Genomic DNA, 55,053 nt, shown 5'->3' on the forward strand with positions numbered 1-55,053 from the left:
GCGGCACCGGCGGCGCGGGCCGCTCCGGCGGTTCGGGCCGCGGTGGCGCGCCCGCCCGCGGGCGCCGCGCCGCGTAGCCCGTCGTCATTCCATCCCGTCCGGCGTGTGAGGACGAAGCGGCAACCGGGTTCGCCCGGAGCAACCGCTTCCGGCCTCCCACGCCGGACGGGCTTGTTTCCACCCTCAGGTCGTGCAGTCCAGCACCGTCCGGCACAGCGCGCACCGCGCCCGCACCCGGCCGCGGACCGGCACCCTGTTGCGCTGATGGCAGGTCGGGCACGGGAACGAGACGCGCAGCCCGTCGTCCCCGGCCTCGAACGCGTACGGTGCCTCCGGCCCCGCAGCCGGCGCCGCACCCGGGTGGTCCTGGGCGTAGCGCCGGTCCTTCGCGTACCGGCGCCGGCCCGCCCAGCCCGCGGCCGTCAGCGGCGGCTGCGCGCTCTCGCGCAGCGCCTGAGCCTTCCCCTTCGTGTACGCGGTGTACGCCTGCGGGCTGGTGAACCACGGCGAGGGATCCTCGTCGAAGGCGATCGCCCGCTTGGCCAGCACGTACCCGAACTCCTCCGGGGTGAGATAGCCGAGCTTCTGGCTGGACGTGGCGTCCTGACGGAACGCGTCCAGCAGCAGCCAGCCCGCCCCCAGATAGGCCGCCGCGGTGTCGGTGAGGATCTCGTTGGCACGGGTCCCGGGGAACTCCAGGCCGAGCCGGTGCAGCAGCACATGCGTGACCTCGTGCGACAACGCGGCCCCGATGTCCCTGCGATGGGTCCGGAAACGGTCGTTCAGCTCGATGAAGTACTCAGGGCCCGCCGCGAGTTCGACGCTTCCCGCATGCTCCATCGAGCGGAACGCCACGATCATGCGGGCGTCCGGCAGCCGCAGATGGCGCACCATCGCCCGCGCCACCCGCTGGGCGCCGAGATGGAGGTCGTCCGCGTCGGCGAACGCGGCGTCGACGGGGGCGAGGCTGGGGGCGAAGCGGTGGACGCCGTCGTACGACAGCCGCCGGTAGAGGGCGGTGATCGCCGACCGGACCGTGGCCAGATGCGGGAAGCCGTGCGTCACCGGGCTGGTGTGGGGGCTGTCCGACACGTCCCCACCCCCACGTCGCGGCGCTCGACTCCTCACCACTGTAGACCGCGAGGGCCGTTGCCCGTCAGGCGTCCGCGTCCGCCGGACCGCCCGCCCGCACGGGCACGCCCGGCCCCAGCTCCGCGAACGGCGCCCCCGCGCCCTCCACCTCCAGCACCCACACCTCGTTCACGCCGTCCCGCAGCACCGGGCCCGGCACGTACAGCGTCCCCTGCGGGCCCGCCGACCAGTAGCGCCCGAGGCAGAACCCGTTCACCCACACGAAGCCCCGCGTCCAGCCCGGCAGTTCGAGCCCGGCGTGCCCGGTCCCGGACACGTCCGCGACCTCGAACGTGCCCCGGTACAGGCCACTGGGACCCGACCCGTCGACCGGCGCGAACGGCACGCCGGCCACCGCCGCGGGCTCGTCGAACGCGTCGAGCCGCAGCGCCCGTGCCCGTACGCCGTGCAGGAACTGGCGCTCGTGCAGGACGCCCCCCGTGATCCCCTTCGGTTCGCCCAGCCGCGGACCGTAGTTGACCCGGCCCAGCGACTCCACCCACAGCTCCACCTCGGCCGGCCCGGCCACCGGCTCCGGCAGGTATGCGTCCCCCTCGCTCAGCACCCCGCGGCGCACCCCGTCGACGTACACCGTCGCCCGGTCCCGCAGGCCCGCGACACCCAGCGTGTACGGGCCGCGCGGACCCGGCACCGCGACCCGGTAGCGCACCAGGCCGCGGTCCACCCCCAGCTCCTCGAACGTGGGCGGCACACCGGACTCCGCCGCCTCCTCGTCACCGAGCGCCTCCATGACGGCCGGCAGCGGCGCCCACTCGGTCAGCTCGGCCCGCACCGGGGCCAGCCCGACGGGCTCCGGCGGGAGCGCGGGCAGCGGCCCGTCCGCGTACGGCGCGAGGACCTCCCGGAACAGGCGGAACTTCTCCGTCGGCCGCCCGTACTCGTCGACCGGCGCGTCGTAGTCGTACGACGTCACCGTCGGCAGCAGCTCCTCGTCCTGCAACGGCCCGGAACGGTTGGCGCCCGCCCAGCCGGCGAAGTTCGTCCCTCCGTGCGCCATGTAGACGTTCACCGACGCCCCGCACTCCAGGATCTCCCGCAACGCGCCGGCGGCCTGCGCCGGATCCCGCACGACCGGAGCCGCGCCCCAGTGCTCGAACCAGCCGCACCAGAACTCCATGCACATCAGCGGCCCACCGGCCTGGTGCCGGCGCAGCACCCGGAACGCCTCGCGCGCCCCCGAACCGAAGTTCGCCGTGGCGAGCAGACCGGGGACCGAACCACCGGTGAGCATGTGGTCCTCAGGCCCGTCGGAGGTGAACAGCGGAACGCTCACCCCGCACGCACCGAGCATCGCCGCGACCCGGCGCAGATGGACCGCGTCGGTGCCGTAACTGCCGTACTCGTTCTCCGCCTGCACCATGATCACCGGACCGCCGCGGTCGATCTGCCGCTCCGCCACCTGCGGCAGCAGCTCGGTGAACCACCGCTCCACCGCGGCCAGATACCCGGCGTCCCGGGTCCGCACCCGCCGGCCGAACCGGCCGGTCACCCACGCGGGGAGCCCGCCGTTCTCCCACTCCGCGCAGATGTACGGTCCCGGCCGGACGATCGCCCACAGGCCGGCCCGGTGCGCCGCGTCCAGGAAACGGCCGAGCGCCCCCACGTCACGGAACTCGCCCGGCCGCGGCTCGTGCAGGTTCCAGGGCACGTACGTCTCGACGCAGTTCAGGCCCATCGCCCGCAGCATCGACAGCCGGTGCTCCCACTGCGCCTCGTGCACCCGGAAGTAGTGCAGGGCCCCCGACAGCAGCCGTACGGGCTTTCCGTCGATCCGGAAGTGGTCGTCCCCCACGGTGAAGTCAGCCATCGTGCTCGTTCTCTCCTGTGCGCGCGGTCCCGTGAACGCCGCGCCGGCACACGGCCCGGTATGCGGAACGCGGTACGTGTGACGGAGCGGGCGGCACCCGGGAGCAATGTCACGGACCAGCGTCGCCCCCTGGCGTGCGGCCGGTCCATGGACAAAGATCACTGCTGTTTGGACGCAGCCGCACGACTGCTGGTGCGCAGCACACGACGTCGCACGTCAGCCGGGAGCGGCCGGGGGAGCGGAGGGGGAGCGAGGGCCGATGTACCACACCTGGATGCGTTTCTTCACCCCGAGCCCGCTCCACCACCGCCTCGGCCTGGTCTGCCTGGGGGTCGGTCTGCAGCACGGCACGCTGCCGGCCGTCGGGCCCCGCACCCTGGACCACCACGTGGCGGTCGTCATCCACACGGGCAGCGGATGGTTCGCCGGACCGGATGGGCGCCGGCTGCCCGTCACCGCGCCCAGCCTGATCTGGCTGACCCCCGGCACCCCCCACCACTACGGCGCGGATCCGGTCACCGGCTGGGACGAGAGCTTCGTCGACTTCACGGGGCCCGCCACGACCACCTACACCGAACTCGGCTGCATCGAACCGGAACGCCCCCTCGTCCCGCTCGCCGACACCGCGGCGCCCCGGGCCGCGATCGGCCGGATGGTCCGGGCGGCCCGGCGCGGCAACCCGCTGCTGGAGGTGGAGACGGGGGCGGCCGTCCACGAACTCCTCGTCGCGCTGCGCCGCGCACGCGCCGACATCGGCCCCGACGGCGACCCGGTGCTGCAGGCCCTGGCCCGCGACGCCTTCCAGCCGCTCTCCGTCGCCGAGCACGCCGCCCGGCACGGCATGACACCCGCCGAACTGCGCACGGCGGTGCGACGGGGGGCCGGGTGCAGCCCGAAGGACTACCTCCTCGGCATCCGGCTCGGCCACGCCAAGGAACTCCTGGCCACCAGCGACCTGCCCGTCGCCGCCGTCGCCCGGCGCGTGGGGTACGACGATCCGGCGTACTTCTCCCGGCTGTTCGCCCGCCGCGTCGGCATGGCCCCGGTCCGCTTCCGCGCCCAGCAGGGCCGCAGCGTGCCGGGCGGCTGGAGCGACCGGGTCCCGGATCCGGAACACCCACCGACGATCATCCCCTAAGGGCTGTCCCGCAATTCCTGGCGGGCGCGCGACGCCAGCTACGGCACCTCGCCGCGTTGTCGAAACGCCCGAATACATCCAGTATGCGGCCGCCTCTCCGCCTTGCGATGCACCGCATCTGACGCCGCGCGCTGATCCACCAGGAACTGCGGGACAGCCCTTAGCGGGGCACCTCTAAGCTCACTGACCATGACCACGAGCGACATCGACGATTCCGTAGGCGCCGAACTGAACCGGCTGCGCGAGAGCATCGACAACATCGACGCGGCTGTTGTCCACATGCTCGCCGAGCGTTTCAAGTGCACCCAGCAGGTGGGCCACCTCAAGGCCGCCCACCAGCTCCCCCCGGCCGACCCGGCCCGCGAGTCCCGCCAGATCGCCCGGCTGCGCCAGCTGGCGGAGAGCGCGCACCTGGATCCGGCGTTCGCCGAGAAGCTGCTGAACTTCATCGTGGCCGAGGTCATCCGTCACCACGAGCGGATCGCGGAGGAGTCGGCGAACGGGTCGGGCGGCGCGGGGGCCTAGGGCGTGTTTCGAGAGTCCCGCCTGCTCGGCGACGCCTGGCACGCACACTCGCCGCGTTGTCGGGATCGCCCCGATACAACCAGTATCGGGGCGACCCTCCGCCTTGCGATCGCACGCACCAGGCGCCGCCGAGCCGCCCTCCGGGCGGACGGCGCTACTTTCGAAACACGCCCTAGCGCCTTCGGCCGGCGCGACGGCCGGTGTCAGCGGCTCCTCGGGCGGCGACCGGGGCGGGGCCGATGTGCCCGACGAGGAGTATCTCGTCCACGGCGACGAGCAGCACCCCTGCACCCTCCGGACCGGGTATCTGAGCGACATGCTCGAGATCAGCCATACGCCCGGGGCGGGAGACGTCTGTCTCCTCGACCCGCACGTGGTCACACCGTCCGGGGAGTGGGAGGCCTGGTATCTCGCGCGCTGGCTGCCCGGAGCCGTCCGGTACCGGTCCTTCTGGGATCTCATGAACGACGAGTACCGGAGCTTTCGCGGCGACCGCGCGTGAGCGCCCCTCAGGGCGAGATCTCCTCCAGCGGGCGGTTCGCCGTCTCCTCCGCCAGCGTTCCCGCCACCACCGCGCCCCCCAGGGCCACCGCTCCCAGCATCACGAACACCGTGGCGACGCTGTCACCGGCGGCGTAGACCGCGCCCACCAGGATCGGGCCGAGGATCACGCCCAGTCGGTTGACCGCGCCGCCGACGCTGCAGCCCAGGGCGCGCATCCGGGTCGGGTACAGCTCGGGCGCATACAGGTACAGGCAGATGTTGGAGCCGAAGAAGCCGACCGCCGCGAGAGACGTCCAGATCAGCACCTGTACGGGGGTGCCCGCACCCAGCGCCGCCAGGGTGAGCAGCAGTGCGGCCGAGGCGCCGAGACAGATCGCGAAGATCCGGCGGCGGCCCAGGACGTCCACCGTGAGGGCGACGATCAGGCAGCCCAGCAGACCGGCGACCGAGGTCACCGTGGAGTACAGCAGGGCGTCGGACAGGGTGAGGTCGTACGCGTCCTTGTAGATGCTGGGCAGCCAGGACGTCACGCCGTAGTTGACGAAGTAGCCGGTGAACCAGATCGCGCCGACCACCAGCGTGCGGCGCCGGTAGCGGCCGGTGAACAGGCCGCGCACGCCGGTCGCGGCGCGTTCCGCCGGGGTGGCTGCCGCTGCCGGGGCCGCTGCCGGGGCCGGGGCGGAGGCGGCAGGGGCCGGCGGGGGAAGTGGTGCGCCCGTCGCCGCCGACACCTTGGCCTCGATCCGGGCCATGACGGCCTCGGCCTCGGCCGGCCTGCCCCGCTCCGCGAGCCAGCGCGGCGACTCCGGGACCTTGCGCTGGACGAGGAAGGCCAGCAGGCCGGGCACGGCGGCGACCGCGAACATCACGCGCCAGCCCGCCGCCGGGACCACCCAGGCCGCGACCAGGGCGCCGATGGTGAGGCCGGCCGGGAAGACGAGCTCGTACAGCAGGACGAAGCGACCCCGCTTGAAGCTCCGGGTGATCTCGCTGATGAAGGCCGCCGCGACCGGCACCTCGCCCCCGATCGCGAGTCCCTGGACGAAGCGCAGGGCCAGGAACGGGGTGAGCGAGGTGCACGCGGTCAGCGCCAGGCTCGCGAGGCCGGACACCGCCACGCAGTACGCGATCACCTTCACCCGGCCGTAGCGGTCGGCCAGCCGGCCCGACAGCAGGGCGCCGACGAGCATGCCGGCCGAGCCGACCGTGAGAACCGCCGTGGCGTCGCCCGTGGACAGCTGCCACTCGTCGCGGAGCTCGGGCAGTGCGTAGGCGATCAGCAGTTGGTCGAAGGCCTCGAAGAAGGTGACGACTCCCACGATCAGGCGGACGGTGACGTGCCAGCGGGAGAGCGGCAGGCGTTCGAAGCGGGCGGCGATGGTGGAGCGGGTGGTGCCGGCCGGCGACGAGCCGGGGACGGCGTCCTTCGAGGTGTCGGTGCTCATCCAGGGTTCCTCCTGCTCCGCATGGGGCCGGAGCGGTTGGGGAGCCAGGTGTACGAGTGGGCAGAGGAGGGTGAGCCGGCCGAGCGCGGGGGTGGACGACGGCCGAGTCGGTCGAGCGTACGGGGGACGGCGGCCGTGCGGCGCCCATGAGCGGGTGACATCACCCACTGCCTCTGGGAAGTTTCGTAAGTGCCTAGCTTCTAAGTGCTTAAGTTTTACCGGCACGGGGGCGGTGGCCGTCAAGACCCCGGAGGCAAAAGGAGTTTTTGCCCGGGGGGCTTGCGGACAATTACTTAAGCGCTTAGATTTTTAGCCCTGAGGTAACCGAACCGATCGCAGGAGGCCAACTGATGCTTGCCGACGAGGTGTTGGTCGCGGGGCAGTGGCGACAGGGCCGTGGCGCCCTCATCGAAACGGTCGACCCGGCCACCGGCCAGGTCATCGCCACCCTCCACGCCGCATCCCTCGACGACGTCGAGGAGGCCGCCACCGCAGCCGCCCGCGCCGCCCACGACCCCGCCTGGCGCGAGCTCCCCGCCCACCTCCGTGCCCGGCTGCTCCACCGCATCGCCGACCTCGTCGAGCAGAGCGCCGAGCGGCTCTCCGCCCTGCAGACCGCCGACACCGGCAAGTGCCGCACCGAGACCCGCGCCCTCGTCCACAGCGCCGCCGGCACCTTCCGCTACACCGCCGCCGCGGTGGAGACCGCCGAGGACGCGCTCACCCCCGCCCGCGGCCCGTACGTCACGATGAGCGTCCACGAACCGATCGGCGTCGTCGGCGCGATCACCCCCTGGAACTCGCCGATCGCCAGCGACGCCCAGAAAATCGCCCCGGCCCTCGCCGCGGGCAACGCCGTCCTCCTCAAGCCCGCCGAGTGGACCCCCCTCGTCGCCCTCGCCCTGGGCCGGCTCGTCCACCAGGCACTCACCGAGGCCGCCCTCCCCGCCGCCCTGCTCTCCGTCCTGCCCGGCCGCGGCAGCGTCATCGGCGACGCCATCGTGCGCCACCGGGCCGTGGAGAAGATCACCTTCACCGGCGGCACCGCCACCGGCCGCACCCTCGCCCACGCCGCCGCCGACAAGCTGATCCCCGTCTCCCTCGAACTCGGCGGCAAGTCCCCGACGATCGTGCTGGAGGACGCCGACCTGGAGCAGGCGCTCGCCGGCGTCATGTACGGCGTCTTCTCCTCCAGCGGGCAGAGCTGCATCGCCGGCTCCCGCCTCTTCGTCGCCCGCTCCCGCTACGAGGAGTTCCTCGGCGAACTCGTCGCCCGTACCGCGAAACTCCGCGTCGGACCCGGCACCGACCCCGACACCCAGGTCGCCCCGCTCGTCCACCACCGCCACCGCGACAGCGTCGCCGCCTACGTCGACCTGGCCCGCGAGGAAGGCGCCACCGTCCGGTGCGGGGGAGCGGCCCCCGAGGGCGAGCGCTACCGCGACGGCGCCTACTACCTCCCCACCGTCCTGGACGGCCTGCCCAACACCGCCCGCGTCTGCCAGGAAGAGATCTTCGGCCCGGTCGTCGTCGCCCTGCCCTTCGACGACGAGGACGACCTCGTCGCCCAGGCCAACGACAGCGTGTACGGCCTGGCCTGCGGCATCTGGACCCGCGACCACGCCAGGGCCTGGCGCCTGGCCCGCCGCATCGACGCGGGGACCGTCTGGATCAACACGTACAAGCAGTTCAGCATCTCGACCCCGTTCGGCGGACTGAAGGACAGCGGCCTCGGCACCGAGAAGGGCCGCGACCTCATCCGCGGCTACCAACGGCAGAAGTCCCTCTACTGGGCCACCGACGCCACCCCGCTGCCCTGGGCAGCCCAGTGAAGCCGAGCGAGACGATTCCGGAGCACCCCATGCCGTACGAGCACACCGCACACCCCCCGCTGGAACCCGTCGCCCGGCTGCGCGCCCTGCGCTCCGTCGAACTCCGCACCCCCGCCTTCACCGAGTCCGCCGACTTCTACGCCGAGGTCTGGGGCCTGGAACCCGTCGAACGGGAGAACGACGCCGCCTGGCTGCGCGGCACCGGCGAGGAACACCACGTCCTCCACCTCGCCCGCGGCGAACGCAACGGCCTCGGCCGCATCACCTTCGCCGTCGCCACCCCCGCCGAGATCGACGAGGCCGCCCGCCGGCTCCTCGCCCGCGGCATCGTCCCCGCCGCAGGCCCCGGCCCCCTCGACCAGGTCGGCGGCGGCTACGGACTCCGCTTCACCGACCCCGAGGGCCGGCTGATCGAACTCAGCGCCCAGACCCACGCCGTCACCCCGCGCGGCCGGGACGCCGCCGTCCCCGTCGGCGTCACCCACACCGTCCTCAACACCACGGACATCGACGCCGCCGTCGCCTTCTACACCTCGGTCCTCGGGCTGCGCGTCTCCGACTGGTCCGAGCACCAGATGGCCTTCCTGCGCTGCAACGCCGACCACCACTGCATCGCGTTCAACCAGGCCGAATGGACCTCCCTCAACCACGTCGCCTACGAGATGAGCGACGTCGACCACTTCATGCGCGGCCTCGGCCGCCTCCGCCACCACGGCATCAACCCCCAGTGGGGGCCCGGCCGGCACGGGCCCGGCAACAACACCTTCTCGTACTTCACCGACCCCGCCGGACTCGTCTGCGAATACACCTCCGAGGTCGCCCAGATCGTCGAGGACGCCTGGATCGCCAAGGTCTGGCGCCGCACCCCCGACCTCTCCGACCTGTGGGGCACCGCAGGCCCGCCCTCACCCGGCATCCGCAGCCACATGGCCGGCATCCCCGACCCCGGCCCCCTCGCCACCACACCCTCCGCCGCCACCGAAGAGGTGACCGCATGACCGCCACCCTCACCCACCGGCCGGACGCCTCCGCCCGCCCCGTGCGCCGCATCGGCCTCGTCGGCTGGGGAGCCATCGGCCGTGTCGTCGGCACCGCCCTCGCCGAAGGCCGCGTCCCCGGCGCCGAACTCACCTGCATCATCGACAACCGGCCCCTCGTCGACGCCCCCGCACCCCAGCTCTCCTTCGAGGACGCCCTCGCCGTCTGCGACCTGATCGTCGAAGCAGCGGGCCAGGCAGTCGTACGGGAATGGGCCGAGCGCGTCCTCGACAGCGGTGCCGACCTGCTCATCGCCTCCACCGGCGCCCTCACCGACCCCGCCCTCACCGAGCGGCTCCGCGCCGCCGGACCCGGACGCGTCTACTTCACCGGCGGAGCCGTCGGCGGACTCGACCTCCTGCAGGCTGTCCGCGGACTCGGTCCCCTCACCACGGTCACCCTCACCACCACCAAACTCCCCGCCACCCTCCACCAGCCCTGGATGGACGCGGAGCTGACGGAACGGCTGCGCACCACGGCGGAACCCGTCGAGGTGATGCGCGGCACCGCGATCGACGTCCCGGCGAAATTCCCCAAGTCGACCAACGTCGCCGCCTCCGTCGCCCTCGCCACCGGAGACCCCGCCCTCGTCGAGGTCGTCGTCGTCGCCGACCCGGCCGCCACCCTCACCCGGCACGTCATCGAAGCGGCCGGTCCCCACGGCTCCTACCGGTTCGAGGTCGCCCACCGCCCCGACGAAGCGAACCCCGCCACCAGCCAGGTCGTCCCGCACGCCGTGCTCCGCAGCCTCGGCGCCGTCGTCGGCCGGGCAGGACAGATCCTGTGACCGCCGCCCCAGCCGGGGTGCATACGCGGGAGGCCGGCGACCCGGAAGCCCCGCTGCTGCTCTGCCTCCACGGCATCGGCTCCTCCTCCGCCGCCTTCGCCCCGCAACTCGACGGACTCGCCGACCAGGTGCACGTGGTGGCGTGGGACGCCCCCGGCTACGCGGACTCCGCCGACCCCGCCCGCGCCCCCGGCCTCGACGGCTACGCCGACGCCGCGGCCGCCCTCATCCGCACCCACGGCGGCCCCGCCCACGTCCTGGGCGTCTCCTGGGGCGGCGTCATCGCCCTGCGCCTGGCCACCCGCCACCCCGACCTCGTCGCCTCCCTGATCGTCGCCGACTCCAGCCGCGGCTCCGGCACCCGGCCGGACAAGGCCGAGGCCATGCGCGGCCGTGCACGGCAACTCGCCGACCAGGGGCCGGACGCCTTCGCCGCCGCACGAGGACCACGCCTCGTCTCCGACGCCGCGCCCCCCGCCCTGGTCGAACGCGTCGTCGCCACGATGGCCGCCTCCGTCCGCAGCCCCGGCTACGGCTACGCCGCCGCGTCCATGGCCGAGACCGACCTCACCGACGACCTGCCCGCCATCACCGCACCGGCCCTCGTCCTGTGCGGCGAACAGGACACCGTCACCGGCACCGACGAGTCCCAGGCCATCGCCGGGGCACTCGCCACGTCCGTCTACGTCACCCTCTCCGGCGCCGGACACCTCTCCAACCAGGAACGCCCCGAGGCCTTCAACGCCTGGGTCCGCGCCCACCTCCACGTCGTCGCCCGCGTACCCGCGTAACGACGAGACACCCCACCACCCACCCCCACCACCGAACCAAGGAGCATCTCGTGCCCATCGACAACACCCCGTACGAGACCGACGGCGACCTCGCGAAGTTCACCGACTCCCTCATCGCCACCAAGGACTCCCGCGAACCCGACTGGAACACCCTCTCCTTCCAGGAGAAGGCCGGCGCCCAGTACCGCCGCGCCCAGATCCGCTACGTCGGCTCCGGCGCCACCGGCAACCACGAGAACGACAACCGCATCCTGCCCTCCGGCGGCTTCACCCTCTCCAACATGCTGCTCCCGCCGGGCGCCGAAGGCCCCGAGCACACCCACCACGACGTCGAGGAGGCCTTCTTCGTCCTGGAGGGCCAGGTCAGGGTCGGCATCCACCGAGGCGCCGACGAGGCCGAATACCGCACCCTCGGCTACCGCGACATGATCGTCGTCCCCGCCGGAGTCGCCCGCTCCCTGAAGAACGAGGGCGACACCGACGCCCTGTTCTGCGTCATCATCGGCACCCAGAAGCCGCAGGTCCCCACCTACCCCGAGCACTCCCCGATGCACGGCATCACCCGCGACTGATGGCCGCCGACGACACCCCCCGCACGGTCGTCGTCACCGGCGCCGGCCGCGGCCTGGGACTGGCCGCGGCCCGCCGGATCGGCAACGACGGCCACCGCGTCGTCATCGCCGAACTCGACGCGACCACCGGCCGGCAGGCCGCCGCCGCACTGCGCGCCGAGGGCATCACCGCCGACTACCACCCGCTCGACGTCGCCGACCCGGACTCCGTCGCCACCCTGGCCGCCACCCTCGCCGACGACGGCAGCCGGCTCCACGGACTGGTCAACAACGCCGGACTCGCCAACGCGGTGGGCGGCAGACCGTTCCACGAGATCGACGTCGAGACATGGGACCGCATCATGACGGTCAACGCCCGCGGCCCCTGGCTCGTCGCCCGCGCCCTCCTCCCGCTCATGCGGGCCCACGGCAGCGGACGCATCGTCAACCTCGCCTCGGACGCCGCCCTGTACGGCTCACCGCGGCTCGCCCACTACATCGCCTCCAAGGGCGCCGTCATCTCCCTGACCCGGGCGATGGCACGCGAGACCGGCGACTTCGGCATCACCGTCAACGCCGTCGCCCCCGGCCTCACCGAGGGGGAGTCCGCCGTGGACATCCCCGCCGAACGCCACGAGCTGTACCGCCTCAACCGGGCGATCTCCCGGCCGCAGCGACCGGCGGACCTGGTCGGCCTGATCGCCTTCCTCGTCGGCGACGAGTCCGGCTACATCACAGGCCAGACCTTCGCGGTCAACGGCGGCTTCACGATGCAGTGAGCCGCACCGGACACACACGCCCGCCCCGCGACCGAGGACAGAGCGCTGTGCCGGACCGCCCCGGCCCTCGCCGCCCGCACCCCCGACCCGCAAGGAACCCCATGGACCTCCGCCTGAAAGGCCACCGCATCCTCGTCACCGGCGGCAGCTCCGGCGTCGGCCTCGCCACGGTCCGCATGCTGCTCGCCGAAGGCGCCCGCGTCGCCACCTGCGGCCGCCGCGCCGACGCCCTCACCGAGGCACTCGACGGCCTCGCCGGCCCGGACGCGCTCTACCACGCCCCCTGCGACGTACGCGACGAAGCCGCCGTGCACGCCTTCACCGCACGAGCGGCCGAACACCTCGGCGGCCTCGACGGACTCGTCAACAACGCAGGCGCCTCCCGGATGAAACCCTTCGCCGAGACCACCGCCGACGACTGGCGCGACGAACTCGAACTCAAATTCTTCGGCGTCCTCAACCCCCTCAACGCCGCCCTGCCCCACCTGCGCGCCTCCTCAACCGCCTCCGTCGTCAACATCAACGCCGTCCTCGCCAAACAACCCGAGACCGCGCTGATGACCACCAGCGCCGCCCGCGCCGGCATCCTCAACCTCTCCACCTCCCTGTCCAAGGAACTCGCCCCCGACGGCATCCGCGTCAACTCCGTCTGCCTCGGCCTCGTCGACACCGGACAGTGGGAACGCCGCTACGCCGCCTCCCGCAGCCCCCTCGACTACCCCGCCTGGCAGGCCGCCCTCGCCGCCGACCGAGGCATCGCACTCGGCCGCCTCGGCAACGCCGACGAAGTCGCGTACGCCGTCACCGCACTCCTGTCGCCCAGGGCCTCCTACATCACCGGCACCACCGTCGACGTCTGCGGCGGCGTCAACCGCGCCGTCGCATAGGGCCTGTCCGGCGAATCAGGGCCGGGGTCGACCCCGACCCGCCGGACAGGCCCTACCCCCCCACCCCATCCACCCCAGGAGCACCCGACATGACCCGACCCAATGGCGGCGACCTGCTCGTCGAGACGCTGCGCGCACTCGGCGTCGACACGGTGTTCGGCATCGTCAGCGTGCACAACCTGCCGCTCGTCGAAGCCGTCGACCGCGACCTCCGCTTCGTCCCCGTCCGCCACGAAGCCGCCGCCGTCAACGCCGCCGACGGCTACGCCCGCGCCACCGGCAACCTCGGCTGCGCCCTCACCAGCACCGGTACGGGAGCCGGCAACGCCGCCGGATCGCTCATCGAATCCCTCAGCTCCGGCACCCCCGTCCTCCACATCACCGGACAGATCGACAGCGCCCACCTCGGCTCCGGACGCGGCTTCATCCACGAGACCAAGGACCAGCTCGGCATGCTCCGCGCGGTCTCCACCCACGCCGTCACCGTCACCGACGCCGCAAGCGCCGGCGGCATCCTCCGCGACGCGGCGGCCCGCGCACTCACCGCCCCGCACGGCCCCGTCAGCGTCGAATGGCCCATCGACCTGCAGTTCGCCCCCCAGCGCCTCACCGGCGCCCCCCTCCCCGAGCCGGCCGCCCCCGCCCTGCCCGACCCGGCACTCCTCGACGAAGCGGCCGCCCTGCTCTCCGCCGCCCGCCGCCCCCTCGTCTGGGCCGGAGGCGGTGCCAACACCGCCCGCCCCGAACTAGCGGCCCTCCTCGACGCCCTGAACGCCGGACTCGTCACCTCCAACTCCGGACGCGGCTCCGTCCCCGAGTCCGACGACCGCGTCCTCGGGAACTACGCCACTGCACCCGCGGGCCGCGCCCTGCTCGCCGAAGCCGACGTCCTGCTCTCCATCGGCACCCACTTCCGCTCCAACGAGACCGCCGACTACAGCCTCGAACTCCCGCCCCTCCACATCCAGCTGGACCTCGACCCGGCCGCCCCCGGCCGCGTGTACCCCGCCACCGTCGCCCTCCACGGCGACGCCACCGCCGTACTCGCCGCCCTCCTGGGCCGCGTCACCAGCGGAGCGACGGAGACGAGCTGGCCCGACCGCGTGCGCAAGGCCCGCACCGACGCCCGCAGCGCCCAACGCCACGCCATCGGACCCCAGGCCGCGATCAACGACGCCATCCGTGACGCCTGCCCGCCCGGATCCGTCATCGCCCGCGACGTCACCATCCCCTCGTCCACCTGGGGAAACCGGCTCCTGGAGATCACCGACCCGGCCACCAACGTCTTCCCGCGCGGCGGCGGCATCGGACAGGGCCTCGCCATGGGCATCGGCGCCGCACTCGGACGCCCCGACACCCCCACCGTCGTCATCGCCGGCGACGGCGGCCTCGCCGTCCACCTCGGTGAACTCCTCACCCTCGCCCAGGAGAAGCCCGACCTCACCCTCCTGGTCTTCAACGACGGCGGCTACGGCGTCCTGCGCAACATGCAGGACAACCACTTCCCCCGCCGCTCCGGAGTCGACCTCACCACCCCCGACTTCGCGCTCCTCGCCGCCGCCACCGGCCTCCCGTACGCCCGCATCGCCTCCGAAGCCGACGCCGGACCCGTCATCAAGGAAGCCATCGCCTCCCCGGGCCCCACCCTCGTCGAGATCGACCTCACCGCACTCGGCCCGATGAACACCCCCTTCACCCCGCCCGTCAAGCTCCCCGCCACCGCCACCGATACCTCCGGAGAAGGAGGCAACCCGTCATGACAACCGCCGAGGAACCCCGGCTCGACCTGCTCGTCCACCGCATGACCTGGGAGGCCGACGGCGTCCTGAGCATCGAACTCACCCACCCCGCAGGCGACCCCCTCCCCGCCTGGCGGCCCGGCGCCCACATCGACGTACACACCGGCGGACACATCCGCCAGTACTCCCTGTGCTCCGACCCCGCCGACACCACCCACTGGCGCATCGGCGTCCTGCGCGAACCCGCCTCCCGCGGCGGCTCCGCCCACCTCCACACCCAGCTCCGCCCCGGCCAGACCCTCCACGTCCAGGGACCCCGCAACCACTTCGAGCTCGACACCACGGGCGACACCACCGGCTACCTCTTCATCGCCGGCGGCATCGGCATCACCCCGATCCTCGCCATGGCCCGCGAAGCCGCCCGCACCGGCACCCCCTGGCGCCTCGTCCACGGCGGCCGCACCCGCACCTCCCTGGCCTTCGGCGCCGAACTCACCGCACTCGCGGCCCTCCCCGGCGGATCCGTCGAGTTCGTGCCCCAGGACGAACACGGCCACCTCGACCTCGACACCCTCCTCGGCGACCTGCCGCCGGGCACCCAGGTCTACTGCTGCGGACCCGAACCCCTCCTCGCCGCCGTCGAGGAACGCCACCCCGACGCCCGTACGGAACGCTTCGCCGCACCCGCCGCCGCACCCCGCGACGGCGAGGACAGCACCTTCGACATCGTCTGCTCACGCACGGGACGCACCGTCGAAGTCGGCCCCGACACCTCCGCACTCGACGCCCTGGAGAACGCCGGCATCACCGTCGCCTCCTCCTGCCGCGACGGCATCTGCGGCACCTGCGAGACCAAGGTCCTCGAAGGCACCCCCGACCACCGCGACTTCCTCCTCACCGACACCGAACGCGAAGCCGGCGCCTCGATGATGCTCTGCGTCTCCCGCGCCCGCACCCCCCGCCTCGTACTCGACCTCTGACACGCCCCCGAAGGGAGCCGGCCGACATGACCAGCCCGACCACCCCCCAATACCTCGAACCCCACCAGGCACGCACCGCCGAACCCACCCCGTACGAGAAGAAGCTCGCCGCAGTCATCGAAGAGGTCTTCGGCAGCGGCACCCACGACCTGCCCGGACTCGTCGCCGGACTCAACGCCCGCGACCTCCCCGCCCCCGACGGCAGCCCGTGGACCGAGGAAACCTTCCGCAGCGAGATGCGACGACTGGGAGCGTGAGCCGACCATGACCACCGACACCACCACCCCCGTGCCCCCGGGCACCCCCACCCGCCCCTCCGAAGTCGCCCGCCCCGGCAACCGCACCGCCGACCGGCTCTTCGCCACCGGCATCCGCAACCAGTGGTACGCCGTCTGCCCCTCCGACCACGTTCCCGCCGGAGGCATGAAGCGCCTCACCCTTCTCGGCGAGGAATGGCTCCTCTTCCGCCGCGCCGACGGCACCCTCCACATGCTCGAGGACCGCTGCCCCCACCGCGGCGCCCGCCTCTCCCTCGGCAAACACCTCGGGGACCGCATCGCCTGCTGGTACCACGGGGTCCAGGTCGACGGCACCGGCACCGTCGCCGCCGTACCCGGCCTGCCCGGCTGCAACCTCGAAGGCAGACAACTCGTCGCGGCCCCCCACGTCGTCGAGACCGCCGGCGGCATCCTCGCCTACTTCGGCGACGCCGAACACCCCGAACCGGCCCCGCTCGTGCTCCCCGAGCACCTCACCGACCCGGGCACGTCCGCCTTCCTCTGCTACGCCGAGTGGAACGTCAACTGGCGCTACGCCGTGGAGAACCTGCTCGACCCCATGCACGGCTCGTTCCTCCACCGCGACTCGCACAGCATGGCCGAGGGACAGACCACCGCACGCTTCCGCATCCGCGAGACCGAGCGCGGCTTCTTCTTCGAGAAGACCGACCAGAGCGGCGTCAACTTCGACTGGGTCGAACTCTGCCGCACGGGCGTCGACTGGGTGGACCTCACCATCCCCTACCCCCCGACCGCCGGCCCCGGCGGCCCCTTCGGCATCGTCGGCATGGCCACCCCCATCGACGAGGACCGCTGCGCCGTCTTCTTCTGGCGCTACCGCAAGGTCACGGGCTGGGAGCGCGACACCTGGCGCTTCCTGTACAAGACGCTCCTGGAGGACCGCCACTGGGACGTCCTCGAACAGGACCGCATCATGCTGGAGGACCTGCGCACGGACGCCGACCAGGCGGAGAACCTCTACCAGCACGACCTGGGCGTGGTGCGCGTCCGCCGCATGTACCGCACCGAGGCGGAAGCCCAGGCGGCGAGCTGAACGAGCTCCTCAATCGCCGGACACCGGCACATCGAGCCGGACACCGGCACGATCAAGCCCGTCCGGCGATTGAGGACACGCCCCGCATCGGGGGAACGATGCCCTCGCGGCGCCCCCGCCGCCGAAGGAACGGCGCCCCGGGCCGGGGGAGCGGCGGCCCGCGCCGGGGGAGCGGCCCCGCGCGGCGCGCCCCGGGGCCGGGGAAACGGCATGGCGCACCCCGCCCCTACTCGCCCGACTCCGCCGCCAGCACAGACCGCTCCAGCTTCTCCAGCAACCCCGCCAACTGCACGCACTCCCGCGCCGACAACCCCGCCAGCATCCGCCGCTCGTTTTCCAGGTGCTCGGAGAACAGCGCGTCGATCAACGACAGACCCTCATCCGTCAGCCGCGAGTGCACCACCCGCCGGTCCTGCGGATGCCGCTCCCGCCGGATCAGCCCGTCCTTCTCCAGCCGGTCTATCCGCAGCGTCACCCCCGCCGAACTGATCAGCCCCGAATCGGCCAGCTCACCCGCCGTACGCCTGAACGGCGCCCCCGCCCGCCGCAACGCGGTCAGCACGTCGAACCCGGCCATCGACAGGCCCTTGCGCTCCACCGGCCGCGAGATCGCGGTGCTGTAGCGCAGGAACGCCCGGTGCAGCCGGCCGAACACCTCCAGCGGAGCCGTATCCAGCTCGGGCCGCTCCCGCCGCCAGTCCGCCACGATGGACGCCACCGCGTCCTCCCGCGGGGCGGGCCCGGCCGACTCCCCGGACCCCCCAGAGCCGTTCTTCGCCATCCCGGGCACTCCTCCGTACAGGTACACCGTCATCAAGAATCTTAGCCCTCAAAGGACGACGCGGACCCCCGTCAGCCCAGCGAGAACCCCCCTGCACACCGTCCGCCCCATACGGCAGCATGACCCCCATGTCCGTACTGACGCGCGATGAAGCGCAGGCCCGAGCCCAGTTCCTCGACGTACACCGGTACACGGTCGACCTCGACCTGACCACAGGGGAGGAGACCTTCGACTCCCGAACCGTCATCCGGTTCACCGCCCTCGCCGCCGGTCACACCTTCGTCGAGCTCAAGCCCGCCACCTTGCGCTCCATCAGCCTCGACGGCCACCCCCTCGACCCCGCGGACCTCACCGAGAACCGCTTCCCCCTCACCGCCCTCACCGCCGGCCCCCACGAACTGCGCATCGACGCCGAAATGCGCTACTCCCGCACCGGCGAAGGCATGCACCGCTTCACCGACCCCACCGACAACGAGACATACACCTACACCCAGCTCTTCATGGAAGACGTCCAGCGCGTCTTCGCCGCGTTCGACCAGCCCGACCTCAAATCCGTCTTCGCCCTCACCGTCACCGCCCCCGACGGATGGACCGTCCTCGGCAACGGCATCGCCGAACACACCGGCGACGGCCGATGGACACTCGCCCCCACACCCCCCGTCTCCACCTACCTCGTCGCCGTCGCCGCGGGCCCCTGGCACTCCGTGACCACCGAACACGCCGGACTGCCCTTCGGCATCCACTGCCGCCGCTCGCTGGCCCCCCACCTCGACGCCGACGCCGACGAGATCCTCGGCATCACCCGCGCCTGCTTCGACCGGTTCCACGAGAAGTTCGACGAGCCCTACCCCTTCGACTCCTACGACCAGGCCTTCGTCCCCGAATTCAACGCGGGCGCCATGGAGAACCCCGGCCTCGTCACCTTCCGCGACGAATTCATCTACCGCTCCGCCGTCACCGACACCGAACGCCAGACCCGCGGCATGGTCATCGCCCACGAAATGGCCCACATGTGGTTCGGCGACCTCGTCACCCTCGCCTGGTGGGACGACATCTGGCTCAACGAGTCCTTCGCCGAATACATGGGCTACCAGACCCTCGCCGAAGTCACCCTTCCCCGAGCCCTCAACTCCGTTCAGGCAGGGGAGCCCCCGTTCCCCGACACCTGGGTCGAATTCGGTGTCTCCCGCAAGGGCTGGGGATACGACGCCGACCAGCGTCCCTCCACCCACCCCGTCGCCCCCGACCCCGCCGCCGTCCCCGACACCGCCTCCGCGATGCTCAACTTCGACGGCATCTCCTACGCCAAGGGCGCCTCCGCCCTGCGCCAACTCGTCGCCTGGCTCGGCGAGAAGGACTTCCTGGCCGGCATCAACACCCACTTCGCCCGCCACAAGTTCGCCAACGCCACCCTCGCCGACTTCATCGACAACCTCGCCTCCGCCACCGACCGGGACGTCCACGCCTGGGCCGACCAGTGGCTGCGCACCACCGGAGTCGACACCCTCACCCCCCACGTCACCGAAGCCGACACCACCTGGTCCCTCACCGTCGACCACCACGGCACCCGCCCCCACCACATCACCGTCGGCACGTACGACCACACCATCGACACCCAGGCCGGGCCCGAACGCCTCGTCCTGCGCGACCGCTTCGACCTCGGCATCCCCCAGGACGACGCCACCCAGGACTCCACCACCCGCCCCGGCCGCCGCCCCGCCCTCGTCGTCCTCAACGACAACGACCTCACCTACGCCAAGGTCCGCCTCGACCCGGACTCCTGGACCACCGTCCTGAACGGCCTCTCCGGCATCCCCGACGCCCTCACCCGCGCCGTCGTCTGGAACGCCGCCCGCGACATGGTCCGCGACGGCGAACTCGCCCCCACCGCCTACCTCGAAGCCGCCCGCGCCCACCTCCCGCACGAAACCGACCTGGCCCTCCTCCAAGGCGTCCTCGCCTTCGCCGACACCCAGATCGCCGCACGCTACGTCACCCCCGAGAACCGCCCCGCCGCCCTCGCCACCCTCACCTCCCTCACCCGCGACCTCATCCGCCGCACCGAGGACGGCACCCACCCCGGCCTCCGCCTCACCGCCGTACGCCACTTCATCGACGCCGCCACCCAGCCCGACACCATCCACGGCTGGCTCACCGACGGCACCGTCCCCGGCGGCCCCGAACTCGACCCCGAACTCCGCTGGCGCATCCTCACCCGCCTCGCCGTCCTCGGCGCCACCGACGAAGCAGCCATCGCCGCCGAACTCGAAGCCGACCCCAGCGCCACCGGCCAGGAAGGCGCCGCCCGCTGCCGCGCCGCCCTGCCCACCCCCGAAGCCAAGGCCGCCGCCTGGCACGCCCTCTTCACCGACGACACCCTCTCCAACTACCTGTTCACCGCCACCGCCCAAGGCTTCTGGCAGCCCGAACAGACCGGCCTCCTCACCCCGTACGTGCCCCGCTACTACCCCGAAGCCACCGCACTCGCCGTCCGCCGCGGCCCGGCCATCGCCGAAGCCGCCGGACGCTACGCCTTCCCCGCCTACGCCGTCGACGCCGACAGCCTCCACCTCGGCGAACAGGCCCTCACCGACCAGGCCCTCATCCCCGCACTCCGCCGCAAACTCGCCGACCAGATCGACGACCTGCGCCGCGCCCTCACCGTCCGTACCGCCCACTGACCCGAAAACCCCGCACACCCCGCACCACCCGTGCCCGGCCCGCCCTCGCCCGAGGACAGGCCGGGCACACCCGCATCCGGCCCCCCGGGGGCCTCCGCACCCATTACCACCCGGCCCCCTCACCCACGCCCCCAAGCGCCCACCCATCCCCCTTTCGAGTTCAGATCAGCACGCTCCCCGGCAACGCCCAAGGAAACCCGGACAAGCTGGCAAGTCCCCCCATGCCCACCCGTGTGCACCGAAGGGCCACCCACCCATGCCCACCCCACCCCTCGCCGGCTCCACCACCGGCCCCACCGCCCTGCGCCCCCTCATCGACACCGTCCTCACCGCACTCCAAGAGGGCGCCCGCCGACGCGACGGCCCCCTCCCCGCAGGCGGACCCGACACCGTCGCCGCCCACATGCGCACCGCCCTCGACCCCGCCATCCCCGAACACGGAACCGGCCCCCACCACGCCCTCGCCACCCTCATCGGCGCCCTCACCGAAGGCGCCGCCGACCCCGCAGACCCCCTCTGCGCGGCCCACCTCCACACCCCGCCCCTCGCCCTCGCCACCGCCGCCGACCTCGCCGCCTCCGCCCTCAACCCCTCCATGGACTCCTGGGACCAAGCCCCCGCCGCCTCCACCCTCGAAGCCGACACCACCCGAGCACTCGCCGCCGAGATCTACCCCCACCACCCGCACCCCGACGCCCTCGTCACCACCGGCGGCACCGAAGCCAACCAACTCGCCCTGCTCCTCGCCCGCGAACGCCACGGCACCGTCCAGACCATCTCCGGCGCCAACGCCCACCACAGCATCGCCCGCGCCGCCTGGCTCCTCGGCCTCCCCGCACCCCTCACCGTCCCCGCCCCCCGCGGCACCATCGACCTCACCGCCCTGAAAGACGCCCTCACCCACCACCAGGGACACGGCCCCGCCCTCGTCACCGCCACCGCAGGCACCACCGACACCGGCCAGATCGACCCCCTCACCGACATCGCCGACCTCTGCGACGCCCACGGCGCCGAACTCCACATCGACGCCGCCTACGGCGGCCCCCTCCTCCTCAGCGCCACCCACCGCCACAAGGTCAACGGCCTCGACCGCGCCCACAGCGTCACCCTCGACCTCCACAAACTCGGCTGGCAACCCGCCTCAGCCGGCATCCTCGCCGTCCCCGACCACCACCACCTCGACGCACTCCACCACCAAGCCCCCTACCTCAACGCCGACGACGACACCCACGCCGGACTCCCCGACCTCCTCGGCCGCTCCCTGCGCACCACCCGCCGCCCCGACGCCCTCAAGATCGCCGTCACCCTCCAGGCACTCGGCCGCACCGGACTCGCCGACCTCATCGACCGCACCTGCACCGCCGCCCACCACCTCGCCGACCTCATCACCAAAACCCCCACCCTCGACCTCTACGACCGCCCCACCATCACCACCGTCCTCTTCCGCCCCACCGACGCCGACGACCACACCGTCGCCACCATCCGCCGCACCCTCCTCACCCGAGGCCACGCCGTACTCGGCCGCACCCGCACCCAAGGCCGCCTCTGGCTCAAAGCCACCCTCCTCAACCCCTACGCCACCGCCGACGACCTGCAAAGACTCCTCGACCTCGTGACACGCCTCGCCGCCGAACCGGCCGGACCCGACGACCGCACCCCACACACCCATCGCACCGAACTCACCACATCCACAGAAGGCAGCACGCACCGATGACAGCCCGGACCGACCGGCCCACCCCCGAGACCGATCAGCCCCACGACCTCATCGGCATCGGAATCGGCCCCTTCAACCTCTCCCTCGCCGCCCTCGCCCACGGCATCCCCCAACCCCTCACCACAGCCTTCTACGAACAACGCCCCACCTTCCACTGGCACCCCGGCCTCCTCATCGAAGGCTCCAGCCTCCAAGTCCCCTTCCTCGCCGACCTCGTCACCCTCGCCGACCCCACCAGCCCCTGGACCCTCCTCAACTACCTACGCACCCGCGACCGGCTCTTCCCCTTCTACTTCGCCGAGCGCTTCCACATCCAACGCGCCGAATACGACGCCTACTGCCGCTGGGTCAGCCAACAACTCCCCGCACTCCACTTCGGCCACCAAGTCGACACCCTCCGCTGGAACCCCGAACGCGCCCTGTTCGAAGTCGACTACACCCAACTCGGACCCGACGGCGAAGCCGAAGCCCTCGGCCGCGCCCACACCCGCCACATCGCCCTCGGCATCGGCACCGAACCCCACATCCCCGAATCCCTCAAACCCCTCACCGACGCCCGGACCGTCCCCGTCATCCACTCCGCCGACTACCTCCACCACCGACGGCAACTTCTCGACGCCGACCACATCACCGTCATCGGCTCAGGACAATCCGGCGCCGAAATCTTCCTCGACCTCCTCCGCTCCCGCCCGGCCGGCCACGAAAAACTTCACTGGCTCGCCCGCACCCCCGCCTTCGCCCCCATGGAGTACTCCAAACTCGGCCTCGAACACTTCACCCCCGACTACACCCGCTACTTCCACGCACTCCCCGAACCCGTACGCGACCAACTCGTCCCCCACCAATGGCAACTCCACAAAGGCATCGACCACGACACCATCACCGCCATCCACGACGAGCTCTACCGCCGCACCCTCCACGGCGGCTGGCCCGACGCGACCCTCACCCCCGGCGTCACCGTCCGCACCGCCGGCCGCGTCGCCACCAGCCGCATCGAACTCCACCTCGAACACACCCAGCAGAAGACCCGCACCCGCCTCACCACCGACGCGGTCGTCCTCGCCACCGGCTACCGCGAGCGCCCCCTCGACCACATCCTCGGCAACCTCGCCGCCCACGTCCGCCGCGACGCCGCAGGACGCCCCCGCATCGACGCCCACTACCGCCTCGACCTCGACCCCGCCATCACCGGCAACGTCTACGTACAGAACGCCGAACGCCACACCCACGGAGTCGGCGCCCCCGACCTCGGCCTCGCCGCCTGGCGCAGCGCCACCATCCTCAACCACCTCACCGGCACCACCCCCTACCCCCTCCCACAACGCACCGCCTTCACCACCTTCGGCCTCACCCCCCACAACACCCTCCCCACCCAGAAACCCCTCCTCGTCCCCCTCGTCCAAGGCAACTGACACAACCAACCCCCCCCACACACACAAAGCGGCCGCCCACCTCCCACCAAGGGAAGCAAGCGGCCGCCTCACCCACCCGGCCGACACCGGAAGAAGCACTAGAACACCGGCGAACCATCCCGCGTCAGACGCCAGTCCACCGAAGCGAACGCCGCACCATCCACGACCCCCTTCGCCCGCACCCACGCGATAATCGTGTTCCGGATCTCCTCCGAATTCGCCCACAACTGCTTCGCACCCGGCACATGCGGGAAATTGCCCCCACCGCTGGCCCGGTAGTTGTTCACCGCCAGGACGAACTCCGCCGTCGGATCGATCGGCTTGCCCTCGAACGACAGATTCACGATCCGCGAACCACTCGGCTTCGCGATGTCGATGTCATACGTCAGACCCGAGACCGCGTCATAGTTGTAGTCCGGTGTGTTGTCCGCGTTCGTCAGCTTCGACGTGTCCACCGGAGCGCCCGCCGCCGTCTGCACGTAATACCGCGCCGAGAACTCCAGATAGTCCTTCAGCTGCGCACCCGTCAGCAGCCGCGCCTCCAGCGTGTTCTCGAACGGATACAGCCCCGCCGCATCCTTGATCGTCACATTCCCCGCGGGAATCTGCGCCGTCCGCGAGAAACACGACGCCTGCGACAGCACCGGCAACGACGCATACGCGCCACCGGCCAGCGCCGCCTTCACCGTCTCCGCCTGGACGACATTGATCAAATCGATGATCGGCTCGTCCTTCCACGCCGCCTCGGCCGTCGTCATCGCCGCCGTCGACGTACCGATCACCTGGTTGACGTAGGCCACCACCTTCTTGTGCTCGTCCACCAGCAACCTTGTGACCTTCGGGTCCTCCGCCACCGTATTCGAGTTCAACACCTGGGCGCCGGCCTTCTCGACCACCCAGCGCCCCTTCTCCCACACCAGGTCGAAGTCGAACAACGTCAGCCGCTGCCCCCACTTCAACGGCTCCGACAGCACGACCTTCTTACCGGTCTGCTTGTTCTCCACGAAGTACTCGGGAATCTCCGAGTGCGCATGCCCCACCAGAATCGCGTCGATCCCCGCAACCTGCTCCGCCACCAGACCCGCCGCATTCTCCACATACGGAATCTGATCACCGTACGACGACGTCCCACTGGACCCCGAGTGCGCCGACACGATCACCACATCCGCACCCATCGAACGAAGCCGCGGCACATACTTCGCCGCCTGCTCCTCAAGACCCGGGAACACCATCTTCCCGCTCACGTTCGCCTTGTCCCAGATCGCGATCCCCGGATTCGTCAGCCCCAGAATCGCGACCTTCACATCCCGGCCGTGCGGCGTACGCAACTTCTTGATCACGTATGGGGCGAACGCCGGCCGCAACGTCTTCGCATCCAGCGCGTTCGCACCCAGCAGCGGGAAATCACACTGCTCCTCGAACTTCCGCAGCACGGGAATGCCGTAGTTGAACTCGTGATTGCCGAGCGCCGCCGCGTCATAACCGATCGCGTTCATCGCCTGCGCCATCGGGTGCACCGGGCCGTGCTTCGCGGTGATCGGATCGATCTTCGCGTAGTAGTACGACAACTGCGTCCCCTGGATCGTGTCACCCGCATCGATCATCAGGGTGTTGTGACGGCCCTTCTCCCGGCGCACCTGCTCCACCAGCGTCGAGATCTTCGCCAGACCCACATCGTTGTGCGCCTTGTCGTCGAACTCCTTGTCCGTGAAGTAGTCCCAGTTGAAGACATTCCCGTGCAGGTCCGTCGTCCCCATCACGGTGAACGAGTACCGCTTCGGCGGACGCCCGTGCCCCCGGCCATGCGCCTCGGCCGACGCCGCGGCACCACCCGCGATCGCCACACCGGCCCCGGCCGCGGCCGATGTGCCCAGGAACGTCCTTCGGTTCAGCGGCATCTCGTCTCCCACATCTCAGTTCTCTCCGTGCACAGTTCTGTCCGCACACCACGCGCGTAGACCCCCCGCACGCTCGGACAACGCGCGTAGATAATCACCCACACCCGGCCCCCGGCAACACCCCCGGCACGTTTCCATTCGATGACCACCCGCCGCCGCACCGGTTGCCACAGCGAACCCGGACCCCACCCCACCCGCCCCCGAGACCCGTGAACCCACCACCGAATGCTCATCCGAGCACCCCGACGCACAATTCAACACTTGTCAAAAACCCTTCACCCAAAGGCCGTTGCTCAGTCATGCACAGCCAATTAACTACCCGTAGGTAAGGTCTAGGCTCGAACCATGCGCCGAGCCAAAATCGTTTGCACACTAGGACCCGCCACCGACACATACGACCAGATCAAAGCCCTGGTCGACGCGGGAATGGACATCGCCCGCCTCAACCTCAGCCACGGCAGCTACGCCGAACACGAAACCCGCTACCACCACGTACGCAAGGCATCCGACGAAGCCGGACGCAGCGTCGGCATCCTCGCCGACCTTCAAGGCCCGAAGATCCGCCTCGGACGCTTCCGCGAAGGTCCCGTACTCCTTGAACGCGGCGACGACTTCACCATCACCGTCGAACCCACGGAAGGCGACCGCCACACCTGCGGCACCACCTACACCGGCCTCCACACCGATGTCACCGCCGGCGAACGCATCCTCGTCGACGACGGCCGCGTCACCCTCGAAGTCACCGAAGTCGACGGCCCCCGCGTCCACACCACCGTCATCGAAGGCGGCATGGTCTCCGACCACAAGGGACTCAACCTCCCCGGCGTCGCCGTCTCCGTCCCCGCCCTCTCCGAAAAGGACATCGAAGACCTCCGCTGGGCCCTGCGCACCGGCGCCGACGTCATCGCCCTCTCCTTCGTCCGCAGCGGACGCGACATCGAGGACGTCCACCGCATCATGGACGAAGAAGGCCGACGCCTCCCCGTCATCGCGAAGGTCGAGAAGCCCCAGGCCGTCGACAACATCGACGACATCGTCGCCGCCTTCGACGGCATCATGGTCGCCCGCGGCGACCTCGGCGTCGAAATGCCCCTGGAACAGGTCCCGATCGTCCAGAAGCGCGCCATCAAACTCGCCAAGCGCAACGCCAAACCGGTCATCGTCGCCACCCAGATGCTCGACTCGATGATCGACAACTCCCGCCCCACCCGCGCCGAGGCCTCCGACGTCGCCAACGCCGTCATCGACGGCACGGACGCCGTGATGCTCTCCGGCGAGACCAGCGTCGGCAAGTACCCCATCGAAACGGTCCGCACGATGTCCCGCATCGTCGAAGCCGCCGAGGAGGACATCCTCGCCAAGGGCCTCCCACCGCTGACCGACCGCAACAAGCCCCGCACCCAGGGCGGCGCGGTCGCCCGCGCGGCAGCGGAGATGGGCGACTTCCTCGGCGCGAAGTTCCTGGTCGCCTTCACCCAGAGCGGCGACACGGTCAAGCGCCTCTCCCGCTACCGCTCACCCATCCCGCTCCTGGCCTTCACCCCGGACCCGGCCACCCGCTCCCAGCTCAACCTCACCTGGGGCGTGGAGACATTCCTGGGCCCGCACGTGGACTCGACGGACGCGATGGTGGCGCAGGTCGACGAGGAGCTGCTGAAGATCGGCCGCTGCCAGAAGGGCGACGTCGTGGTCATCACCGCAGGCTCCCCGCCCGGTGTCGCGGGCTCGACGAACCTGGTGCGCGTGCACCACATCGGCGAGGACGACAGTCCGAAGTAGGGCTGCTCTCAGTATTTCGGCCCGACGTGTGCGTCCATGAGCGCTACGGACGCCCGTCGGGCGACGGAGATGTTGTACTCCTTGCCCGCGCGAGTGCAGTGCGTCCACTCGATGCCGAGCTTGTCGAGGGTGTCGGTGTAGAGCCGCCGGATATCATCCGAAACGTTGGTGAACCAGTACCGCGGATACTCGTATCGCTTCTTTACGCCGCCGACTGTCCTGGTGGTCCAGTTCATGTTCCGGCATCCGTCGGAGTGGATGAGGCCCCGGATGAAGTCCCAGGGGTGGGCGTCGACGATGTCCTGTTGCCAGGGTTCGAGGGCGATGAGGCGGTCGTGCTTCCTGCCGGGGCCGTGCTGGGGGAAAAGGCACGTCCAGTGCTTTGTGAAGGACTTGACCTCGACGCAGCCGTTTCTATGGCGTCGGCCCGTGCGTGGCGTGGGCATTACTTGGAGGATCGCCCATTCGGCTTCATCGACCAGGCCTGGGTGCACCTCGCCGCAGAAGATCGACAGGTGATGTTGTTTCTGTTTGGAGATGATGTGGCCGTCGCCCAGGTAGAGCCCTAGCAGGTAGGCGTAGGCGCTGCGATCGAAGTCACGGCCGGTGCAGATCGGGCAGTCAGTCGGCTGTACGTACTGAATTCCACGCCGCTTGCGGTCCTCGTGCAGCCACCACCCGATTGTTCCGCGGGGCACATTGAGGAGCTCTGCTACTGCTCGATTTGTGCTCCCGCCCCTCAGGAGGGCAAGTGCTTCGTCACGTATCGACGGATTGTGCTGTCCCATGTGCTGGAGTCTTGTGCGACTCTCGCTGGCGCGTGCTCATGATGGGCGTGTGTTCATCAGCAAGGGTGAAGATCGTCAAAATGTACATCACCCTTGGAATCGAAGGAGAAGTGCCCCGAGTCGGATTCGAACCGACGCTGTATGGGTTTTGAATCCATGGCCTCTACCGCTGGGCTACCGGGGCCCCTTCGAAACGAAGGATGTGCGAGACCCTCCGTGCCTCAAACATACCGTAACTAGGTAGGCTCTTGGGAGCAGCACCCCTGTCTTGACCAAGGAGCCCCGTGACCACCCCCGAGTCGCCCCAGCCCGTCGCCGACGACGACAAGTCGCACGTCCCGCCGCTGACGACCCGTGTCGTCATCGCCGAGGACGAGGCGCTCATCCGCCTCGACCTCAAAGAGATGCTCGAAGAAGAGGGGTACTCGGTCGTCGGTGAGGCCGGGAACGGGCAGGAGGCCGTCGAGCTGGCGCGGGAGCACAAGCCGGACCTGGTGATCCTCGATGTGAAGATGCCGATTCTCGACGGGATCTCCGCCGCCGAGAAGATCGCCGAGGAGTCCATCGCGCCCGTCCTGATGCTCACGGCGTTCTCGCAGCGCGACCTCGTGGAGCGGGCCCGGGACGCCGGGGCGATGGCGTACCTCGTGAAGCCGTTCAGCAAGAGCGACGTGGTGCCGGCCATCGAGATGGCGGTGTCGCGGTTCGCGGAGCTGAAGGCGCTGGAGAGCGAGGTCGCGGACCTGTCGCAGCGGCTGGAGACGCGCAAGCTGGTGGACCGGGCGAAGAGCATTCTGCAGACGGACTACGGCCTGTCCGAGCCGGCGGCGTTCCGGTGGATCCAGAAGACGTCGATGGACCGGAGGCTGTCGATGCAGCAGCTGGCGGAGGCGCTGATCGAGGACGCCGAGGAGAAGAAGCGGGCGGCCGAGTAGCCGCACCCGCACCCGTACGCGTACACGAAGAAGGCCCGTGCCCCGGACGTCCGGGGCACGGGCCTTCTTCGTACGGGATCAGTCTTCGCCGAGGTACGCCTTGCGGACGGACTCGTCGTGGAGGAGGTCCGCTCCGGTGCCGGAGAGGACGATCTTTCCGATCTCCATGACGTGGCCCTGGTCCGCGAGGGAGAGGGCGGCCTGGGCGTTCTGCTCGACGAGCAGGATCGTGGTGCCCGAGGCCTTGAGTTCGACGATGGTCTCCATGATCTTCTGCATCATGATCGGGGAGAGGCCCATGGAGGGCTCGTCGAGCATGAGCAGCTTGGGCTGGGACATGAGGGCGCGTCCCATGGCGAGCATCTGCTGTTCGCCGCCCGAGAGGGTTCCGGCGGCCTGCTTGCGGCGTTCCCCGAGGATGGGGAAGAGGTCGTAGGCGCGTTGGATGTCCTTCTCGATGCCTGCTTTGTCGTTGCGGAGGTAGGCGCCGAGGAGGAGGTTCTCGGTGATCGTCAGCCGGGGGAAGATGTGGCGGCCCTCGGGGGAGTGGGCGAGGCCGAGGGCGACGATCTTGTGTGCGGGGATGTTGGCGAGTGGTTTGCCCTCGAAGAGGATGCGTCCGCCGATGGGCTTGAGCAGTCCGGAGAGGGTGCGCAGGGTGGTGGTTTTGCCGGCGCCGTTGGTGCCGATGAGGGTGACCACCTGGCCGGCGTCGACGGTGAAGGAGATGCCCTTGACGGCTTCGATCTTGCCGTAGGCGACGCGGAGGTCCTCGACCTCGAGCAGTGCGGTCATCGGGTGTCCTCCTCCTCGGTGGTGGTGTTCTTGGTGCCGGTGCCGGTGCCGGTGCCGGTGTCGGTGCCGGTGCCGGCCACTGCTTCCGCCGCTTCGACTTCGGCGACTTCTTCGGCGCCGGGGGCGCCTTCGAAGGGGGTGCCGAGGTAGGCGGCGATGACGCGTTCGTCGCTCTGGACGACGGAGGGGGTGCCTTCGACGAGTTTTTCGCCTTGGACGAGGCAGGCGACGCGGTCGCAGAGGTTGAAGATGAAGCGCATGTCGTGCTCGATGACGAGGACGGCGATGCCTTGGTCCCGGATGGCGAAGATGAGCTCTTCGGTGACGCGGGTTTCCTGGGGGTTCATGCCGGCGGTGGGCTCGTCCAGGAGGAGGAGGCCGGGGTCGCTGGCGAGTGCGCGGGCGATTTCGAGCTTGCGCTGGTCTCCGTAGGGGAGGTTGCGCGCGAGGTGGTCGGCCTTGTCCTGGAGGCCGATGAACTCCAGGAGTTCCATGGCGCGTTCGTGGCTGGCCTTCTCGGCTTTGGTGAAGCCGGGGAGGCGCAGGAGTGCGGACCAGAGCCCTTCCTTGGTCCTGGTGTGGCGTCCGACGAGGACGTTCTCCAGGACGGTCATGTTGGCGAAGAGCCTGATGTTCTGGAAGGTGCGGGCGATGCCTGCCTTGGTGACGAGGTGGGGCTTGGGGGGCAGGACGGTGCCTTTGTAGCTGACCTTGCCCTCGGTGGGGACGTAGAGGCCGGTGAGGCAGTTGAAGAAGGTGGTTTTTCCGGCGCCGTTGGGGCCGATGAGTCCGACGATTTCGCCCGCGTTGACGGTGAGGTCGACGTTGCGGACGGCGGTGAGGCCGCCGAAGCGCATGGTGACGCCGTTGGCGTCGAGGACGGTGGTCGCGGTCTTCGTGGTGGTGGTCATGGTGGTCACGCCCCCGCCTTGGTGATGCCGGCGTCGGCTTCTTCGGACTGCCGTGGTTCGGGTACGAGGACGGGTTCGTCGTTCTCGTGGAATTCGAGTTGTTTCCGGCGGTCGGCGACCAGGCCTTCGGGGCGGAAGCGCATCAGGAGGATGAGTGCGACTCCGAAGAGGAAGAGCTGGTAGTCCTGCATGAACTGCAGTTTGGCCGGGATGAGGTAGAGCAGTGCGGCGCCGACGAAGGGTCCGCTGAGGGTTCCCATGCCGCCGAGGATGACGGCGGCGAGGAGGAAGGCGGAGTTCGGGGGTACGGAGCCGGCGAACTGGTACTGCTCGGGTGTCACGGTGTAGTTGACGTGTGACTGGACGGTGCCGGCGAGTCCGGCGAGGGTGGCGCCGAGGGCGAAGGCGAGCAGTTTGAGCCGGAAGGCGTTGATGCCCATGGCGGTGGCTGCGGTTTCGTCTTCGCGGATGGCGACCCAGGCGCGGCCGATGCGGGAGTCTCCGGAGCGGCGGAAGACGAGGACGACGACGGCGGTGACGACGAGCATCAGCAGGTAGTAGTTGGCGGGCCTGCTGAGGGTGAAGGGGCCGACGTCGTGGCTGAGGCCGAAGTCGAATCCGAAGAGGTTGAGGTCGGGGATGCTGGGGATGCCCTGGGAGCCGTTGGTGAGGTCGGGTCCGCTGTTGCCGTTGAGGTTGTTGACGGTGACGCGGAAGATCTCTCCGAAGCCGAGGGTCACGATGGCGAGGTAGTCGCCGCGCAGCCGCAGGGTCGGGGCGCCGATGAGGACGCCGAAGATCAGTGAGACGACGGCTCCGGTGAGGACGGCGGCCCAGAAGGGGAACTGGATGCCGATGGCGGAGAGGGGTGCGCCGGAGACGAGGGCGGCGGTGTAGGCGCCGACTCCGAGGAAGGCGACGTAGCCGAGGTCGAGGAGGCCGGCGAGGCCGACGACGACGTTGAGGCCGAGTGCGACGGTGGCGAAGATGAGGATGTTCGCGCCGATGAGGGCGTATTCCGCGGTGTCCTGGGTGAAGGGGAAGCAGAAGGCTGCGGCCAGGGCTGCGGTGAGTGTGACGTTGCGGTGCTTCGTGGTCAGCGCGGTGATGCGGGCGATGAGTCCGGCCCGGGTGAGTGCGGTGAAGGCGAAGCCTGCGGTGATGAGGAAGCCGATGAACTGTTCGGATTCCTCGGTGGGGATGTCGACGCAGAAGGTGAAGATGTAGAGCGCGACGCCGAAGGCGCCGGCGATCACGAGGATCTCGGCCCAGGCCGGGAGGGCTTTGGCGCGGCCGACGGAGGGTGCGGCGAGGCTGTTGCGGAAGCGCTGCCAGGCGTTCGCGGGGGGTCCGTCGGCGGGGAGCGGTTCGTCGCTGGGGAGTGCGAGGGCGGCGAGGACGGCGATGAGTGCGCCGATGCCGCTGACCCAGGCTCCGGGTTCGAGGTTGACCGCGCCGCCGAGTTCGTAGGTGATGGCGCCGATGGTGTAGCCGGTGACGCCGAGGGTGCCGAGGGCGAGGAGGCGGACGGGGCTGTTGGTGCCGCCGGGGGTGAGCCAGCGGAGTCCGCGGATGCCGTATCCGGTGAGGGTGAAGAGGAGGGTGAGGATCGCGCCGGTGAGGGTGAGGATCTGGAGGCCGCCGGGGTAGCCGGTGACGGTGAGGTCGCCGGGGAATTCGGAGGTCCAGGTCCAGGGGAGGAAGGTGCCGGCGAGTGCGATGGCCGCGCCCGCGGCGGTGGCGATGCGGGCGATCGGTGCGGGCAGCGGGATGAGTGCTTTCTGGGTGGTCATCCGTATCACGCCCGATCCGCGACGCGTTCGCCGAGCAGGCCCTGGGGCCGGAGCAGCAGGACGACGATGAGGAGGACGAAGGCCCATACGTCCTTCCAGGCGCCGCCGCCGAAGAGGTCCATGCCGGGGACGTCGCTCATGTAGCCGGTGGCGAGGGATTCGGCGACGCCGAGTACGACTCCGCCGAGCATGGCGCCGTAGATGTTGCCGATGCCGCCGAGTACGGCGGCGGTGAAGGCTTTGAGGCCCATGATGAAGCCCATTTTGAAGCCGATCTGGCCGTTCTTGAGCCCGTAGGCGACGGCGGCGACGGCTGCGAACGCGGCACCGATGGCGAAGGCCATGACGATGATGCGGTCGGTGTTGATGCCCATGAGCTTGGCGGTGTCGGGGTCCTGCGAGGTGGCCTGCATGCCGCGGCCGGAGCGGGTCTTGGAGACGAAGAGCCCGAGGGCGATCATGCAGACGGGTGCGGCGATGAGGACGAAGAGGTCACCGCGCTGGATGTGGGTGCCGAAGACGTCGAAGGCTTCGCCCTTGAACTGGGGGAAGGGGCGGTCCTTCGTGGCGTTGGGGTACCACTTCCAGATGGCTTGCTGGAGTGCGAGGGAGAGCCCGATCGCGGTGATCAGCGGGGCGAGCCGGGGTGCGGTGCGCAGGGGCCGGTAGGCGAAGCGTTCGGCTGCGACGCTGATGGCGACGGAGCATATGACGCCGCCGATGATCATGAGGGGGACGATTGCGAGGAGGTTGGAGCCGGCCGGCATCCAGAGGTACACGGTGAGAGCTCCGAAGCCTCCGATCATGAAGATCTCGCCGTGGGCGAAGTTGATGAGCTGGATGATTCCGTAGACCATCGTGTATCCGATCGCGATGAGTCCGTACATCGCGCCGAGGATGAGTCCATTGGCCAGCTGTTGCGGCAGTTCGTGCACCGCAGGGCCTCCGTGGAGTGGTTCGGATATGGCACCGCGCGGGAGTGCTCGTAGCGCTCCCGCGCGGTCTGGTGTCAGTCAGTGGATGACCGGGAGCGTGTTACGGCTTGTAGGCCTCGCTGAGCTTGGAGACCCACTTGCCGCCGTCGACCTGGTAGGCGGTCATCATGGTGTTGGTGGTGTCGCCGTACTCGTCGAAGGCGACGGGGCCGGTGACGCCCTGGAAGCTGACCTTGCCGACGGCGTCGAGGACCTTGGCGCGGGCGTCGTCGGGGAGCTTGCCGTCGTTGGCGGCGACGACGGCCTTGACGGCCTCGATGATCGCCCAGGTGGCGTCGTAGGTGCCGCCGCCGTAGGCCTCGTAGGCGTCCTTGTATCCGGCGGTCTTGTAGTTCGCGATGAAGGTCTTGGCGGAGTCGAGTTCCTCGACGGGCTTGCCGACGGAGGTGGCGATGTCGCCCTGGGCCTTCTTGTTGAGCTTGATGAAGTCGGCGCTGTACATGCCGTCGCCGCCCATGAGGGGGATCTGGACGCTGTCCTTGAGCTGCTGGCTCAGGGGGGCGCCGGCGGGGTACTCACCGCCGTAGTAGACGGCCTTGGCGCCGGACTTCTTGACCTTGGTGACGACGGCGTTGAAGTCGCGGTCGTCGGGGTTCACGTGGTCGGAGCCGGCGATCTTGCCGCCGAGGCCGGTGAAGGTCGCCTTGAAGGAGGCGGCGAGACCGGCGCCGTAGGGCTTCTGGTCGTCGATGAGGTAGACCTGCTTGATCTTCGCGTTGTTGTACAGGTACTTCGCGGCGAAGGCGCCCTGGATCTGGTCCGTGGTGGCGGTGCGGAAGTAGGTCTTGAAGGGGCGCTTCTTGTCGCCGGTCTTCCAGTTGTCGCCCTGGGTGAGCTCGGTGCCCGTGTTGGCGGGGGAGATCTGGGTGAGGCCGGCGTCGTTGAGCGGCTTCTGCATCGACTGGGAGACGCCGGAGTTCAGCGGTCCGACGACGCCGAGGACCTTTTTGTTGTCGATGAACTTGGTGGCGTTCTGCTGGCCGACGGAGGGCTGGGCCTGGTCGTCGAGGGGCTGGACCTCGAAGGTGATGCCCGGGACCGTCTTGTCCTTGTTCGCCGTTTTGGCGGCGAGGTCGGCGGAGTTCTTGATGCCGAGGCCGAGGGCGGAGAGGTCGCCGGTCAGCGGGGCGTCGACGCCGATGACGACGGTCTGGGTGTCGCCGCCGCTGCTGCCCTTCTTGTCGTCGTCGCGCGACCCGCAGGCGGTGAGCGTCAGTGCTCCTGTGGTGAGCACTGTGGTGAGGATGAGCAAAGAACGGTGTCGCACGAAAAGTCCTTTCCCTGGCGCGGCCTCCTCTGCTTGAGGTGCCGTGTCGTTCGCCGGGCCGTACTGGTTGGTACAGGGCCGTGCTGCAGACGCGCCCGGCGGCGCGGTGACTGGCGGTGACTCTAAGGGCAGGGGTGGGGGTGGGGGATGGGGGTGGAGCAGGATGTGACTGTCTTGTTATGCCCTTGAGCAAGGCTTGAGGTGGCTGTGTGGATATGTACGGCTATTTGCTGGACGGTGAAGTGACCACATGCTGAGAACGCGCAGCTCTGTCAAGGGGCTTGAGCGGATCTTGGTGCTGTCGCGCGGCGGGGGTGCGGTGAGGCGCTGGAGGCGCGCCTGAGGGCCCGGTGCCTGCGGGGCCGGATGTCTGGGCTGCGTCGGGCGGGTGCGCGTTGCGGTTTTGTTTACGCAGTGTTACGGCCGGGGCGGTGCGGTCGACGCGGTGTGGCGGTGGGCAGGCCGGGCGTGGCTGATGAGTGGGCCATGGAAGGCGCGGGGTGGTCAAGGGTGTTGCCCGCCGGTGTTGTGCAAGTTCTGTGTGTGCGGGGGTGGTTGCGTCCGGGTATGGCACTGCCCGGCCGGGTTCGGGGTCCGGCCGGGCAGGGGTGGGGCGGGGTGGCGGGCGGTCAGGAGGCGTCGCTTGTGGGGAGGTCGCGCAGGAGGCAGGTGAGGCGGGCGGTGCAGACCCGCTTGTCCTGTTCGTCGGTGATGACGATCTCGTACGTGGTGGTGGTGCGCCCGCGGTGTACGGGGGTGGCGACGCCGGTGACGAGGCCGCTTCGTACCCCTCGGTGATGGGTGCAGTTCAGGTCGACGCCGACGGCGATCTTGGTGGCGCCGCCGTGGAGCATGGCGCCGACGGAGCCGAGGGTCTCGGCGAGGACGGCGGAGGCGCCGCCGTGCAGGAGTCCGTAGGGCTGGGTGTTGCCTTCGACGGGCATGGTGGCGACGACGCGGTCGGCGGAGGCCTCGGTGATCGTGACGCCCATGCGTTCGCCGAGGTGGCCTGCGGAGAAGAGGGAGGGCAGGTCGACGCCGAGGGTGGCGTACTCGTCGATGATCTCCTGGGGGAACGTGGGTGCGGTGTGCTCGCCCATGGGTCCGGCTCCGATCGTCTGCGGTGGTTCGCTGGTGTGTGCACGTTCTTGTGTGCACTGTTCTTATCAGACGCCTGAGCGGGCGCTTAGGGCTGCCCGCCCGGGGCGTCAGCGCATGTTCTCGAAGCGGATGACGACGGACTTGCTGGCGGGGGTGTTGCTGGTGTCGGCGGTGGAGTCCAGGGGGACCAGCACGTTGGTCTCCGGGTAGTACGCGGCGGCGCAGCCCCGGGCGGTGGGGTAGTGGACGACGCGGAAGCCGGGGGCGCGTCGTTCGGTTCCGTCCTTCCATTCGCTGACGAGGTCGGTGTAGGCGCCGTCGGCGAGGCCGAGGGCGGTGGCGTCGTCGGGGTTGACGAGGACGACGCGGCGGCCGCCCTTGATGCCGCGGTAGCGGTCGTCGAGGCCGTAGATGGTGGTGTTGTACTGGTCGTGGGAGCGCAGGGTCTGCAACAGGAGGCGGCCTTCGGGGAGTTCGGGGAACTCGACGGGGGCGGCGGTGAAGTTGGCCTTGCCGGTGGCGGTGGGGAAGCGGCGGGAGTCGCGGGGGGCGTGCGGGAGGGTGAATCCGTCCGGGTGGGCGATGCGCTGGTTGAAGTTCTCGAAGCCGGGGACGACGCGGGAGATGCGGTCGCGGATCGTCGCGTAGTCCTTCTCGAACTCCTCCCAGGGGGTGGCGGAGGCGGGGCCGAGCACGGCGCGGGCGAGGCGGGCGACGATGGCGGGTTCGGAGAGCAGGTGGGGGCTTGCGGGGGTGAGGTTGCCGCGGGAGGCGTGCACCGTGCTCATGGAGTCCTCGACGGTGACGAACTGCTTGCCGCCGGCCTGGATGTCCTTGTCCGTGCGGCCGAGGGTGGGCAGGATCAGGGCCCGGGCGCCGGTGACGGTGTGGGAGCGGTTGAGCTTGGTCGAGACGTGGACGGTGAGGCGTGCGTTGCGCATCGCGGCCTCGGTGACGTCGGTGTCGGGGGAGGCGGAGACGAAGTTGCCGCCCATGGCGAAGAAGACCTTGGCCTCGCCGTCGCGCAGGGCGCGGATGGAGCGGACCACGTCGTAGCCGTGGTGGCGCGGCGAGGTGATGGAGAATTCCTTGTCGAGGGCGTCGAGGAAGGCGGCCGACGGCCGTTCGAAGATCCCCATGGTGCGGTCGCCCTGGACGTTGGAGTGGCCGCGGACGGGGCAGACTCCGGCACCGGTCCGGCCGATGTTGCCGCGCAGCAGGAGGAAGTTGACGACTTCGCGGATGGTCGGCACGGAGTGCTTGTGCTGGGTGAGGCCCATGGCCCAGCACACGATGGTGCGCTTCGACGCGAGGACCATGGCGAGGGCCTCTTCGATGGCGGTGCGCTCCAGGCCGGTCGCGGCGAGGGTCTGCTCCCAGTCCGCTTCCGCCGCGGCGGCGGCGAACTCCTCGTAGCCGTGGGTGTGCCGGCTCACGAAGGCCTCGTCGACGGCGCCGTCGGTCGCGAGGATCATCTTGTTGAGCAGCCGGAAGAGGGCCTGGTCGCCGCCGATGCGGATCTGGAGGAACAGGTCGCACAGGGCGGTGCCCCTGACCATGCCGTGGGGGGTCTGCGGGTTCTTGAAGCGTTCGAGTCCGGCCTCGGGCAGCGGGTTCACCGAAATGATCTTCGCTCCCGCGGACTTGGCCTTCTCCAGGGCGGAGAGCATCCGGGGGTGGTTCGTCCCGGGGTTCTGTCCGGCGACGATGATCAGGTCGGCGTGGTGGAGGTCCTCCAGGGAGACGGAGCCCTTGCCCACGCCGATGGTCTCGGTGAGCGCGGAGCCCGAGGACTCGTGGCACATGTTGGAGCAGTCGGGGAGGTTGTTGGTGCCGAATTCGCGGGCGAACAGCTGGAGGAGGAACGCGGCCTCGTTGCTGGTGCGCCCCGAGGTGTAGAAGAGGGCTTCGTCGGGTGAGGCGAGGGCGCGGAGCTCCTCGGCGATGACGGCGAAGGCGCGCTCCCAGGTCACGGCCTCGTACCGGTCCGCGCCCTCGGGCAGATACATGGGCTGCGTGAGGCGGCCCTGCTGGCCGAGCCAGTAGCCGCTGCGGGTGGCGAGGTCGGCGAGGGGGTGCGCGGCGAAGAAGTCCGGGGTGACGCGGCGCAGCGTCGCCTCTTCGGCGACGGCCTTGGCGCCGTTCTCGCAGAATTCCGCGGTGTGCCGCTTGTCGCCTTCGGGCCAGGCGCAGCCGGGGCAGTCGAAGCCGTCCTTCTGGTTGACCTTGAGGAGCGTTTGGGCGGTGCGGCGGACGCCCATCTGCTGCTGGGCGATGCGCAGGCTGTGGACGACGGCGGGGAGCCCGGCGGCGGAGTGCGGGGCCGGTCCGACCTGGGGTGCGTCCTGGACCGGGTCTCCTGCGGGCGGCTTGGTGGCCATCGTGCTCCCCTTCGGGCTGCCGCGGACCTTGCGCGGTCCGCTGTGCGTGTTTCCTTCTCCTCGATCCTGGCACGCGGCGGGGGCGGGGCGCCCGCCGTGCGGTGCCCGGGTGGCGGCGGGCGGCGGCCGGTCCGGATTGTCAGTGGTACGTGGCAGGATCGGGGTGTGGCTGAGACGGCATCGAAGAAGACGGCAGACAACCGACCGCGCCTGCTCCTGATGGACGGGCACTCCCTGGCGTACCGGGCGTTCTTTGCGCTGCCTGCGGAGAATTTCACGACGGGGGCGGGACAGCCGACGAACGCGGTGTACGGCTTCGCGTCGATGCTCGCGAACACGCTGCGTGACGAGGCGCCGACGCATTTCGCGGTGGCGTTCGACGTGTCGCGCAAGACGTGGCGTTCGGAGGAGTTCCCGGAGTACAAGGCGAACCGTTCGAAGACGCCGGACGAGTTCAAGGGCCAGGTCGAGCTGATCGGTGAGCTGCTGGACGCGATGCACGCGGACCGTTTCGCGGTCGACGGCTTCGAGGCGGACGACGTCATCGCGACGCTGGCGACGCAGGCCGAGGCTGCCGGGTTCGAGGTGCTGATCGTCACCGGTGACCGGGACTCGTTCCAGCTGATCACGGACCATGTGACGGTGCTGTACCCGACCAAGGGCGTGTCGGAGCTGACGCGGTTCACCCCGGCGAAGGTCGAGGAGAAGTACGGACTCACCCCGCAGCAGTACCCGGACTTCGCGGCGCTGCGCGGTGACCCGTCGGACAACCTTCCGGGCATTCCCGGCGTGGGGGAGAAGACGGCTGCGAAGTGGATCAACCAGTTCGGTTCGTTCGACGAGCTGGTGGCGCGGGCCGACGAGGTCAAGGGCAAGGCGGGGCAGAATTTCCGCGACCACCTGGACGCGGTGCGGATGAACCGGCGGCTGACCGAGATGGTCCGTGACGTGGAGCTGCCGAAGACCCCGTCCGATCTGGAGCGCGCTCCGTACGACCGCACGGCGGTCACCGGGGTGCTCGACGTGCTGGAGATCCGCAATCCGAGCCTGCGCGAGCGGCTGCTCGCGGTGGATCCCGGCAGGTCCGAGGACGAGGCCCCGGCGCCCGCCGCGGGCATCGCGCTGGACGGTTCGGTGCTGGGGGCGGGTGAGCTCGCCCCGTGGCTGGCGGAGCACGGAGCCCAGCCGCTGGGCGTCGCCACGGTCGACACCTGGGCGCTCGGCAGCGGCACGGTCACCGAGATCGCGCTCGCCGCGGCAGGCGGGGCCGCCGCCTGGTTCGACCCGGCACGGATCGACGAGGCCGACGAGCAGGCGTTCGCCGCGTGGATCGCGGACGCGGACCGGCCGAAGGTCATGCACAACGCGAAGAGCGTCATGCGCGTCTTCCCGGAGCACGGGTGGCGGACCGAAGGCGTGTCGATGGACACCGCGCTCGCCGCGTACCTGGTCAAGCCGGGCCGGCGTTCCTTCGCGCTGGACGCCCTGGCCGTGGAGTACCTGGGGCGCGAGCTGGCTCCGGCGGCCTCGTCCGACGGCCAGCTGGCGTTCGGCGCGGACGACCAGGCCGAGGCCGATGCCCTGATGGCGCAGGCGCGTGCGGTCCTCGATCTCGGTGACGCGTTCACGGCGCGGCTGAAGGAGGTCGGCGCCGCCGAGCTGCTGCACGACATGGAGCTGCCGACGTCGATCCTGCTGGCGCGGCTGGAGCGGCACGGAATCGCGGCGGACCGGTCCCATCTGGAGGGCATGGAGCAGCAGTTCGCGGGCGCCGTGCAGCAGGCGGTGAAGGAGGCGCACGCCGCGGTGGGCCGCGAGTTCAACCTCGGTTCGCCCAAGCAGCTCCAGGAGGTCCTCTTCGGGGAGCTGAGCCTGCCGAAGACGAAGAAGACGAAGACGGGTTACACCACGGACGCGGACGCGCTGGCGTGGCTGGCCGCGCAGACCGAGCACGAGCTGCCGGTCATCATGCTGCGCCACCGCGAGCAGGCGAAGCTGCGGGTCACGGTCGAGGGCCTGGTCAAGACGATCGCGGCGGACGGCCGTATCCACACCACGTTCAACCAGACCGTGGCGGCGACCGGCCGGCTGTCCTCCACCGACCCCAATCTGCAGAACATCCCCGTGCGTACGGACGAGGGCCGGGCGATCCGCCGGGGCTTCGTCGTCGGCGAGGGCTTCGAGACGCTGATGACGGCGGACTACAGCCAGATCGAGCTGCGGGTGATGGCCCACCTCTCCGAGGACGCGGGCCTGATCGAGGCGTTCACGTCCGGTGAGGACCTGCACACCACGGTCGCCTCCCAGGTCTTCGGCGTCGAGAAGACGGCGGTCGACCCGGAGATGCGCCGCAACATCAAGGCCATGAGCTACGGGCTGGCGTACGGGCTGTCCGCGTTCGGCCTGTCCCAGCAGCTGAACATCGAGGCCGGCGAGGCCCGTGGCCTGATGGACACCTACTTCGAGCGGTTCGGCGGGGTCCGCGACTATCTGCGCCGCGTGGTGGAGGAGGCCAGGGCCACCGGCTACACGGAGACGATCTTCGGCCGCCGCCGCTACCTGCCGGACCTCAACAGCGACAACCGCCAGCGCCGTGAGACGGCCGAGCGGATGGCGCTCAACGCACCGATCCAGGGCACGGCCGCGGACATCGTCAAGGTCGCCATGCTCCACGTCGACCGGGCGCTGACCGAGGCGAAGCTGTCCTCGCGGATGCTGCTCCAGGTCCACGACGAAATCGTGCTGGAGATCGCCCCGGGCGAGCGGGAGCAGGTGGAGAGGATCCTGCGCCACGAGATGGCGACGGCCGTGCAACTGCGGGCGCCGCTGGACGTGTCGGTCGGGGTGGGCTCGGACTGGGAGTCCGCCGCCCACTGACCCGGGCCCCCGGAGGGGCCGTGTGCTCAGTCGCCGGTCCGGCTCGTGTCCCGGGCCGGACCGGCGACGGGGAGCGCGGGTGTGCCTGCGCCCCGGTTCCGCAGCCGCGTCCACACCCCGTACAGGACGAGTCCGACGGCGAGCCCGGCGCCCGCGCCGAAGCAGGCGGTCGGGATGATGTCGAGCGGTGTGCTGACGTGCCCGAAGTACGCGTACCAGCGCGCGCAGCGGTGCACGATGCCCAGCAGCACGCACAGCCCGATGGACGCGGCGGCCCACCACCGCGCCCGGCGGTCCAGGACCGGTACGGACACCGGCGCCGGCCTCGCCCCCGCCCGGCGCAGCCCCGACACGGTGAACCACACGAGCACCGCCAGCGCCAGCGCCGAACTCCCGTACTGCACCAGTTGGAACACCGGGTGGCCGCCCGCGTTCCGCCCGAGCACCGGCACCATCCGCACACCCCACCGGTCGTGGTGGGTGAAGGCGTCCCAGCCGACATGGGTGGCGGCCCCGATGACGGCCGACACGACGAACCACGCACCGTCCCGCAGCCCCAGCGGTCCGCGTTCCGGCGGGCGCCGGGCGCCGCGGACCCACGTGTGCACGCGCCCCTGCCAGGCCACCGGCAGCAGGGCCACGAGGGGTTCGCGCAGCAGCAGCCACAACGCCACGGTCGCCGCGGTGATCAGGACGTCGACCGTGCACACCCCCCACCACGCGTGGGTGACCCGGCCGAACTCCATGGCGCCCGGGATCGCGGTGTCCGCGTAGTACGTCATGTCGGGGGCGAACGATCCGGCGACGAGAGCCGAGGCGAGGAGCGGTCCGCGCCCTGTCCCGTTGCGGCGGATCCCGGGGAGGACGGCTGCGGCGTGGCTGAGCGTGAACGGCATGGGGGGAAGTATGCGTGAGCGGTCGGCACCCACTTTTCACCGACTGGACAACTTGCGGACCGGAAGGTGAGAAACCGGTAAGAAGCGGCAGGGCCGCTGTGTTCCGCGAGCACAAGTTGCCGTAGGGTCGCCTGAGTCCAGGCGCAGGGGAGCGCGGACAGTTGACGAGGGGGAGGGCCCACACGTTATGGCAGCGCAATTCGGTCGCCGACTGCGCAGGGGGGCGACCACGGCAGCCGTGGCCGCTGCCGCTGTGGCCGCTCTTTCCGCCTCGCAGGGCCCCGGTTCGCCTCTGGTGGCGTCCGACAGCGACCAGCCGGCCGCCGGTCCGGCGGGGTCGACGCCCTCGGGCGACGGCGCCGCGTCCGGCAACTCGCCCTACTTCACCGATCTGCCGCCGCTGAACACGCCCAACAAGCCGGGCTCCTCCGTGAATCTGCCCGTCACCGGCAGTGCGGAATCGGGCATACCGGCGTCGGTCCTCGCGGCGTACAAGAAGGCCCAGCAGACCATCGCGGGCACGGACGCCGCGTGCCGGCTCCCGTGGCAGCTCCTCGCCGCGATCGGCAAGGTCGAGTCGGGCCAGGCCCGCGGCGGCCGCGTCGACGCGCAGGGCACCACCTTCTCCCCGATCCTCGGGCCCGCCCTCAACGGCCAGGGCTTCGCCCTGATCAAGGACACCGACAACGGCGCCTACGACGGTGACGCGACGCACGACCGGGCGGTCGGCCCGATGCAGTTCATCCCGTCCACGTGGGCGACCTGGGGCCAGGACGGCAACGCCGACGGCCGCAAGGACCCCAACAACATCTACGACGCGGCGCTCGCCGCCGGGCGCTACCTCTGCGCCGGCTCGCGTGATCTGGGCCTCGCCGCCGACCTGGACCGGGCGGTCCTGAGCTACAACCACTCGGACGAGTACCTGCGTACCGTCCGCACCTGGTTCGAGTACTACAACCACGGCACCCACGAGGTGCCCGACGGCACCGGTGTCCTGCCGGCCGAGTCCAGCACCGGGACGCGTCCGGACACCGGGTCCGGCACCCACGGCAGCAACCCGTCCTCCTCGCCGTCGCCCTCGCCGTCGCCTTCCGGAACCCCGGCCCCGACCCCGACGCCCAAGCCGCCGTCGAAGCCGACCCCCGGTCCCAGCGATCCGGGCAAGGGCCCGGGCGGCACGACGAAGCCCGCCACCCCGACTCCCGAGCCCACGCCGTCCCCGGTTCTCGCCGCCGTGCGGGACGCGGGCACCGGCGAACTGTCCGCCACCGCGGGCGACGCCTTCGCCGAGCGCGTCAAGGTGCGGGCGCAGAGCAACTTCGGCAAGCCGCTCGCCAAGGTGTCCGTGACCTTCACCGTCACCGGTGACACGGACGCCGCGTTCGACGGCGGGAAGCGCACCGCCACCGTCGTGACCGGCGCCGACGGCACGGTCACCGCACCGGTGCTGAAGGCGGGCGAGAAGACCGGTGCGTTCACCGTGCGCGCGACGGCCACCGGCACCGCGCTGCCCGCCGTCACCTACGCGGCGACCGTCACCGCCCGGCAGGCCGACGCCATCGCACGGACGGGAACCGCGGAGCTGACCGCGGTGGCGGGCCAGACGTTCGCCGACGTCACCGCCGCGGCCACGTACAAGGGCGCGGCCGCCGGCCGGGTCACCGTGACCGCCACCATGATCACCGACGACGAGAAGCCGGCCGAGAACGACAAGGGCCCGTACTTCACGGACGACGCGGGGAACCCGGTCCGCACCCTCGTGCTGATCACGGACGCCGACGGCAAGGTGACCCTCTCGCACATCTACGCCGACGGCGCCGCGGGCACGTACAAGCTGCGCCTGAGCACCGAGGGCGGCGCCACCGTCGTCATCGGGCTCACGGTCGAGGCGCCCGCCGCCTGATCCGCGCACAGCACGTGCAGCAGCCCCTTCGCCGGCACCCGGCCAAGGGGCTGTTCCACGTGTTCTCATCTCGCGTCCCGGTTGCTACGGTGCCCCAGTCCTGACGACCCATCAGTTGTGAGCCCACGGGAGGCCGCATATGCGTGCCCTGGTCGCCGCCGCCATCGGACTGGCCGCCGCCCTCGCCCTCGTCCTCACCATCAGCGCGATCGGCGCTCCCCCGGGCGAGACCTCGCCCAAACCCCTGCTGACCACGGTCCCGGGTCCGAAGAACTAGTGCCGTGACCGGCGCGGCCCGCCGGGAGGGGCACCAGCCGTCCGCACCACGGAATGCAGAGGGAGGACACCCATGCGCCGCCGAGCCAGCCTCGTACTCCTGGCCCTCGCCGTCTTCTTCGCCGCACTGTCACCGTTGGTGCGCTGGTACGCCTTCCCGCGGCTGGCGAAGATCCCGCCGAACCAGTACCAGGAGACCGTGCTGGAGGCGCGGCCGGCGACGCTGCTCGACTACAGCACCCTCAAGGCCGAGAAGGTCGACAGGATCACCATCGTGCAGACCCTCAGGGGCAACGTGGAGGAGTCCGAGAAGATCGAGCGCAGCGCCGGCCGCGACGTCGTCGTGTGGGACGCCCTGTCCTACGTCCAGGGGCCCGACGGCAAGATGGTCTCCAAGATCCCCGAGCGGTACATCTTCGACGCGCACAGCCAGGACCCGGTCCACGCCACCGGCGAAATGGTCGACGGCGATCCGGTGAGCCGCGAAGGCATCGAGTTCAAGTGGCCCTTCCTCACGGAGAAGCGCGACTACGAGTACTTCGACGCCCAGACCCGCACCAGCTCGCCCATCCACTACAAGGGCACGCGCGATTTCCGGGGCATGGACGTCTACTACTTCGAGCAGACCGTCCCCTGGACCAAGGTGCCCATGCCCAAGACGATGCCGATCAAGGGCATCACCGCCGGGCAGATCGCCAGCACGGGCGTGACCCGCTGGTACACCACCAAGCGGATGTTCTGGGTCGACCCCGTCACCGGAGCCCCGGTCAACGGCGAGGAGGTCCACAAGGAGGAGCTGCGGAACGCGAAGGCGATGGGCATGGCCCAGGACACCGTCACCGTGTTCGCCGGGCACGTGAAGATGCGCGAGGACTACATCGTCTCCATCGTCGACCTGGTCAGGTCCCAGCGGGTCCTCGTCCTGCTGCTGACCTCCTACCTGCCCTGGGGCTTCCTCACCCTGGGCGGCGGGCTGCTGGCGCTCTCGCTGTGGCTGGAGGCCCGTTCCCGGCGGCCGGACGAGGCGCAGACCCCCGGGCGGGAGGAGTCGGCCCCCGCCCCTACTCCCGCCTGAGCCGCGCCTTCGTGAACCGGGTCGCCTCCACCGTCGTCGGATCCTCCGGCCACGGATGCCTCGGGTAGCGGCCGCGCAGCTCCGCCCGCACCGCCTTGTAGCCGTCGCTCCAGAACGACGCCAGGTCCGCCGTCACCGCCGCGGGCCGCCCCGCGGGCGAGAGCAGATGCACCAGGACCGGCACACCGGCCACCCGCGGGGTCTCCTGGAGGCCTAACAGCTCCTGGAGCTTCACCGCGAGCACGGGCTGGGGCCCTGCGTACTCCACCCTGATCCGGGAACCGCTCGGCACCTCGATCCGCTCCGGGGCGAGCTCGTCCAGCCTGGCCGCCTCACCGGTCGCCCACGGCAGCAGCCGGCGCAGCGCCTGCCCGGCGTCGATCCCGGCCAGGTCCGTGCGGCGGCGGGCCCGTGACAGCTCGGGCTCCAGCCACTGCTCGGTACGGTCCAGGAGCGCCTCGTCCGAGACGTCCGGCCACGGTTCGCCGAGCTCCCGGTGGAGAAACGCCAGCCGCTCGCGCAGCTGCCCCGTGTCCCGGCTCCAGCGCAGCAGCCCGAGGCCCTCCCGCCGCAGCCCCTCCACCAGGGCCTCGCGGACCAGCGCGGGATCCGCCTTCTTCAGCGGGCGCGCCACCAGCTCGACGGCGCCCAGGCGCTCCACCCGGCGGGCCACCACGTCCCGCCCGTCCCAGCGGACCTCCTCGCCCGCGAACCGCAGATGCCCGGCCGCCACGCGTGCCGTTTCCTCGTCGATCACCGCCGCCAGCCGCACCTGCGCCGACGCGGCGTGCGCGGGACGGTCGGCGACCGCGACGGCCAGCCACGGCGCACTGCGCAGCCGGGAGCCGTCCCGCAGCTCCGCTCCGGTGCCGGACGCCATCAGGAACGTCCCCTCGCCCCGGGCCCGCGCCACCCGCTCGGGAAAGGCCAGGGCCGCGACCAGGCCGACGGCGGCGTCGTCCGGACCGGACCCGCCGGCCCCGGCGCCCTTGAAGGAGGAGGACAGCCGCCGCACCTCCTGGCGCCAGCGGGCCGCGTAGGCGTCCTTGCCCAGGCGTGCGGTACGCAACGCGGCGGCCAGGTCGTCGCCGTACTCCCGGGGCGGCTCCTCGCTGAGCAGCGCCACGACCTCCGCGGCCCGCCGGCCGCCCACCTCGGCCGCCCCGTCCAGCAGCGCCCTCGCCAGGCGGGGGTGCAGCCCGAGCCGGGACATCCGCACCCCGCGGTCGGTCACCCGGCCGTCCGCCTCCACCGCGCCGACCGCCGTCAGCACCTCCCGGGCCGCCGCCATCGCCCCGGCCGGCGGCGGGTCCAGCAGCGCGAGCCCCGCGGCGTCCGGATCGCCCCAGCAGGCCGCCTGGAGGGCGAACGCCGCCAGATCGGCCACCTTGATCTCGGGGGAGGGGAACCGGGACAGGCGCCCGTCCTCCGCCTCCTCCCAGCAGCGGTAGACGGTCCCCGGGGCCTCGCGGCCGGCCCGGCCCGCCCGCTGACGGCCCGCCGCCTGCGAGGCCCGGACCGTCGTCAGCGCGCTCAGGCCCCGCGCATGGTCGGTGCGCGGCTCCCGGGCCAGCCCCGAGTCGACGACGGTCCGCACCCCCGGAACGGTCAGCGAGGACTCCGCCACCGACGTCGCCAGCACCACCCGCCGCCCTCCGGACGAGCCGGCCAGCACCGCGTCCTGCACCGACGCCGGGGCCCGCCCGTGCACCTGGAGCACCTCCGCGGCCACCCCGGACAACTGCCCGGCCACCCTGCTGATCTCGCCGACACCGGGCAGGAAGCACAGCACGTCGCCGTCCCGCTCGGCCAGTGCCCGGCGCACCACGGAGGCGACGTGGGTCAGCAGCGCCGGATCGACCCGCATCCCGTGCGGCGGCCGCACCGGCCGCAGCGGCGGGGCCCACACCACCTCCACTGGGTACGACACACCCTCGGCCTCGATCACCGGAGCGTCGCCGAGCAGCCGTGCCCAGCCCTGCGCGTCGGTGGTCGCCGACGCGGCGACCAGCCGGAGATCGGGGCGGATCGCCTCCCGCACGTCCAGCAGGAACGCGGCCACCGTGTCGGCGTCCAGATGGCGCTCATGACACTCGTCGATGATCACCGCGTCGACGCCCGCGAGCTCCTGGTCACGCTGGAGCCGCTGGAGCAGCACCCCGGTGGTGACGACCTCCACCACGGTGTCCGGCCCCACCAGCCGCTCCCCGCGCACGCTGAACCCGACCCGTTCGCCGGCCCGCTCGCCGAGCAGCCACGCCATGCGGCGGGCCGCGGCCCGGGCGGCGATCCGCCGGGGTTCGGCGACCACGACCCGGCGCACCGGGCCGTCGCCGGTCAGCCCGGCCAGGACCAGGGGGACGAGGGTCGTCTTGCCGGTGCCGGGAGGCGCGCAGAGCACCGCGACGCCGCGGTCGTCGAGCGCCCGCCGCAGCGCGGGCACGGCGGTGCGGACGGGCAGCTGGTCCAGTGCGTCGGTATGGATCACGCCCCCAGTCTCGTACGGCGGGGCCCCGCCGTACGCACCGGCGGGTGTCTCAGTCCCGTACGCAGACGAAGATCGCCGTGCCCGGGATCAGGTTGCCGCGCAGGGGCGACCAGCCGCCCCACTCCTGGTTGTTCCACGCCGGCCACTCCGGCTCGACCAGGTCGGTCAGGCGGAAGCCGCCCGCCACCACGTCCCGCACCCGGTCGCCGAGCGTCCGGTGGTGTTCGACGTACACCGCTTCGCCGCGCTCGTCCTGCTCGACGTAGGGGGTGCGGTCGAAGTACGACGCGGCGACGGACAGGCCCTCGGGCCCCGGTTCGTCGGGAAACGCCCACCGGACCGGATGCGTGACGGAGAAGACCCAGCGGCCGCCGGGCCGCAGCACCCGGTGGACCTCGCGGAACACCTGGACCGGGTCGGCGACGAACGGCACCGCGCCGTAGGCGGAGCAGGCCAGGTCGAAGGAGCCGTCCCGGAACGGCAGCACCCCGGCGTCCGCCTCGACGAGAGGGATGCCCTCGCCGATCCGCAGGGCGTGCTGGAGCTGGCGGTGGGAGAGGTCGAGGGCGACCGGCCGGGCCCCCTGCGCGGCCAGCCAGCGCGAACACTGCGCGGCGCCCGCACCGATCTCCAGGACGTCCAGGCCCTTCAGCGACTCCGCGGGGCCGAGCAGGCCGGCCTCGGCCTCGTCGAGCCCCTCGGGGCCCCAGACGAAACGGTCGTCGCCCAGGAAGCCGCCGTGGTCGTTCTGGTACTCGTCCGCGTTGCGGTCCCACCAGCCGCGGCTGGCCCGGCTGCTCTCGGCCTCACCGGCGCTGCGGCGTGTCGCTTCGGGTTCGCCCGCGTAGATCTCTTGGCTCATCGTGTCCGTCGTTGTAGTTTGCCTTCACCCCGTCGTACGCGGTACGTACCAGGGGGGCCTGTGCGTACGGAACCCGTGTGTCCGGAACATCTGCGGGGCCGATGTGGCCTCGGTGAACCCGAGTTGTGCCGGGTATGGGTCGTTCCGCCCTTGGTGTGCGCCTTCGCGCATTGACCGTGCCCTGCTGCCCCCGTATGCTACAAGTTGCGCTGCGAGCCTGCGCGCCTCAGACCTAGCAGGCCGCGCTCGCATCTGTAGGTATGTCCCTCGGTTCACGAGAGGCGCCTCCCGGCTCACGGGATCGGCGCTTCCCAGGCTGTCCGGCTTCTGCAGAGGCGATACGGGCTCTCGGCGTAGCAGTAACTTCGACTCACTGTCCGTACCGGAGCCCTTTCCCACATGACGAGCAGCACCGAGACCACCGCCACCACTCCGCAGGTTGCGGTCAACGACATCGGCGACGCGGACGCGTTCCTCGCGGCGATCGACGAGACGATCAAGTACTTCAACGACGGCGACATCGTTGACGGTGTCATCGTCAAGGTTGACCGGGACGAGGTTCTCCTCGACATCGGTTACAAGACCGAAGGCGTCATCCCGAGCCGCGAGCTCTCGATCAAGCACGACGTCGACCCGAACGAGGTCGTCAAGGTCGGCGACGAGATCGAGGCCCTGGTTCTCCAGAAGGAGGACAAGGAAGGCCGCCTGATCCTCTCGAAGAAGCGCGCTCAGTACGAGCGTGCCTGGGGCACCATCGAGAAGATCAAGGAAGAAGACGGCATCGTCACCGGTACCGTCATCGAGGTCGTCAAGGGTGGTCTCATCCTCGACATCGGCCTCCGTGGCTTCCTGCCGGCGTCGCTCGTCGAGATGCGCCGCGTCCGCGACCTCCAGCCGTACGTGGGCAAGGAGCTCGAAGCCAAGATCATCGAGCTGGACAAGAACCGCAACAACGTGGTCCTGTCCCGCCGTGCCTGGCTCGAGCAGACCCAGTCCGAGGTCCGCCAGACGTTCCTCACGACCCTCCAGAAGGGTCAGGTCCGCTCCGGCGTCGTCTCCTCGATCGTCAACTTCGGTGCCTTCGTGGACCTGGGTGGCGTCGACGGTCTCGTGCACGTCTCCGAGCTGTCCTGGAAGCACATCGACCACCCCTCCGAGGTTGTCGAGGTCGGCCAGGAAGTCACCGTCGAGGTTCTCGACGTGGACATGGACCGCGAGCGCGTGTCCCTGTCGCTCAAGGCGACGCAGGAAGACCCGTGGCAGCAGTTCGCCCGTACGCACCAGATCGGGCAGGTTGTTCCCGGTAAGGTCACCAAGCTCGTTCCGTTCGGTGCGTTCGTGCGCGTCGACGAGGGCATCGAGGGCCTGGTCCACATCTCCGAGCTGGCCGAGCGCCACGTGGAGATCCCGGAGCAGGTCGTCCAGGTCAACGACGAGATCTTCGTCAAGGTCATCGACATCGACCTCGAGCGTCGTCGCATCAGCCTCTCGCTGAAGCAGGCCAACGAGTCCTTCGGTGGCGACCCGGCCTCGGTCGAGTTCGACCCGACGCTGTACGGCATGGCCGCGTCGTACGACGACCAGGGCAACTACATCTACCCCGAGGGCTTCGACCCCGAGACCAACGACTGGCTCGAGGGCTTCGAGGCTCAGCGCGAGGTCTGGGAGACCCAGTACGCCGAGGCGCAGCAGCGCTTCGAGCAGCACCAGGCCCAGGTCATCAAGTCCCGCGAGGCCGACGAGGCCGCTGCTGCCGAGGGCGCTGCCGCCCCGGCCGGCAGCGCTCCGGCTGCCTCGGGCGGCAGCGGTGGCGGCGGTTCGTACTCCTCGGAGTCCGCGGACAACTCCGGCGCCCTGGCGTCGGACGAGGCCCTGGCTGCCCTGCGCGAGAAGCTGGCGGGCGGCCAGAGCTGACGCTCCGACCTCCCGGCCGGTCATCGGCTGCGTTGAGTAGATGACGGTGAGGCCCGCTCCCTTCGGGGGGCGGGCCTCACGCGTGTGTGCGACGCGCCGCTCCTACGGGGTGACGGCGATGTTGGTCAGGCCGTAGCCGCCGGTCACGGTGTTGCTCGCATGAACCGTCGTGGGACAGCTCGTGCCGTAGTTCGTGACGTTGACCGCGAGCCGTTTGTCGCCCGTCGCACCGGACAGGTCCGACACGTTGTCCCTGAAGACGGTCCCGCAGCCCCAGCCGCTCTGCTGGGTGTGCGTCTCGTAGCCGTTGGCGGTCGTGCGGGAGCCGTGGTTGCCCTGGACCAGGACGTCGTTGCCCTTCACGTCGACCCAGGAGTCGTCGTAGTTGGCACCGGTCAGCCCGCTGCCGTCGAAGGTGTTCCCGACGATGCGCGCTCCCGTGGTGCCCTCCTTGATGTCGACGTTCTCGCCGCCGACACCGGGCCCGATGGTGTTGTTCAGGATCTGCACCCGGTCGCTCCGGTCCGACAGGTCGCCCGCCGTGCCGACGTAGACACCCTCGCCCATGCCGCGGCCGTCGTGACCGGTGTCGTAGATCCGGGAGTTCCGGATGATGCCGTCGCTGCTGGACGTACGGAAGTGGACCCCCTCCATGTCCAGGTCGTGTACCGTCACCGCATCGATGATCACGCCGTGGGCTCCGTCGGCCACGATGCCCTTCTGGCCGCCCGCGACGGTGATGCCCTGCACCGTCCAGTACGAGGCGCCGTTGAGGTGCAGTCCGTAGCCACCGCCGGCCGTGAGCACCGCCGCCGCGGAGCCGGTCAGGGTGATGTGCGCGGAGGCCGTGCCGGGGACGAGCGCCTTGAAGTTCCCGGTGTACGTGCCGTCCGCGAGGTGGATCGTCCCGCCGGGGGTGACGCTGGTCAGCGCCGACTTGAGCTGCGCGGCGGTGCTCACCTCGATGACCGTCGCGGCCCCTGCCGTGCCGGCCGAGGCGAGAGTGAGGGTGCCGGTGGCGAGGACGGTGGTCAGCAGGGCGGGGAGCAGGGTGCGGGTGCGCATGGGGTGCCTTCCCGTTGAAGGGTTCAGGACGTTCTCGTACATGAATGTGGGGCGAGTGCCTGAACGTGCTGCCCAGTGACGGTAGGGATGGGGTGTGGGCATGTCAAGGTCTGGACCAATGTCCTGGGGCTCCGGGCGAGGTGAACACAGGGAAACGTGTGGGATACACGAACAGCTGACGGCCGGTAACACACCCTTGTCAGGATCCCGGCAACCTCAAGATCCGAAGGGACCGGGACATGACGCACGCTCCGCACCACTCGCCCGCGACACCGGGCGCGAGCCGCCGTACCTTCCTTCGTCACGTCGGGCTCTCCGGCGGTGCGGGCGCGATGTTCGCCACCATGGGAGCACTCGGCCTCGCCCCCACCGCCCAGGCCGCAGCCCGTGAACCCGCCTTCCGCGCACCCAGCAGCGGCGACTTCCACCTGACGGGAAGGGCTGCCGCCAAGGTGGTCGTCGTGGGAGGCGGCATCGCCGGCCTCGCCACCGCCTACGAGCTCGGCAAGGCGGGCTACGACTGTACGGTCCTGGAGGCCCGCGGCCGCACGGGCGGCCGCAACTTCACCGTGCGCGGCGGGGACTCCACCACCGACATCCACGGCGTCAGCCAGACCGCCCAGTTCTCCGACGGGCAGTACATGAACGCCGGACCCGGCAGGATTCCGCAGTGGATGGTCACCCTCGACTACTGCCGTGAACTCGGCGTTCCCATCGAGGTGTTCACCAACGTGAACGCCAACGCCTATCTCTACAACGAGAAGGCGGGCATGAAGGCTCCGGTGCGCTACCGCACCGCCAAGGCCGACGTGTACGGCTATGTGGCCGAACTCCTCTCCAAAGCCACCGACAAGGGCGCGCTCGACCGGCAGATCACCGCCGACGACCAGGAGCGGCTCCTCGACTTCCTCAAGGACTTCGGCGACATCGGAGATGCCCTCGACTACACCGGGAGTCCCCGCCGCGGATACCGCGTCGATCCCGCGGCCGCCGGAACCCCCGGGGAGGAGCTCGGGTCCGTCCCCTCCGCGTCCGAGGTCTTCGCCAGCGGCGTCGGGCGCTACTTCGCCTTCGAGTTCGAGTACGACCAGGCGATGCTGATGTTCCAGCCGGTCGGCGGCATGGACCGGATACCCGCCGCGCTCACCCGGGCGATAGGGGAGCGCAGGATCCGCACGGGCGCTGCCGTCACCGAGATCACCGACACCGCCCACGGCGTCACCGTCACCTACACCCGGTCCGGCCGCACGCACCGCATCGAGGCGGACTACTGCGTCGCGGCCCTGCCGCCCAACATCCTCGCCAAGACCGCCCACAACCTGGGCCCCGCCGTCCAGACCGCGCTGGAGGCCTGCAAGCCGTCCTCGGCCGGCAAGATCGGGCTGGAGTACCGGAGCCGCTGGTGGGAGAGCGACCACCGGATCTACGGAGGCATCACCGAGACGGACATGGACCTGGCCCACATCTGGTACCCGTCCTACGGGCACCAGGGCCGCCGGGGCACCCTCATCGGGTACTACAACACCGGCTCCAACGCCGACGCGTACGCCGCCCTCACCCCGCGCGAACGCGAGGCGCGGGCCGTGGCGCAGGGCGTGAAGATCCACGGGGAGAAGTACCGCACGGAACTGGCCGCCTCGTTCTCCCACCACTGGCGCCAGACCCCGTACCTGGAAGCGTCCTGGCACTCCCTGGCGGGCGGCCCCGACGCACCGGTCTTCGCACCGCTCAACCGGGCGGCGGGACGGGTCTACTTCGCCGGCGACCACCTGAGCTACGCCGACGCCTGGCAGCACGGAGCGTTCACTTCCGCACGGAAGGCCGTGACGGCACTGCACACGCGGGTACTTGGGTAAACACCATGGGAAGGGGCACGCGCGGGAATGCCCGTGCCCCCCGGGACGTTCTTCTTCAGGAACACAAGGAGGAGCGGTAACCGTGCCTGATCCGCAGAGTTTGTACGAATGGGAGCCGAAGGGCCTGGCTGTCGTCGACATGGCGCTCGCCCAGGAGTCGGCCGGCCTGGTCATGCTCTACCACTTCGAGGGATACATCGACGCGGGTGAGACCGGTGAGCAGATCGTCGACGGGCTGCTCGAATCGCTGCCCCATCAGGTCGTGGCCCGTTTCGACCACGACCGCCTCGTCGACTACCGCGCACGGCGTCCGCTGCTGACGTTCAAGCGGGACCGCTGGGCGGCGTACGAGACCCCGACGCTGGACGTCCGGGTGGTCCAGGACGCGACCGGGGCGCCGTTCCTCCTGCTGTCCGGCCCCGAGCCCGACGTGGAGTGGGAGCGGTTCGCCGCCGCCGTCGAGCAGATCGTCGAGCGGCTCGGCGTCCGTCTCGCGGTCACCGCCCACGGCATCCCCATGGGCGTCCCGCATACGCGCCCGGTCGGCGTCACGCCGCACGGCAACCGCACCGACCTCATGCCCGGCCACCGCAGCCCCTTCGACGAGGCCCAGGTGCCCGGTTCCGCCGCGGCCCTCGTGGAGTACCGGCTGATGGAGGCCGGACGCGACGTCCTCGGCGTCGCCGCGCACGTCCCGCACTACGTCGCCCGCTCCGCCTATCCCGACGCCGCGCTCACGGCGCTGGAGTCGATCACGGCCGCGACCGGACTCGTCCTGCCGACCGTCGCGCACTCGCTTCGCACCGAGGCGCACCGCACCCAGACGGAGATCGAACGCCAGATCGGGCAGGGCGACGAGGAGCTCGTCTCGCTCGTCGAGGGCCTGGAGCACCAGTACGACGCGGTCGCCGGTTCCGAGACGCGCGGCAATCTGGTCGCCGAGCCGGTGGACCTGCCGTCCGCCGACGAGATCGGTCTGGAATTCGAGCGGTTCCTGGCCGAGCGCGAGGGCGACGGCTGACCCCGGCCGGATCCGCACTAGGCTGCCGCCCATGCTGAAAGTGGGCCTGACCGGTGGTATCGGAGCCGGCAAGAGCGAAGTCTCCCGGATGCTCGCCGGATACGGAGCCGTCCTGATCGACGCCGACCGGATCGCACGCGAGGTCGTCGAGCCCGGCACCCCCGGGCTCGACGCCGTCGTCGAGGAGTTCGGCAGCGGCATCCTCACCGCCGAGGGGACCCTGGACCGCCCGAAGCTCGGGTCGGTCGTCTTCGCCGACAGCGAGCGCCTCGCCGCCCTCAACGCGATCGTCCACCCGCTGG

44 protein-coding genes and 1 tRNA gene are annotated in these 55,053 nt (G+C 70.6%); 27 read left to right on the top strand and 18 right to left on the bottom strand.

Annotation, left to right across the window (positions count from 1 at the left end):
* Positions 1–183: 183 nt before the first annotated feature.
* Positions 184–1,092: a hypothetical protein gene (locus E6R60_RS33955; protein ID WP_136330570.1), complete on the bottom strand. Its 909-nt coding sequence runs from the start codon at positions 1,090–1,092 to the stop codon at positions 184–186.
* 64 nt (positions 1,093–1,156) lie between these two features.
* A complete protein-coding gene (locus E6R60_RS33960; RefSeq protein WP_136330571.1) occupies positions 1,157–2,959 on the bottom strand; it encodes a beta-galactosidase family protein in 1,803 nt (600 codons plus the stop codon).
* Positions 2,960–3,218: 259 nt separating this feature from the next.
* Here E6R60_RS33960 and E6R60_RS33965 point away from each other — a divergent pair, with 259 nt between their 5' ends.
* The 3 genes from E6R60_RS33965 to E6R60_RS33975 all read left to right on the top strand — a co-directional run bounded on the left by E6R60_RS33965 (position 3,219) and on the right by E6R60_RS33975 (position 5,124).
* Entirely contained in the window at positions 3,219–4,097 is an 879-nt protein-coding gene (locus E6R60_RS33965) for an AraC family transcriptional regulator (RefSeq protein ID WP_136330572.1), read from the top strand.
* Between the two features lie 189 nt (positions 4,098–4,286).
* Positions 4,287–4,622 (top strand): chorismate mutase, encoded by a 336-nt coding sequence (locus tag E6R60_RS33970; RefSeq protein ID WP_136330573.1) that lies wholly within the window; start codon positions 4,287–4,289, stop codon positions 4,620–4,622.
* Positions 4,623–4,863: 241 nt separating this feature from the next.
* A complete protein-coding gene (locus E6R60_RS33975; RefSeq protein WP_206309586.1) occupies positions 4,864–5,124 on the top strand; it encodes a hypothetical protein in 261 nt (86 codons plus the stop codon).
* A gap of 7 nt (positions 5,125–5,131) precedes the next feature.
* Here the strand turns inward: E6R60_RS33975 and E6R60_RS33980 are convergent, their stop codons facing one another.
* A complete protein-coding gene (locus E6R60_RS33980; protein ID WP_136330574.1) occupies positions 5,132–6,571 on the bottom strand; it encodes an MFS transporter in 1,440 nt (479 codons plus the stop codon).
* A 350-nt stretch (positions 6,572–6,921) separates the two neighbouring features.
* Here E6R60_RS33980 and E6R60_RS33985 point away from each other — a divergent pair, with 350 nt between their 5' ends.
* From E6R60_RS33985 to E6R60_RS34035, 11 genes are all read left to right on the top strand, one after another.
* Complete coding sequence (locus E6R60_RS33985) at positions 6,922–8,403, top strand: aldehyde dehydrogenase (protein WP_136330575.1); 1,482 nt, start codon at positions 6,922–6,924, stop codon at positions 8,401–8,403.
* Positions 8,404–8,432: 29 nt separating this feature from the next.
* Positions 8,433–9,401 (top strand): VOC family protein, encoded by a 969-nt coding sequence (locus E6R60_RS33990; protein WP_136330576.1) that lies wholly within the window; start codon positions 8,433–8,435, stop codon positions 9,399–9,401.
* A complete protein-coding gene (locus E6R60_RS33995; RefSeq protein WP_136330577.1) occupies positions 9,398–10,228 on the top strand; it encodes an aspartate dehydrogenase domain-containing protein in 831 nt (276 codons plus the stop codon). The genes E6R60_RS33990 and E6R60_RS33995 overlap by 4 nt, the downstream gene beginning before the upstream one ends.
* A complete protein-coding gene (locus E6R60_RS34000; RefSeq protein WP_136330578.1) occupies positions 10,225–11,019 on the top strand; it encodes an alpha/beta hydrolase in 795 nt (264 codons plus the stop codon). The genes E6R60_RS33995 and E6R60_RS34000 overlap by 4 nt, the downstream gene beginning before the upstream one ends.
* A gap of 56 nt (positions 11,020–11,075) precedes the next feature.
* Positions 11,076–11,591 carry a cupin domain-containing protein gene (locus E6R60_RS34005; protein ID WP_206309588.1) on the top strand — a complete coding sequence of 172 codons (516 nt, stop codon included), beginning with the start codon at positions 11,076–11,078 and terminating at the stop codon, positions 11,589–11,591.
* Positions 11,591–12,349 carry an SDR family oxidoreductase gene (locus tag E6R60_RS34010; RefSeq protein ID WP_136330580.1) on the top strand — a complete coding sequence of 253 codons (759 nt, stop codon included), beginning with the start codon at positions 11,591–11,593 and terminating at the stop codon, positions 12,347–12,349. Before E6R60_RS34005 ends, E6R60_RS34010 begins: the two co-directional genes overlap by 1 nt.
* A 101-nt stretch (positions 12,350–12,450) precedes the next feature.
* Positions 12,451–13,236 carry an SDR family oxidoreductase gene (locus tag E6R60_RS34015; protein ID WP_136330581.1) on the top strand — a complete coding sequence of 262 codons (786 nt, stop codon included), beginning with the start codon at positions 12,451–12,453 and terminating at the stop codon, positions 13,234–13,236.
* A gap of 89 nt (positions 13,237–13,325) precedes the next feature.
* Positions 13,326–14,996 carry a thiamine pyrophosphate-binding protein gene (locus E6R60_RS34020; protein WP_136330582.1) on the top strand — a complete coding sequence of 557 codons (1,671 nt, stop codon included), beginning with the start codon at positions 13,326–13,328 and terminating at the stop codon, positions 14,994–14,996.
* Positions 14,993–15,955, top strand: a complete 963-nt coding sequence (locus tag E6R60_RS34025) for a PDR/VanB family oxidoreductase (protein WP_136330583.1) — start codon at positions 14,993–14,995, stop codon at positions 15,953–15,955. The genes E6R60_RS34020 and E6R60_RS34025 overlap by 4 nt, the downstream gene beginning before the upstream one ends.
* Before the next feature lie 26 nt (positions 15,956–15,981).
* On the top strand, positions 15,982–16,212 hold the full coding sequence (locus E6R60_RS34030; RefSeq protein ID WP_136330584.1) for a recombinase-like helix-turn-helix domain-containing protein: 231 nt from the start codon (positions 15,982–15,984) through the stop codon (positions 16,210–16,212).
* Between the two features lie 7 nt (positions 16,213–16,219).
* Positions 16,220–17,287, top strand: a complete 1,068-nt coding sequence (locus tag E6R60_RS34035) for an aromatic ring-hydroxylating dioxygenase subunit alpha (RefSeq protein WP_240802797.1) — start codon at positions 16,220–16,222, stop codon at positions 17,285–17,287.
* A 226-nt stretch (positions 17,288–17,513) separates the two neighbouring features.
* Here the strand turns inward: E6R60_RS34035 and E6R60_RS34040 are convergent, their stop codons facing one another.
* Positions 17,514–18,068 (bottom strand): MarR family transcriptional regulator, encoded by a 555-nt coding sequence (locus E6R60_RS34040; protein WP_136330585.1) that lies wholly within the window; start codon positions 18,066–18,068, stop codon positions 17,514–17,516.
* A 128-nt stretch (positions 18,069–18,196) separates the two neighbouring features.
* Here E6R60_RS34040 and pepN point away from each other — a divergent pair, with 128 nt between their 5' ends.
* The 3 genes from pepN to E6R60_RS34055 all read left to right on the top strand — a co-directional run bounded on the left by pepN (position 18,197) and on the right by E6R60_RS34055 (position 23,875).
* Entirely contained in the window at positions 18,197–20,749 is a 2,553-nt protein-coding gene (gene pepN / locus E6R60_RS34045; protein WP_136330586.1) for an aminopeptidase N, read from the top strand.
* Between the two features lie 256 nt (positions 20,750–21,005).
* Positions 21,006–22,463, top strand: coding sequence for an aminotransferase class V-fold PLP-dependent enzyme (locus E6R60_RS34050; protein ID WP_136330587.1), 1,458 nt, complete (start codon positions 21,006–21,008; stop codon positions 22,461–22,463).
* Positions 22,460–23,875 (top strand): SidA/IucD/PvdA family monooxygenase, encoded by a 1,416-nt coding sequence (locus tag E6R60_RS34055; protein WP_136330588.1) that lies wholly within the window; start codon positions 22,460–22,462, stop codon positions 23,873–23,875. The genes E6R60_RS34050 and E6R60_RS34055 overlap by 4 nt, the downstream gene beginning before the upstream one ends.
* A gap of 98 nt (positions 23,876–23,973) precedes the next feature.
* Here the strand turns inward: E6R60_RS34055 and E6R60_RS34060 are convergent, their stop codons facing one another.
* Entirely contained in the window at positions 23,974–25,773 is a 1,800-nt protein-coding gene (locus E6R60_RS34060) for a 5'-nucleotidase C-terminal domain-containing protein (RefSeq protein ID WP_136330610.1), read from the bottom strand.
* A 345-nt stretch (positions 25,774–26,118) separates the two neighbouring features.
* Between E6R60_RS34060 and pyk the strand changes: the two genes are divergently transcribed.
* Positions 26,119–27,552, top strand: a complete 1,434-nt coding sequence (gene pyk / locus E6R60_RS34065; protein ID WP_136330589.1) for a pyruvate kinase — start codon at positions 26,119–26,121, stop codon at positions 27,550–27,552.
* Between the two features lie 8 nt (positions 27,553–27,560).
* On the opposite strand, the gene E6R60_RS34070 is transcribed toward pyk, so the two are convergent.
* Positions 27,561–28,340 carry a helix-turn-helix domain-containing protein gene (locus E6R60_RS34070; RefSeq protein ID WP_136330590.1) on the bottom strand — a complete coding sequence of 260 codons (780 nt, stop codon included), beginning with the start codon at positions 28,338–28,340 and terminating at the stop codon, positions 27,561–27,563.
* Positions 28,341–28,451: 111 nt separating this feature from the next.
* Positions 28,452–28,524, bottom strand: a tRNA-Leu gene (locus E6R60_RS34075).
* Positions 28,525–28,624: 100 nt separating this feature from the next.
* Here E6R60_RS34075 and E6R60_RS34080 point away from each other — a divergent pair.
* The gene (locus E6R60_RS34080; RefSeq protein ID WP_136330591.1) at positions 28,625–29,275 is read left to right on the top strand and encodes a response regulator; all 651 of its coding nucleotides are present in this window, start codon (positions 28,625–28,627) and stop codon (positions 29,273–29,275) included.
* 78 nt (positions 29,276–29,353) lie between these two features.
* On the opposite strand, the gene E6R60_RS34085 is transcribed toward E6R60_RS34080, so the two are convergent.
* From E6R60_RS34085 to E6R60_RS34115, 7 genes are all read right to left on the bottom strand, one after another.
* The gene (locus tag E6R60_RS34085) at positions 29,354–30,070 is read right to left on the bottom strand and encodes an ABC transporter ATP-binding protein (RefSeq protein WP_136330592.1); all 717 of its coding nucleotides are present in this window, start codon (positions 30,068–30,070) and stop codon (positions 29,354–29,356) included.
* Entirely contained in the window at positions 30,067–30,981 is a 915-nt protein-coding gene (locus E6R60_RS34090) for an ABC transporter ATP-binding protein (RefSeq protein ID WP_206309589.1), read from the bottom strand. The genes E6R60_RS34085 and E6R60_RS34090 overlap by 4 nt, the downstream gene beginning before the upstream one ends.
* Before the next feature lie 5 nt (positions 30,982–30,986).
* Positions 30,987–32,774, bottom strand: a complete 1,788-nt coding sequence (locus E6R60_RS34095; protein ID WP_136330594.1) for a branched-chain amino acid ABC transporter permease — start codon at positions 32,772–32,774, stop codon at positions 30,987–30,989.
* Positions 32,775–32,779: 5 nt separating this feature from the next.
* Complete coding sequence (locus E6R60_RS34100) at positions 32,780–33,709, bottom strand: branched-chain amino acid ABC transporter permease (RefSeq protein ID WP_136330595.1); 930 nt, start codon at positions 33,707–33,709, stop codon at positions 32,780–32,782.
* Positions 33,710–33,809: 100 nt separating this feature from the next.
* Positions 33,810–35,021, bottom strand: a complete 1,212-nt coding sequence (locus E6R60_RS34105; protein ID WP_136330611.1) for a branched-chain amino acid ABC transporter substrate-binding protein — start codon at positions 35,019–35,021, stop codon at positions 33,810–33,812.
* Between the two features lie 644 nt (positions 35,022–35,665).
* Positions 35,666–36,136: a hotdog fold thioesterase gene (locus E6R60_RS34110; protein WP_136330596.1), complete on the bottom strand. Its 471-nt coding sequence runs from the start codon at positions 36,134–36,136 to the stop codon at positions 35,666–35,668.
* Between the two features lie 108 nt (positions 36,137–36,244).
* Positions 36,245–38,518 carry an FdhF/YdeP family oxidoreductase gene (locus E6R60_RS34115; protein ID WP_136330597.1) on the bottom strand — a complete coding sequence of 758 codons (2,274 nt, stop codon included), beginning with the start codon at positions 38,516–38,518 and terminating at the stop codon, positions 36,245–36,247.
* 165 nt (positions 38,519–38,683) lie between these two features.
* Between E6R60_RS34115 and polA the strand changes: the two genes are divergently transcribed.
* Positions 38,684–41,395: a DNA polymerase I gene (polA, locus tag E6R60_RS34120; protein ID WP_136330598.1), complete on the top strand. Its 2,712-nt coding sequence runs from the start codon at positions 38,684–38,686 to the stop codon at positions 41,393–41,395.
* 26 nt (positions 41,396–41,421) lie between these two features.
* Here polA and E6R60_RS34125 read toward each other — a convergent pair whose 3' ends face one another.
* Positions 41,422–42,291, bottom strand: coding sequence for a DUF4184 family protein (locus tag E6R60_RS34125; RefSeq protein WP_136330599.1), 870 nt, complete (start codon positions 42,289–42,291; stop codon positions 41,422–41,424).
* Positions 42,292–42,478: 187 nt separating this feature from the next.
* Between E6R60_RS34125 and E6R60_RS34130 the strand changes: the two genes are divergently transcribed.
* From E6R60_RS34130 to E6R60_RS34140, 3 genes are all read left to right on the top strand, one after another.
* Complete coding sequence (locus E6R60_RS34130; RefSeq protein WP_136330600.1) at positions 42,479–44,194, top strand: lytic murein transglycosylase; 1,716 nt, start codon at positions 42,479–42,481, stop codon at positions 44,192–44,194.
* A 139-nt stretch (positions 44,195–44,333) separates the two neighbouring features.
* The gene (locus tag E6R60_RS34135) at positions 44,334–44,471 is read left to right on the top strand and encodes an SPW_0924 family protein (protein ID WP_136330601.1); all 138 of its coding nucleotides are present in this window, start codon (positions 44,334–44,336) and stop codon (positions 44,469–44,471) included.
* 72 nt (positions 44,472–44,543) lie between these two features.
* Positions 44,544–45,545 carry a DUF3068 domain-containing protein gene (locus E6R60_RS34140; protein WP_136330602.1) on the top strand — a complete coding sequence of 334 codons (1,002 nt, stop codon included), beginning with the start codon at positions 44,544–44,546 and terminating at the stop codon, positions 45,543–45,545.
* Here the strand turns inward: E6R60_RS34140 and hrpB are convergent.
* Both hrpB and E6R60_RS34150 read right to left on the bottom strand, forming a co-directional pair.
* Positions 45,532–48,033 carry an ATP-dependent helicase HrpB gene (hrpB, locus tag E6R60_RS34145; RefSeq protein ID WP_136330603.1) on the bottom strand — a complete coding sequence of 834 codons (2,502 nt, stop codon included), beginning with the start codon at positions 48,031–48,033 and terminating at the stop codon, positions 45,532–45,534. The two genes, E6R60_RS34140 and hrpB, sit on opposite strands and share 14 nt — an antisense overlap.
* 49 nt (positions 48,034–48,082) lie before the next feature.
* Positions 48,083–48,895, bottom strand: coding sequence for a class I SAM-dependent methyltransferase (locus E6R60_RS34150; protein WP_136330604.1), 813 nt, complete (start codon positions 48,893–48,895; stop codon positions 48,083–48,085).
* A 399-nt stretch (positions 48,896–49,294) separates the two neighbouring features.
* Here E6R60_RS34150 and rpsA point away from each other — a divergent pair, with 399 nt between their 5' ends.
* Positions 49,295–50,809 (top strand): 30S ribosomal protein S1, encoded by a 1,515-nt coding sequence (gene rpsA / locus E6R60_RS34155; RefSeq protein ID WP_136330605.1) that lies wholly within the window; start codon positions 49,295–49,297, stop codon positions 50,807–50,809.
* A gap of 102 nt (positions 50,810–50,911) precedes the next feature.
* On the opposite strand, the gene E6R60_RS34160 is transcribed toward rpsA, so the two are convergent.
* Complete coding sequence (locus tag E6R60_RS34160) at positions 50,912–51,874, bottom strand: right-handed parallel beta-helix repeat-containing protein (RefSeq protein WP_136330606.1); 963 nt, start codon at positions 51,872–51,874, stop codon at positions 50,912–50,914.
* A gap of 332 nt (positions 51,875–52,206) precedes the next feature.
* Here E6R60_RS34160 and E6R60_RS34165 point away from each other — a divergent pair, with 332 nt between their 5' ends.
* The 3 genes from E6R60_RS34165 to coaE form a co-directional block, all read left to right on the top strand.
* Entirely contained in the window at positions 52,207–53,730 is a 1,524-nt protein-coding gene (locus E6R60_RS34165; RefSeq protein WP_206309590.1) for an FAD-dependent oxidoreductase, read from the top strand.
* A gap of 82 nt (positions 53,731–53,812) precedes the next feature.
* Complete coding sequence (locus E6R60_RS34170) at positions 53,813–54,751, top strand: PAC2 family protein (RefSeq protein WP_206309587.1); 939 nt, start codon at positions 53,813–53,815, stop codon at positions 54,749–54,751.
* Positions 54,752–54,782: 31 nt separating this feature from the next.
* A partial coding sequence (gene coaE / locus E6R60_RS34175) for a dephospho-CoA kinase (RefSeq protein WP_136330608.1) occupies positions 54,783–55,053 on the top strand: 271 nt, incomplete at its 3' end.

This window comes from Streptomyces sp. A0642 (assembly GCF_004795105.1).
Taxonomy (GTDB): Bacteria; Actinomycetota; Actinomycetes; order Streptomycetales; family Streptomycetaceae; genus Streptomyces.

What these genes read in the sequence shown, in the direction of transcription:
- E6R60_RS33960 (WP_136330571.1), bottom strand. Translation starts at nt 2,959, where the DNA reads ATGGCTGACTTCACCGTGGGGGACGACCACTTCCGGATCGACGGAAAG.
- E6R60_RS33965 (WP_136330572.1), top strand. Translation starts at nt 3,219, where the DNA reads ATGTACCACACCTGGATGCGTTTCTTCACCCCGAGCCCGCTCCACCAC.
- E6R60_RS33970 (WP_136330573.1), top strand. Translation starts at nt 4,287, where the DNA reads ATGACCACGAGCGACATCGACGATTCCGTAGGCGCCGAACTGAACCGG.
- E6R60_RS33980 (WP_136330574.1), bottom strand. Translation starts at nt 6,571, where the DNA reads ATGAGCACCGACACCTCGAAGGACGCCGTCCCCGGCTCGTCGCCGGCC.
- E6R60_RS33985 (WP_136330575.1), top strand. Translation starts at nt 6,922, where the DNA reads ATGCTTGCCGACGAGGTGTTGGTCGCGGGGCAGTGGCGACAGGGCCGT.
- E6R60_RS33990 (WP_136330576.1), top strand. Translation starts at nt 8,433, where the DNA reads ATGCCGTACGAGCACACCGCACACCCCCCGCTGGAACCCGTCGCCCGG.
- E6R60_RS33995 (WP_136330577.1), top strand. Translation starts at nt 9,398, where the DNA reads ATGACCGCCACCCTCACCCACCGGCCGGACGCCTCCGCCCGCCCCGTG.
- E6R60_RS34010 (WP_136330580.1), top strand. Translation starts at nt 11,591, where the DNA reads ATGGCCGCCGACGACACCCCCCGCACGGTCGTCGTCACCGGCGCCGGC.
- E6R60_RS34015 (WP_136330581.1), top strand. Translation starts at nt 12,451, where the DNA reads ATGGACCTCCGCCTGAAAGGCCACCGCATCCTCGTCACCGGCGGCAGC.
- E6R60_RS34020 (WP_136330582.1), top strand. Translation starts at nt 13,326, where the DNA reads ATGACCCGACCCAATGGCGGCGACCTGCTCGTCGAGACGCTGCGCGCA.
- E6R60_RS34025 (WP_136330583.1), top strand. Translation starts at nt 14,993, where the DNA reads ATGACAACCGCCGAGGAACCCCGGCTCGACCTGCTCGTCCACCGCATG.
- E6R60_RS34030 (WP_136330584.1), top strand. Translation starts at nt 15,982, where the DNA reads ATGACCAGCCCGACCACCCCCCAATACCTCGAACCCCACCAGGCACGC.
- E6R60_RS34035 (WP_240802797.1), top strand. Translation starts at nt 16,220, where the DNA reads ATGACCACCGACACCACCACCCCCGTGCCCCCGGGCACCCCCACCCGC.
- E6R60_RS34040 (WP_136330585.1), bottom strand. Translation starts at nt 18,068, where the DNA reads ATGGCGAAGAACGGCTCTGGGGGGTCCGGGGAGTCGGCCGGGCCCGCC.
- pepN (WP_136330586.1), top strand. Translation starts at nt 18,197, where the DNA reads ATGTCCGTACTGACGCGCGATGAAGCGCAGGCCCGAGCCCAGTTCCTC.
- E6R60_RS34050 (WP_136330587.1), top strand. Translation starts at nt 21,006, where the DNA reads ATGCCCACCCCACCCCTCGCCGGCTCCACCACCGGCCCCACCGCCCTG.
- E6R60_RS34055 (WP_136330588.1), top strand. Translation starts at nt 22,460, where the DNA reads ATGACAGCCCGGACCGACCGGCCCACCCCCGAGACCGATCAGCCCCAC.
- E6R60_RS34060 (WP_136330610.1), bottom strand. Translation starts at nt 25,773, where the DNA reads ATGCCGCTGAACCGAAGGACGTTCCTGGGCACATCGGCCGCGGCCGGG.
- pyk (WP_136330589.1), top strand. Translation starts at nt 26,119, where the DNA reads ATGCGCCGAGCCAAAATCGTTTGCACACTAGGACCCGCCACCGACACA.
- E6R60_RS34070 (WP_136330590.1), bottom strand. Translation starts at nt 28,340, where the DNA reads ATGGGACAGCACAATCCGTCGATACGTGACGAAGCACTTGCCCTCCTG.
- E6R60_RS34085 (WP_136330592.1), bottom strand. Translation starts at nt 30,070, where the DNA reads ATGACCGCACTGCTCGAGGTCGAGGACCTCCGCGTCGCCTACGGCAAG.
- E6R60_RS34090 (WP_206309589.1), bottom strand. Translation starts at nt 30,981, where the DNA reads ATGACCACCACCACGAAGACCGCGACCACCGTCCTCGACGCCAACGGC.
- E6R60_RS34095 (WP_136330594.1), bottom strand. Translation starts at nt 32,774, where the DNA reads ATGACCACCCAGAAAGCACTCATCCCGCTGCCCGCACCGATCGCCCGC.
- E6R60_RS34110 (WP_136330596.1), bottom strand. Translation starts at nt 36,136, where the DNA reads ATGGGCGAGCACACCGCACCCACGTTCCCCCAGGAGATCATCGACGAG.
- E6R60_RS34115 (WP_136330597.1), bottom strand. Translation starts at nt 38,518, where the DNA reads ATGGCCACCAAGCCGCCCGCAGGAGACCCGGTCCAGGACGCACCCCAG.
- E6R60_RS34125 (WP_136330599.1), bottom strand. Translation starts at nt 42,291, where the DNA reads ATGCCGTTCACGCTCAGCCACGCCGCAGCCGTCCTCCCCGGGATCCGC.
- E6R60_RS34130 (WP_136330600.1), top strand. Translation starts at nt 42,479, where the DNA reads ATGGCAGCGCAATTCGGTCGCCGACTGCGCAGGGGGGCGACCACGGCA.
- E6R60_RS34135 (WP_136330601.1), top strand. Translation starts at nt 44,334, where the DNA reads ATGCGTGCCCTGGTCGCCGCCGCCATCGGACTGGCCGCCGCCCTCGCC.
- E6R60_RS34140 (WP_136330602.1), top strand. Translation starts at nt 44,544, where the DNA reads ATGCGCCGCCGAGCCAGCCTCGTACTCCTGGCCCTCGCCGTCTTCTTC.
- E6R60_RS34150 (WP_136330604.1), bottom strand. Translation starts at nt 48,895, where the DNA reads ATGAGCCAAGAGATCTACGCGGGCGAACCCGAAGCGACACGCCGCAGC.
- rpsA (WP_136330605.1), top strand. Translation starts at nt 49,295, where the DNA reads ATGACGAGCAGCACCGAGACCACCGCCACCACTCCGCAGGTTGCGGTC.
- E6R60_RS34160 (WP_136330606.1), bottom strand. Translation starts at nt 51,874, where the DNA reads ATGCGCACCCGCACCCTGCTCCCCGCCCTGCTGACCACCGTCCTCGCC.
- E6R60_RS34165 (WP_206309590.1), top strand. Translation starts at nt 52,207, where the DNA reads ATGTTCGCCACCATGGGAGCACTCGGCCTCGCCCCCACCGCCCAGGCC.